This is a genomic window from Synechococcus sp. UW106, from assembly GCF_900474015.1.
Lineage (GTDB): Bacteria > Cyanobacteriota > Cyanobacteriia > PCC-6307 > Cyanobiaceae > Parasynechococcus.
In genome coordinates this window covers 1-55,976 of record NZ_UCNV01000006.1, presented here as the reverse complement: position 1 = coordinate 55,976, position 55,976 = coordinate 1, and the positions used below count along the sequence as shown (strand labels likewise).

The window sequence follows — 55,976 nt, the reverse complement described above, 5'->3', positions numbered from 1 at the left end:
GGATTCTGAGGAGAGCTGCCAGAGTCAACTGGTTGCATCTGTTCAGGATTCATGGGTCAAACAGAGCCACTCGAGCAGGCCAAAGCGATCGCATCGGCGTTGGAGCAGTTGGCCGATCAGTTGCACCCTGAAGTGATTCGCTCAGCGAGGCTGGATCAAGAGGGACGTCGGGATCTCGACCGGATCGAGTACGCCCTCGGCACCATTGGCAAGGCCTTGATCCTGACGGACTATTCCATCGACGAAGAAAAAGACATCGACAAGCTCAAGGCCTTCCGCGAATCCCAGAAAGGGATGGGCTGACGTCAGACCAACGCAGCACTTGATGCTGAAGCTCTCCATCAGATGTCAGGTCGAGCAGCCTTCCGCCTGGATCACCAGCTCGGTCGAGGGGACAAGCCTGCACTGCCTTGAAACTGCAAAGCGTGGAAGGGCAGCCCAGAAGTGACACATCAGGACGCGTCGCCCAGTGGCCTAGCCAATGCTGATGAATATGGCCAAACAAAACCGCCCGCAGAGCGAGATGGGGACGCAACACAGCCTCAAGAGAATCTTGATCAAGCAACCGGATCGCATCCATGCCGGCATCACCGATGGCGATCGGAGGATGATGAAGAGCAACCACAAGGGGCAGATGACGGCGCTCTGAACGCTGCAAACGTCGTTCCAGCCACTGGAGCTGAGCCCAGCCGAGCTGACCGGCAGCAGAAGAAACCTTGTGGCTGTTCAGCAGTACCAAGCGCACTCCTCTGACCACAAAATCAGCGGGGCCTGTCACGCACCCCCTCCCCAAAACCGCATCCAGCAACAGCGGGTGATCGTGGTTACCGGGCACCAGAGCAACCTTGCAGCGCACGTGGTTGGTCAGGGCTGTTCGCAGCCGGACATACCCACCCCAGCTTTCGTCCTGGCAAAGGTCACCCGTGACCAGAACCAGATCGGGGTCCATGGCGCAGCCAACCCGCAGAGCTTGCTCCACGTGTGCGAGGGCCAGCCTTCCACGCACCAAACCCTGATCAGCTGCCACCAGGTGTGGATCACTGAGTTGGAGAATTCGCATCGTCCTCAGGAATGGACTGCCAGCCGCTGCTCCAGCGATTTGGATCCTTGAGCTCGCTCCAAAGCACCCGCTCCCGATGGGATGGCTTCAGGACAGCGGCCAATTCCAGCCAGCGCTGATCACCGCTCCCACCCTGCGTGATCAACTCGAAATGGCGATAACCGGCCACCGGGCTCTGGCTGGTCCAGGCCCGCGCAGGACGCCAAACCATCAGCTGGCGACGAACACCTGGCTGATGGTGCTCTCAATCACATGCCCTGAAGCCTCGATCATGTCGGTGTTGTCGGCGATGAATTGCTCCATCACACCGGGTGCGGCTTGCATCACGGCGCAGACCTTGGTGGGGTCCTCCTTACTGACTCCCCGGTAGAGAGAAGTAATACCAGCGATTTTCTGAAGCGGCAGAGATGCGTCATAGGTGGCGACCCATTCAGCAAATGACTTGGTGATCGTGAAGGTGAGGACGTGGGTTTCCATCGACCAGAACGACATCGCTGGCGGACGTTATCACCAGAATTCGTCTTGCTTCATCGGCAACCGAGGGGATTAGATCACGACAATGAAATAGAGGCGAGACGGCACTCTCATTAAGGACTACTATTGAGAACAAGCGAGGAGAAGCTGTGACATCGTCCTCCGCGCCTGCCGCAACTGACACAACTTTGCAGCGGGGCCTGCATCAGGACGGGCGTCGACTCACGCCGCAGCGCAAACGTGTTCTTGAACTGTTTGAACACTGTGGATCAGGTTGCCACCTCAGTGCCGAGGAGGTGCACCAGCAGCTGGCGGCACTCGACATGAAGGTGTCCCTGGCCACGGTGTATCGCACCCTGCGCCTCCTGGCCGACATGGGATTGCTCCAAGAACTGGAACTCAGTGAGGGTGGACGACGCTTCGAGCTGGCCGTCGAAGATCATCGTCAACATCACCATGTGGTCTGCATCCGCTGCGGACGGACAGAAGAATTTGAAAGCGAATCCGTTCTTGCAGCAGGGGCTGCTGCCGCAGAACATGTTGGCTTTCAACTCATTGAATCCAGCCTGAATGTGCGCGCGATCTGCCCCAAGTGCCAGGGATAAGCACTTAACAGCTGATCATTAAGCGCGAAATTCCCTGTCGTAGAGATCTGTCACAAGGAGGTCAATGAGCTGCACGGAAACAAGCTCTTTTTCGCGCCTCAAGGTGTTCAACAAGACTTGAACCTGGCGGTGATGCATCAACGACACCTCACCCATCTCCAGCCATCGGGCACTGAGTAGGGATTGAAGACGCTCACGTGGAGACGATGACATCGGGTACGCCCCTCTTTCTCACACTGAAGCCAGCAGAAGGACCGCTGAGAAGGTGCCTGCAACAGAAGTCTTCCGAAGCTTTTGTGAAGCGAACCCTTGGGGACCTTCCTGTAGCGGCCTTACTGAGGGTGCTCGTTACAAGGCATCCAGTAGCGATCGCCCATGCGGTGCACTCCTTTACAGCCCAACTTGCGTGCCTGCTCCTCCGCCTCCTCTCGACTTGGATAAGCCAGATAGCGCGGGTTGGTCGTGGAGCGAATCTGAATCAACCCCATGCTCATCGGGCCTGCTGTGATCACACCCATGGTGTTGACACCCACCGCCACCAATCCCATCCCAACGATGGCTGCATTGATCACGCCCATCGCCACCACACCGATCGAGACCACCCCCATCGGCACCACCCCAATGCAGATGACCCCCATCGGCACGATGCCGATGGAGATGGTGCCCAGAGGAGCTACCCCGATCGCAATTCGCTTCGGCTTGCTGCCGCAGTGCCCACCTTCACTCATGAATCAGTGCGCTCCATGGTGATCCGCCTCACCGTGCTTGTCGCAGACCATCCACATCTCACCCATCTGATGCGCACCCTTGCAACCAAAGCCCGGGGCAGCCGCTTCGGCTTCAGCTTTGGTGCTGAACATCGCCTGTTTGGGTTGGCCATGCGCCTGCGCCTCAGCCATGGCTCCGGTCGCAGACATCAGAAGAACAACAGCAGAGGAACAAATGCGATTCAGCGGCATGGCCTCGACACAGATCTCCCCACTATGCCCATGAAGTGAGAATCAGCCCTGAAGTGCTCCACCACAACTTGATCCTGCGCCAGCGGTACAGCCGAAACAATGCTGAGCCGTGTGGATCGACTGATCCGCCGGAACGGTTGAGAGGCGCATCAAATCACGAAGGTGTCGGAGCTCCCCGGAACAGGGGAGTCCGAGCTGCTGGTTGAAATCGCAGTCATACAAATGGCCTTGCCAGTCCACACTGATCAGCTGGCGGCACATCACAGACTCCAGATTGTCGGGATTGTGCGCTTCCTCCAGAAGGGCTTGATATGACTGCAATTCGCTGTTGAGTTCCAATTGCCTGGCGAACCGTTGGATGGGCATGTTGGCCAGCGTCAGTAGACGATCAAACCGGATCCCCAACCCAGCCAATGCGGTCTTGTAATCAGCCTCCAAGGCCTGCTGGGGGGGAGGCAAAACCGGGCCAAGGGGGTTGTAAACGAGATCCAGCTGCCGGTTGGGATCGCCCGTTCCATAGCCCAGAGCGTTGAGCTGCCGCAGGCCGCTGATGCTGCGTTCAAACACGCCATCACCCCTCTGGCGATCGACATTCTCAGCGCTGTAACAGGGCAAGGAGGCTGTGATGCAAACACCCTGATCCGCCAGGAATTCAGCCAGGTCCTCCTGATCCGGTTCACTCAGGATTGTGAGATTGCAGCGGTCAATCACAGCGGTTCCGCGTGATCGTGCCTGCCGCACCAAATCACGAAAGCCCGGATGCAGCTCCGGTGCTCCCCCCGTGAGATCGAGGCAGGCGATCCCATGGCGCTCAAGAATCTGAGGAATCAACGCCAGAAGATCCGCAGCCATCATCTCGGTGCGGGTCGGCCCTGCATTCACATGGCAATGGGCGCAGCTTTGGTTGCAGCGGTACCCAAGATTGACCTGCAACGTTGTGAGCTGTCCGCGCTTCAGTGGCGGGAAAACCCTCTCAACGACAGTCACCGGCACCTAACAGGTAACGCTGATTCTTCCAGATAGCAGATCGGAGTGGAGTTGGTTCTTATCGACACAATCAACGGGTCTTCTCTTGATCAGCTGCGTTCACCGGCGGAGGCGAACATTCCACTGCGGCGATACTGATGGTCGAACTTGAGGCCGGTAACCGCATCCGTACAGATAGGTTCTGAAGCCGGCAAATCAATCGTGCAGTGGTGGATCTGAGCTTCCATCACCGCATGAATCGACAAGGCGGCGATCGGAAGGGCGGTACCGCTGAGGACAGCGAGAACAGCGACGGTTTTGGCAAACATGAGAACTGGGTTGGTGCTGAGGCAACCCTCCTCAATTCAGCGCTGATTCCCGATGACACCGGTCAAGCGCGGTTGTGATTTAGCGCACAGGGCCCGCAGAGCGATGCGCGGAAAGCTGGCGGAACCAGGCGATGTACTGGTCCGGACCGTCGGGCATCAGCACGTCAATCCGCAGGGAATCCTCTGGATCGGTGATTCCTTGCAAGCTCCCATCGGCGTGGCTGGGCCGATCCACTTCGCCATGGCTGCTGTCGACGAGAACAACGCGGTTGGGTTGACCACACCAGGCCCCGAGGTCCTGCAACAGGTTGAGGAAGCCTCGATCACTGCCGCCTCGCAGCCACCCCGTGCCATCAGCTGATGCCGTGGAGGTAACGGTGTCGCCCACCCCCACCAACAACGGCATCCGTTCCGCGGGGATCCGCTCCTTCACCAAGGCCAACAGCGCATCGGGGGCATGGGGAGCCGTTCTCACATTGAAGGCATCACCCAAAGGGGATTCACCCCAACGGCGCTTGATGTGCTGATTGAGCAGCACCAAAAGGCCAGCCTCCTTGATGGAACCTGTGAGCATGAATTGAATGTCGGTGGTTCCGACATCCCCAAAAGCAGCGGGTTTGATCCGTTCATCCCCTTGTGCATCACGGCCCAGGTTGGGAGCCACATGCAAAAAGAAAGACCCCTCCAACCCCTGATCTGCAGCTTCGGCAAGCAACTGATGCATCAGCTCAGACAGCATCGTCTGAAGAGCCTGCTGACAAGTCACATCACCGGGGACAAAAGCAAAAATCCCATTGAGATTGATCGTCGGTGAGACCTGGGTGTCCAACACGGCGGCTTTGGCAACCTGAGCCAGGTCGTCACCATGCAGCTGCGGAAGCAGGGCCGGCAGCCGCTCCATCAGCAAGGCTTCCATCCTGCTGGGGGCTTGAGCAAGGAAGGTCATTTCCTCCTGCGAGACGCCGGGATGGCTCAGGTCGCCAAAGCGATCCTGCAACTGCACCCCTCCAGCCGCCAGACCCGGCAGATAACGGCCCTCACGTTTGGGTAAATCGGGATCCACCAGGGCCTGTTCCACGAGACGGTTCACCCCGCGACGGCCCTCATGTTCACCATTGGTCAACACAGCGAATTGGCCATCCAGGGCAGCGACTGCTTCCACATAGGCAGGATCCATGCACCGTGTCAGTGGATCCTTGACGAGTTGCATGCAGACGCCATCGAGGTCCTGCACGATCAACAGGTCTTCAGCACCTGTGAGCTCGTGCAGGAACTGGTCGGGCGTCAGACGGGGCATGGAGATTCAGAGATGTCGCTTCAGACGAATGCACAACAGTGCAATTTCTTCGCGCAACTCCATAGTTCCAAACGAGTGAGAAGTCCAGTGGCGGAGGCACGGAGCAGCGCTGATGGCAAGCGCAACTCCGCGGTCAAGCCATCCGGCTAGCGAACATGGCGGCCTTGATGCTCCTGCCATGCACCCCACCTGGACCGAACAGTGGTGGCCCATCAGCTATGTGCAGGACCTCGACCCTAAAAAGCCGAGTCGATTCACCCTGCTAGAGCGGGATCTGGTGATCTGGTGGGATAACAGCAAGGAACGCTGGCGAGTGTTCCCCGATGTCTGCCCCCACCGTTTGGTTCCCCTCAGCGAAGGTCGGATCAACGACGAAGGGCTCCTTGAATGTCCGTATCACGGCTGGAGTTTCGATGGCAGCGGCCAGTGCCAGCGCGTGCCGCAAGCGCTCGAGAACACTCAGCCCAACAACCGGCGGTCCCGCTGCGCCAGCTTGCCGACAGCGACGGGGCAGGGACTGCTGTTCGTCTGGATGGGTGCCCCCGATGCCGCAGACCCAAGTCAGCTCCCCCTGGTTCCAGCTCTTGAAGACAATCCCGAAAGCTGGACGGTGCAAGACACCTTCCGGGATCTCCCCATGGATGCGGTGACCCTGCTGGAAAACGTGCTCGACGTCAGTCACGTTCCTTTCACCCACCACAAAACCGTGGGCAAGCGGGACAACGCTGCCCCCGTTGAAGCCAAAGTCACCCATGAAGACGCTGATGGCTTCGAAGCGTTCTGGGAGGAGGGGCCTCGCCGGGGCAAGCTCGGCGCCCAGTCCACCTGCTTTCGGGCGCCCCAACTGATGTGGCACGACCTCACCGCCAAGGGGTTCGGACGCATCCTCACCGTTGTGTATGCCGTCCCGATCCGACGCGGCGAGTGCCGCCTGTTCGCCCGCTTCCCCTTCCAATTCCAATCAGCGTTACCTCGCGTCCTGATCGGATTGCGTCCCCGCTGGTTGCAGCACATCGGGAACCACAAGGTACTGGAGGACGATCAGGTGTTTTTGCACTGGCAGGAACGGGTACTGGAGCAGGCCGGCGGTAGCTCCGCCGTGGAGCGCAGCTTTTTTATGCCCACAACTTCAGACGTCTACGTCGCTGCCCTGCATCGCTGGTTGAACGCCAACGGCGGCGAGCCCTTTGCAGGGCAACGCCTACCACCCAGGCAAACCACAACAGAGCTCATGGATCGGTACCAAAGCCACACCATCCATTGCCGCAGCTGCTCTGCAGCTCTGGCGAACATTCAAAAGGCTCGTCCATGGACCTGGGCGTTGCTCTGGGGCTCCGCAGCTCTCGTGGGCATCGGACAGGGCACCCCCTGGAGCAGCGTCGGATTGGTCACCGCCGCAGTGACGGGCCTGGGACTGCGACAACTCAACCGCTGGGAGCGGGGCCTGACCATCGGCAACGGCTTGGCTCCTCGCAACGGCTGATCAGAGCCCTGGAACAGGAAGCAAGGTTGGCTTCACCTTGCCCTGAATGTCGACCTTGCCGCCGATCGTAATTTTGTCTTCGACAGACACATCTGCTCGCACAGCAAGCGGTTGATCAGCCGTGACGGACAGCTGTCCTTCCACCCCGCTGACCCGTGCATCGGCATTCACCGTCACCGCCCCCGCAATCGATTTCACCGACACGGGACCTTCAATCGCAAGGGGGGCATCTCCGGAGATGGTCACCTGCTCCTGCACCACCACCGGTAAAGGCGTATCAGAGCGGATGGTGACACTGGGCGGAAGCACCAGCTTGTCCACCTGCAATCCACCCTCAATCGCAATGGGGATAGGCCGACTTAGCAGCTTTACTGCCGTTGCCGCCAAAACCAGGCTGGACAAAACAACCGCCGCTGGCCAGCGGTATGCCATCAGCAGATCACGGCTGGTCATAGGCCTGCAGGCAATGGTTTGAACGCATTACAGCGTGTTTAAACCGGTCCTGCAGGAATCACACCGCCAGCACCACATAATCCACCAAGAAGTGGCATAAAGCAAGTAACAATTCCGACGACTATCAAACAAATGGAATATTTGTGAGAGTCCAACAAATCAGATCAAATACCACACCCCGAAGCCAACTTCATGATCATTAAGACATACATCATTGACATCACCACAAGTCAATTCGTTCGCGACACTTGCTCAATGGTGACCACCAAAGGATAGGATCAATAATAATCAGCAATGACGCTTTATCTCTATGGCGACATCAAGACCCGTGCCTTGATGCCGAAATGGTACATGTCAGGAAAAGGGATTTCCTACGATTACGTCAACGTTGACCTGACAGCTCGTCAAAACCTTGCATCGAGTTATTTGGAGGTGAATCCTTTTGGCAAGCCACCTGCCCTTAAAGACAACAGCAATGGATTAGTGCTGTTTGAGTCGGGCGCAATTCTTCAGTATCTTTAGTATCTTTCCGAGAATTACGCTAACGAAGTCAAAGATCTAGCAACACGCGCCTCCATCAGCCAGTGGATCCTTTTCGCCAACTCCACACTGGCGATTGCTTTATTCGTTCCCTCAAATAAGGAGCGGGAGTTTCCAAGACTGATGGCAACACTGAACGACCTCTACGGCAAGAAAAAGTTTTTAGTGGGGGATTGCTGGACAGCCGCCGATTGTGCCGTCAACGCGCACCTCGGCTACCTCCCCATTTTTTATCCCAACGAAGCCCTTTCAGCCTATCCAGAAATCCAGTCCCTCAATGAAAGAACACGTTCCAACCAAAACTACAGACAAATCATGGGCCTTTAATCTATTCATTTGCTAATAATTTCCGAATTATCCCCTCATTCAATTTTCCGCATTGCAGAGACCTTCACAGGTCTCCGCAGCGCTCAACCTCGATCAAGTGGGTTAACTCATAGCTTGCGGAATAGCGAAACTCCGCATCACGAAAGAACATTGTGTCTGTCTGTTGTGAGCAGTCCCAACAGAGACGCTGTTTAGGCTTGCCAGCATGCGCAACTCCTTCTTCGACCAAAGCCTGGACGCCGGAGCAATACGACGGCGCGTGCAGGAGCTGTCGAACGGCAAGGTGGGGTTCTACAGCGTCGGGCTTTATCCCGCGTCGCTGGCATACAACTGCGCCATGCAGAACGCAGAAGGGCGTCTGCTACTAGCCCCTCGTCCTGGCCGGGACCTGCTGGGAGCATTCCCCAGAGAAACGATTGAAACGATGGACGACGAGCACGTGGAGACCGTGCTCGAGATGGGTTGCCATCGCAGAGGCGGTGAGCTTGTGGCCAACACCCTCAGCGATCTCATCGAGCGTTGCGACCTCGTTGTGCTCAGCGCCAACAGCAATCACATCGAAGAAGATCTCCACGAAGCCTGTCGTTTGAGGCAAGAGCTCAATCGAGAGCAAGTGGTGCTGGCCTGCCTGGCGGGGTCCTTCAGCCATGACCCGATCAACAACAGCGCCTATGTGCTGTGTGAGCAACAACCGGAGCTCGCTTTCTTCTCCGGCTTTCACCGCCATGGAGCTCTACGTAATCCCTTCGACAGCTTCACAGCCAACTTTTGCCATCCGAACGCCCTAACAGCGATGTTGGGTGCCCAGCTGATGGATCAACTGTCCCCCAACATCCAGGTCTCCGCTGGTGTTCACAACGTGGAGGGGCAGTTCATCAAAGCCGCCAAAAACATGGCGTCGGTGTTTGCCGGTTTCGGCTATGGCTTCCATCAGGACAACCCAGGTGTGTTGCCAACGCTCCTAACCCTGCTTCTGAACCAGTGCCTGGATCAGGCGGCCACCGTGTCCATGGCACGACCCGACCGGCAACGGCTTTACCACCGTCAGCCCTTCCCTCTTACAGAACTGGGCTACGCCGTACCAAGAATTGAATCCACCCTGGTGCGCGACGGCGACTTCGAGCGGGTACGGGACCACACCTTCAGCCAGCTCACGGCCATGGTGGCTGATGTGCGCGGCAGCATGATGCTGCCCGTTTCCGGTAGCCCAACCCGTAATTTCCAGGCCGGGCAAGTGATGGCACAGGAGATGTGCCATCAAGGCCGCTGTCCTCATTCCATGGAGGAGTTGGAACAGTGGTGTGAAGCCGCAGGCCTGCGCAAAGGCGGACTAGAGGGTTTGAAATCTCTGCGGTATTGGCCTCAAATCGCCCGCAAATACGCGATCCCAGCCCACGACGCTTCCATGGTGAATCTGCTGTATATGGCGATTTACGGGCGTGCTGGCGTCAAGGACACCGCCTACCGGGTGATGACGGAAAGCCGGGAACTCTCCAGCTACTGCCAGGAATCAGTACGACCTAGCCACAGCCGTCGGTATGCCGAGGCTCTGCAAAACCTGGAGGTCCCCAAAGCTCTCGACCTTGTGGTGAATGCCGTCATTGCGGACAATGCCAATCAGGCCATGCGCAAAAAGATGGCCCTCGACGAGAACGGTGAGACCGGAACGCCGGCCTACCTGCAATTGATGGACGTCATCGAAAGCCAGCTCGAAGCCTGAGTCGGCTTCTGTTCTGCACACCTGAACGGGGCAAAACGCAGGAAGAGCGGCAAGGTGCGACCTGAGACCCATGCGACCGTTCATGACCGAGGCCCTGGAAGCCATCGCCGATCGCTTCCATCCTCGCGAGGGGATCAAAGCCATTCGCTCCCTTGGCTCAGGCAACGTCAACGAAACTTTCCTCGTGACTCATGAGGGACAAGACGGCGCCTTCGTCCTGCAGCGGCTGAACACGAGCGTTTTCGATCGTCCCGACCTGGTGATGCAGAACCTGCAGGCCCTGGGCGACCACATGGAGCGCCGTCTCGCCTCTCCACCTCCACAACTGAAGGGACGCCGCTGGGAAGTACCCAGAGTGGTTCCCTGTCGTCGGGAAGCCTCCCCCTGGATCGAACAAAACGGGGAGTTTTGGCGCTCGATCACCTACATCGGTGCAGCGACCACCAGTGATGTCATCAGGGACAGTGCCCACGCCCAGGAAGTGGGTTATGGGCTGGGAATGTTCCACCACCTGATCAGTGACCTGCCCACCGATCAGCTGGCTGACACCCTGGAAAATTTCCATGTCACACCGGCCTACCTCCAACGCTTCGATGAGATCGCCGCGGCCACGGGCCGCATGGGCCCTGCCGAGCGTGACGCCTGCGCGTTTGTAGAGCAGCGCCGCCAGGACGTGGATGTTCTCGAAGCAGCTCTTGCACGCGGCGAACTCCATCACCGTCCCATCCACGGAGACCCGAAGATCAACAACGTGATGATTGACGAGGCAAGCGGTCAGGCCATCGGTCTGATTGACCTGGACACGGTCAAACCGGGACTCGTTCACTACGACATCGGCGACTGTTTGCGGTCCTGCTGCAATCCAGCCGGAGAAGAAACACTCTCCCTGGACGATGTGGAATTTGACATGAACCTCTGTGAGGCCATTCTCAACGGCTATCTGTCAGTTGCAGGTGGATTTCTGAGTGACTGGGACCTGCACTATCTGCCCCACTGCATCCGTCTGATCCCGATGGAACTGGGACTGAGGTTCCTCACGGATCATCTTGAGGGCGACGTGTATTTCCGCTGCGATCGACCTGGGCACAATCTGCAACGGGCCCTGGTTCAATTCCGACTTACAGAAGCGGTGGAACAACAGTTCAGCGACTTGGAACACCTGGTCAAGCGGCTGCAGCGTCAGCAGGGACCAAGCCACTGAGATGGGTCGTTCTGCAGTGATGCTGCGTCAGGCATGCCGCCTGATCCCCTTTGAACGGTCCATGCCTCCAGGGTTCCAGATCAGCGCCGAGCTCGTCTGGACGCGCGATGGATGGCTGGAACTCAGCTATGGAGTCCTGGCCCGCGCGGCCACAGGCATCAATGCGCTGCGTCTGCCGACGGATCTGAATGATGGGCCACAACAGGGACAACGCAGGGATGATCTCTGGACCACCACGTGCTTCGAGGCGTTTCTCGCCGCCCCTGGCGAGAAACGTTACTGGGAAGTCAATCTGGCTCCCAATGGGGATTGGGCGGTTTATCGCTTTGATCACTACCGCAGTGGCCAGACCCAGCAAGAGCTCAGCACACCCCCAACGGTGCGGCTGCAACGCGGGGCACATCAACTGCGGCTGGACGCCAGGATTGCTTTGGAGCCCTGGTGGACGCCAGGGGGCTGCCCAGACCTGGCATTGACGGCTGTGATCGATCGCGGTCAGGACGGTCTGAGCCATTGGGCTCTCTGCCACGGACGCAAGCCGGACTTTCACGACCGCAGCACCTTCCTTACGGCCTGAACCGCACCGGTAGTGTCAGCACAGCGCCCCTGCCTCACCATGCGCAGCCGCAACGTGCTGATTGTCTCGGCTCTCACGGCAACCCTGCTGGGGGGGCTGTGGCTTAAACCGAAACAGCCACGGGCCGAAGCAGAAGCGTTCGTGACCGCACCGGTGGTGACCGCGGCAGTGATGACGGCGCCGGTAGCACTTCCTGCCCAAGCGACCCAACCCAAAACACAAGACGGCAGGCAATACCCCCTTGTGCCAGCCGACACAACCGAACTGGCAACGCTGCTGGCAGCTGTTGAACAGGCGTTACGGGACCCAGCCACGCCGGCCGATGCGCTGCCCGATCTTGGGCATCAACAACAGGTGATCTACCGGGTGCTGTCCACGGACCAGCCCAGAGCCCAAGCGGTCATCAACGGCCTGCCTCCGCGCTGGCGCAGCGTGGCAGAAAGGCACCTCGCAGCACGGCGCGAATTCGTGCGGATGAGCCGTGGCCGTGGGCCGTCCATGCTCCCCGCCTGGCGGATCATTCAGCCAGAAGCAGCGGACAAGCTGCTCAGCTACTACCGCAAAGCGGAGGCGGCGACGGGGATTGAATGGGAGGTTCTGGCTGCAGTGAACCTCGTGGAAACCGGCATGGGGCGCATCGATGGCGTCTCCGTGGCCAATGCCCAGGGGCCCATGCAGTTTCTGCCCACCACCTGGGCAGAACCAGGGATTGGCGCCGGGAACATCCGCAATCCCCACGACGCCATCCAGGCTGCGGCGCGATATCTGGTGCGTCGGGGCGGACTTCAAGACATTCGCCGCGGCCTTTGGGGTTACAACAACAGCGATTACTACGGCCGCGCGGTGCTCCTCTATGCCTCGCTGATCAAGGAGGATCCCGCGGCCTACACCGGTTTGTATCACTGGGAAATCCACTTCAATGCTGCGGCCGGGGATCTTTGGTTACCGGTGGGCTACAACCAGCCGCAGCTCATCAGTGTTCAGGAGTATCTACAAACCAACCCCGCCAGCAGATCACCAAACCGGTGAGCATCGACACCTACGCTGAGAACTGGCGTGATCCAGGAAGCGGGTGTCCAAGGAAACCTCCCATCGCGGTGATGAACTGAAAGGTCTCGGATGGTCCGAGATTGATGTGGCTCGCTACATCGAGCTCTGGGAATACCGGCAGCGCTGGGGGGCCATGAATTTGGAACGGGAGGATCGTCTCTTCCTGCGTAAGGCCGAAAAAGCTCTCCCGGCGATTGTGTCTGGAAGGGCTGCGGCCAAGAAACCCATCAAAGAGAAGACCTACTACCGATGGCTGCGCTTCCATCTAGAGGCAATGACCGAGGCCGAGGCGGCGATGGGCCTGACCGAAGGCGAACGCGGTGCCTGGCCCGTGCTGCTGGAGGCCGAACTCCGTCTTCTCGACCATTACGAGCCTGTTCTTGGCTTGCCGGACACGCTGAAGGCCAAAGCCCTCAGCCCAGTGCGTGAAAAGCTCACCGCCCAGGTGGCCGCCCTCGGCAACACCAAGGCCTACGACTTCCAGGCGCCCCTCATCGCACTCAAAGCGGAAGACAGCAGCAACCGGTGGAAGCACCTACGCGAGGTGGATGCCAGTGATCGCACCTACCCCCTGCTCAGTGCCGACGGCGTGGCTGGATTCCGCAGCGAAGCCCACCGCGACATCCAGGCTGTCATTCGCAGCACGTTCCCTTCTCTGGCGGAAACCGACAAACCTGAGCTCGCTGACGACTAGAACAGGGACAGTGCCCAACGCCGAGGACGATGTCTCACCGCTTCGAGACCCTGCAGCTTCATGCCGGGCAATCGCCCGACAGTGCAACCAACGCGCGGGCGGTTCCCATTTATCAGACCAGTTCATACGTCTTCAATGACGCCGAACATGGGGCCAACCTCTTCGGTCTTAAGGAATTCGGGAACATCTACACCCGACTGATGAATCCGACCACAGACGTGTTTGAGAAACGCGTTGCTGCCCTCGAAGGCGGAGTGGCAGCTCTAGCAACCGCCTCAGGGCAGTCGGCTCAGTTTCTTGCGATCACCAACTGCATGCAGTCGGGAGACAACTTCGTCTCAACGTCGTACCTCTACGGCGGCACGTACAACCAATTCAAGGTGCAGTTCCCGCGGCTGGGAATCAACGTGCGTTTTGCAGAAGGCGACGACGTCGCAAGCTTTGCCGCACAAATCGACGACAACACCAAAGCGCTTTATGTCGAAGCGATGGGCAATCCCCGCTTCAACATCCCCGATTTCGAGGGCCTTTCAGCGCTCGCCAAAGAGAAAGGTATTCCCTTGATCGTCGACAACACATTGGGAGCCTGTGGTGCTCTGCTGCGACCGATTGAGCATGGCGCCGATGTGGTGGTGGAGAGTGCAACCAAGTGGATCGGCGGCCACGGCACCAGCCTCGGGGGCGTGATCGTGGATGCCGGCACCTTCAATTGGGGCAACGGCAAATTCCCGCTGATGAGCCAGCCCAGTGCGGCATATCACGGCTTGGTGCACTGGGATGCCTTTGGCTTCGGCAGTGACGTCTGCAAGATGCTTGGCCTGCCGGAAGACCGCAACATCGCCTTCGCGCTGCGGGCCCGGGTGGAAGGTCTGCGGGATTGGGGTCCGGCCGTCAGTCCGTTCAACAGCTTCCTGCTGTTGCAGGGTCTAGAAACCCTGAGTCTGCGCGTAGAGCGCCACACCGAAAACGCCATGGCTCTGGCCACTTGGCTGGATTCGCATCCCGCCATCACGCATGTGAGCTATCCCGGCCTAGCGCACGATCCTTACAACGCTGCCGCCAAGAAATACCTGACAGGACGTGGCATGGGATGCATGCTGATGTTCTCCCTCAACGGCGGCTATGACGATGCCGTGCACTTCATCGACAGCCTCAAACTGGCCAGCCACCTCGCCAACGTGGGCGATGCGAAAACGCTGGTGATTCATCCCGCGTCCACAACTCACCAGCAACTCAGTGAGGCTGAACAGGCCTCTGCTGGCGTCACGCCCACGATGGTGCGGGTCTCCGTAGGACTCGAACACATCGACGACATCAAGGCCGACTTCGAGCAGGCCCTCGCCGTTCTCAGCTGAATGCCGACACAGCCCCCATGGCGCTGATCCTTCCTCGCAGCTACCACAAAATCGCGGAGGTTGAACGCAACCGGATCTCCTGGATTGAGCCTGAACAGGCCGAACGCCAGGACATCCGGCCCCTGCGTATTGGCATTCTCAACATCATGCCGCTGGGCAAGCAGTACGAGTTCAACCTGCTGCATCCGCTGGGCCTTTCGGTGCTGCAGATAGAACCGATTTGGATTCGACTCAACTCCCATGCCTACAAGAGTTGGGATCAGAACCATCTCAACCAGCTTTATGTGAGCTGGGATGAGGCCTTGTCCCAGGGTCCCCTTGATGGCCTGATCATCACCGGTGCCCCCGTGGAGCACCTGCCCTTTGAACAGGTCAGTTACTGGACAGAGCTGGGCAAATTGGTCGAGGAAGCGCGACAAACCTGCGCCAGCACCCTTGGCCTTTGCTGGGCCGGTTTCGCCCTCGCCTACCTGGCCGGCGTCGACAAGGTGTCGTTCCCGCAGAAACTGTTCGGGATCTACCCCATGCGCAGCCTGGTTCCTGGTCATTCCTTGATGGGCACCCAAGACGATGATTTCGTCTGTCCCCAGAGCCGTCATGCAGGGCTGCCGGACGCTGCCATGGAAGCCGCACAACGGGATGGACGTCTCCGTCTGCTCGCCCACGGCGAGCAGGTGGGCTACACCATTTTCGAGACCCCGGATCAACGCCAGCTGATGCACTTGGGCCACCCCGAATACAACGTCGGGCGAATCGTCGGAGAAATGGAACGTGACCGGGCCCGGGGTGATGTTCCTCCGCCCGAGAATTTTGATCCCGCCCGTCCCCAGACTCTCTGGCGGTCCCATCGGAACCTTCTGTTCCAACAGTGGCTGTGGTTCTGCTATCAGCAGGTCAGCCTTAGGGCCTGAGCTGCGTTAGGTCAAACCCAACAGAAACGCAGACAACAAACCGAGGTAGGTGCCGATTAAGTAGCCCAGCAGACCGATGGCTACCCCAGGCATGGCAAGCGCTGGGCGGTTCAGGGATGTTGCCAGGGCCAGAGCAGTGCTTGGGCCACCGATGGCTGCCTGGGATGCCACCAGAGATTCGACCAGAGGCCAACGTTGCCAGGAACGCAGCACCAACAACAGAACCCCCTGAACAGCAACAATCCAGACGGCATACAAAAAGACAGGCCATCCAGAACCAAACAACCCGGTCAAGGGAGAGCTGAGGCCAATCACAGTGAAGAAAGGTTGGATCAACAGCAAGCCAAGCCCGTAGCAACCCGAGCGCAAAGACGCACCAGGGAGCTGGGCAGCAATCAACGCCGTCGTGGTCAGCACCAGGATGGATGGACAGTCACTCCAACCCCGCTGAATCAGAGCCGTCATCAACTCCGCTGTGCACAGAACGGCACCGCCCCAGAGCAGTGACCACAGGACCCGGAGACCATCAGATCGCGATGGCGCATCAAGCTCGTCTCGATGCAACTGGGGGGCAACGGACTCCACCTCTTTACCCCAACGACGGCCGATCAGGATGCTGAGGCCGAACCAAGTGGCAAAGACCACATGATCCGCGGCCGTGGCCAAGAGGAGTAGAGGCTCCGGCGGCTGAAGGGTGCGGGCGACGGATACAAAGTTGAGGCTTCCTCCCGTGAAGGTGGCGGTGTAAATGCCTGCAAGAACAGTGCTGTTGCCCAAAAGCCAGGGCTTGAGCAAAACAGCCCCGAGCAGAACGGCGAGCAGCGTCGCCACCACAGCCACAACAAAAGGAGCGAAAAGACGCTGAGCCTCTGGCCAGATCCGTCGCAGATCAACAGCGAGCAGGAGCTGGGTGATGGCCAAGGACGTCAGCGGACCGCTCACCCAATTCGCTGCAGCTGTTTGCGGCTGCCAACCGGTGACATTCGTCACCAGAAATCCGATCAGCAGAACCACCATCGTGGTTCCGAGCTGGCGTCCGATGCGTGTCGAGCGACTGATCCACCATCCCGTCAGGGTGAGCCCCAGAACTCCAACCAGCGACACCACCATCGCGAGCTTTAAACCGTACGGTTAGGGGTTGTTTCGAGGGTTATTGAAGACTCAATCGGAACGGAATCAGGACGCTGAGCGGACTTGCGGTTGAGTTCCCGTTCCAGCGAGGCAATGCGCCTTTCACGAAGACAGTGGCGGCATCCGCCCAAGGTTTGGAGATGCTTTTCCGGCGTGATTGTGATCAATTGAACCGGATGTTCTTTGCAGCGGATTTGAACAGGGCTCTTGTAACTACGCCAGCGGATCAGGCTGTAGTCGAATTGATCACCAAAACGCTGAACAGCGCGCTTGAGGAATTCTTCTTCAGTGATTCGGGCTCCCATGCATTCGAATGTATGAGACAGTCTCGAGATGGAAGCGACCTCGTCATCCGACGTCACGAATGAACGTCAATCCGGCCGCTCCCAAAACGGAATGGTCCCTGCAAGAGGGGTGGCTCCAGGCAAACGAAGCAAGGCGCTGGCAAACGCTGCTTGAACAACAGCTCCTGTGGCAACAGCCAGTCGTGCAGGTCTATGGCAAGCGTTATCCAGTCCCCAGGATGACGGTGTTTCTTGCCAACGAAGGCATTCAATATCGCTATAGCGGTGCTGTTCACAAGGGCTGTGGTTGGCCCGAATGGTTCAAGCCATTGCTGATTCAGGTCAATGCAGCCTGTGAGACCGAGTTCAACGGATGTCTGCTCAATCTGTATCGCCACGGGGACGACCGCATGGGATGGCACGCTGATGACGAACCGGAGATTGATCAGCGGGCTCCGATTGCCTCCCTTTCACTCGGGGCTACACGCGATTTTCAGCTCCGCCATCGCAGCACTCCCCAACGCCGGATATCGCTGCCATTGACCGATGGTGATCTGCTCGTGATGCACCCGGGGTGTCAGAGCCAATGGATGCACAGTGTTCCGCAACGGCGAAAAGTAAAAACCACGCGCATCAATCTCACCTTTCGCCGTTTTCAAAACTGAGATCGCAGCAGCACACCCCAAGCAGGCGCCGTGACCAACGCCAGCAGCGTGCTCCAAAACACCAGCCCTGCAGCCCGCTCCTGATCAGCCCCCACAGACTCCGCAATCAACAGCAGTGAGATCGCCGTCGGCGCGGCCCCCTGCAGCGCAACCGCCTGAACCATCAGCGGATCGAACCGCAGCAGAGATGCAAGCAGCAGCAGCAGCAACGGATAAAGCAGGAGTTTGGCTACCAGTGGCCTCAGCAGTTGCAACGGTCGGGCCGATGGAGTGATTCCCTTGCGATGGATGCTGCCCAGGCGCATGCCCACCACCATCAGAGCCAGCAAGATCACCAAGCGGGAAGGCCACCACAAAGCGTCGGTCACCAGTTCAGACCAGGGGGTCGCCTGAATCAGCAATGCACCGATCAGCCCGCGGGTCGCTGGGCTCGCCGCAACGCTGCTCATGAGACCGTGCAGCCTTTTAGAGCCGTTGCCCCGCTCACCGATCAGCAGCGGACCAAGACTCCAAGTCAGCAGTGTCGCCCCAAGGTCGTAGCCAATGCTGATAGGGAGGGCCTCATTAGGCAGAAAGGCCAAGGCCAGAGGCACTCCGAAATAGGCCGTGTTTCCAGTGCAGCTGCCCAACCGCAGCGTTGGAGAGACCAGCTCAGCCAATCCCGGTAAGCGCGACGCCCCCACCAGCACAAGGCCCATGGCCAGCACCGCAAGACCCGCTGCCTGCAACATGTCGCCGCTCAGGCCACCCTTCAACAGCAGGCCCATCACACTGATCGGTACCCCGAACCTCACCAACGGTGTGGCCAAGCGGGCGGCGAGGGTTTCATGGCGTCCTCCAGCCCAAAACCCGATCAGCATGGAAGGCGCAAGCTCCAGCAAAAACCGAAGCATCGGCACATCCAGCTCAGATCACGACCCTAGAAAGCTGAGGCAGCTGACGCATCAGACCAAAACCGTTCAATCGCGCAACAACGACACCTTGAACGACAAGCAGATTCCATGAAGACGCCGTCCTAATTCACCCACGAACGCGCCTAATCTGCGTTCCGACATGTCGCGTGAACCCAGCTGATGAATCCAGCTTCACGCCATCGCATCGTGCGTAGCGACAGTACGGAGGACCGCCTGACGCGGCAACGTTTTGACAGCTACGACGCTGCATACGATGAACTTGAGCGGTACTACAGCGATTTCTGCTGTTCTGACGATGATCGTGTCGACTACACGATCATCTGTGAGGGTTCAGAGAGTCTCCACGACTCGAGCATGAAACGACCGGTTGAATGATCCTGACGTAAAACCGCTGCACAGGACTCAATATCACCCAGTCAAGGTTCATAACAAGAAAGCAGTCTCAAGGGTCAGACCACAGAGACGCATCCCTAGATGCCAAAAATCAGGCCACTAAGTCATGGAAATGTTGGGTCAACTGATTGACACCCAGCCAACCAATCAGTTATGAACTAATCATCCAATGAGATGCATTCACAATGCTGACCGGTTCCGAGCTGCTTGCAAAGGTCAAAGAACTAGGGGATGTTTCCAAATCCGATCTAGTGAGAGCTTGTGGCTACGTCTCTGACAAGAAAGACGGCGGCGATCGCCTGAATTTCACTGCCTTCTACGAGGCCCTGCTTGAGGCCAAAGGCGTCAATCTGAGCAGCGGCGGTGCTGCAATTGGCAAAGGTGGCCGCAAGTTGAGCTACATCGCCAAAGTGCAGGGCAACGGTAACCTGCTGATCGGCAAGGCCTACACCGCCATGCTGAATCTCGAGCCAGGTGATGAGTTTGAAATCAAACTGGGCAAAAAAGCCATCCGTCTGATCCCCACAGGTGCAGCTGCAGAGCACAGCGAAGCCGCTGACCAGGTAGACGAGTGATCTGCAGATCCATCTTCTGAAGTTTCACAACCTCTTCCAACCCCTCCAATCCATGGGAGGGGTTTTTTATTGAGGACTGAACAACCAATACGCTCCTGCAGAGATCAGGGGGCTGGCACAGCAATTCTTGCTCGGTATGGTGAGCCGGAATGGAGCGACAGCGTTGAAATCCTTCAAGGCAGCTGTCGCTTCGGTCTTGAGCAATACGTTCATATTTTGTGGTTCAGTTGCCCTGTCTATCCATATTGTGCTGACCTTTTTTCGGATGCATGGTCTGGTGCTGACCCTCGCTTTTGTGATGTTTTGGCTGGTCAGCGTCACCGCTTACTTCCATTGGAAGGGGCAGCAGTCGAAGCGAACCACATCCAGCAAAGCTCCATTGCCTCAAGCCAACAGCAGAAAGGCCGCTGAACCGTGGAGGGAACAACAGTCAGCCTGATGGCTGAAACGAAGTCGCTCAGCTCTTTCAGTGCTGCATCTGGTTCAGGAATCTGCGGCTGCGTTCTTCTCTGGCATTGGTGAAGAACGTCTGCGGGGCGGAGGTCTCCACCACCTGGCCCCGGTCCATAAACATCACCCGATCCGCCACCTCACGGGCAAAGCCCAGTTCGTGGGTCACCACCACCATCGTCATGCCGCCCTGGGCTAATTGGCGCATCGCATCAAGCACTTCCTTCACCCGCTCCGGATCCAAAGCGCTCGTGGGCTCGTCGAACAGCATCACCTCCGGATCCAAGGCCAAAGCCCGGGCGATCGCCACCCGCTGTTGTTGACCACCACTGAGTTGCGCCGGGTACTTCCGTGCCTGCTCCCGAATTCCCATCTGGTCGAGAAGCTCGATGGCGCGATGCTCCGCATCAGCCTTTGAACGCTTTTGCACCTTGATCGGGGCAAGGGTGATGTTGTCGAGAATCGAGAGATGGGGGAACAGGTTGAACTGCTGAAACACCATGCCCACACGTTTGCGAATCGCCCGCACCTGACGTTCCCCATGGGTGGCATCCAAACGTTCCCCCAGCACATCCAAGGCACCGCCATCCAGCGATTCCAGACCATTGAAGGTACGGATCAAGGTGCTCTTTCCGGATCCCGAAGGACCCATCACCACCAGAACTTCGCCGCTGTTCACTTCCAAAGTGACGCCATCAAGAGCTTTCACCCCTTGGGAGTAGCTCTTGACCAACTCAGTGGCACGAATGGCAACGGTCATGGGGCAGAGCGGGCAGGATCGAGCTGAAGTTCTAGGTGCCGGGCCAGCAGAGCCATCGCCGTACACGCCAGCCAGTAAACCGCAGCAAGCCAGAGATACACCTCCAGATAGCGACCGATGAAAGCGGGATTCGCCAACAGGCTGCGGCTGATGCCCAACAATTCGACCAAACCGAGAATGGCCATCAGGCTGGTGTTTTGGAGCAGACCCACCGCCTGGTTGGTGAGCGAAGGCAGTGCCACCCTCAGCGCCTGGGGCAGCACCACCAGTTGCAGTGATTGACGTGGTGAGAGGCCAAGCACGGCTGCAGCTTCCCGCTGGGTGGGCGGAATCGCCTGCAATCCACCGCGCACATCCTCAGCGATATAGGCCGCTGCAAACAAGGCGAAGGCCACGACCGCCCGTAAAACCCTGTTGATCTCAAGCCCTGGCGGAAGGAACAGCGGAATCAGCAATTGTCCGAAAAACAGAACGGCGATCAACGGGACAGCCCGCATCAATTCGATGTATGTGGCGCTGCTCCAGCGCAACACCGGAAGGTCACTGCGGCGGCCCAAAGCCAGCAGGATTCCCAGCGGCAGCGCCAAAGCGCCGCTGCCTCCCGTGAGAAGCAGCGTGAGTGTCAGCCCACCCCAACTACGCGATCCCACCGGCAGAAGGCCAAGGCCTCCTGCCAACAGCCAAAGCCCCAGCGGTGCCATTGCGATCCAGAGCAGCGGCAGCCAACGGCGAACGGGACCACGCTTCGGGCCGCAGAGGGTCAGCAACGTGAGGATGATCAATCCAGCCATCCACAGCAGCGGGCGCCAACGTTGATCCGCTGGAAAACTGCCCACCGCATAAAGCGGCAGATTCGTTGTCACCACAGACCAGTCGGCCGTGTGCAGCAACCAATGCAGCAGCGACCAGCCGGCCCAACCGAGCAGGGCCACCAGGAGGAGGGTGATCGAGCGATCCAACCAACGGTTCATCAGCGGCTCCTGTTCAAACGGCCCAGCACCGCACTGTTGAAGGCGGCCATGCCACCACTGATCAGCAAATTAAGCAGCAGAAAGCTGAGCAACAGAAGCAGGAATCCTTCAATCGCGCGGCCGGTTTGCGTGATGGTGGTGTCACTTACGGCGTAGAGATCGGCATAACCCACCGCAATCGCCAACGTGCTGTTCTTGGCAAGATTGAGGTACTGGCTCGTCAGCGCAGGAAGAATCGCCGGCAGCGCCTGGGGCAGCACAATGCGACGCAACCCGAGCCCTTCTCCGAGTCCAAGACTGCGGAAGGCCTCCCATTGGCCCCTTGACACTGCATTGATGCCACCGCGCACAATCTCGGCAATCGATGCACCGGTAAACACGGTGAGTCCGACGAGAACAGCGCAAAATTCAACGCTGAGGTTCAAGCCCAACAACTGAATGCCCTGATTCGAGAGCCTGATCAAGCCGCCGATCGGTGCTGCAGGAAGACCGAGGAAGGCAACGAAATACCAGAAAAGCAACTGCAGGAGTAGAGGAACCTGACGAATCAGCGCCACGTACCCCCCGGCCAGGCTGCGAAGCAGACGGTTTCCGCTGCTGCGGGCTGCACCGGCAGCCACACCCAAGATGGTGGCCAGCACAAGACCAGCCACGATCACTTTGAGGCTGTTGAGCCAACCGATGGTCAGCGCCCAGAGGTAGCTGTCGGATGGGGCATAAGGGAGAGCGGTTTCCGCCAGAGCGAAGCCTGCCGGTCGGCCAAGCCAGCCAAAACCCAGCCCCAGCCCCGTGCGAATCAAATTGACGGCCAGATTGTTGACCAACAGGGCCAGCAAGCCGAACAGAACCCCGGCAACACCAACCTGAAGCAGAAGACGACGATGCCGCATCAGGTGAAGGGTGGAGCAATCATCAAACCACCCTCACCGGCAAGGCGATTGGCACCCCTTGGGATGGCCACCGCACTCTCCGGACCCAGATGGCGGTTGTAGATCTCGCCGTAATTGCCGGTCGAACGAATCACCTGAACGACAAAGTCATCGGGGAGCCCGAGTTTGCGACCCAGGCCTGCATCCACGCCCAGGAATCGCCGCAGAGCCGTCTGGGAAGGGTCGGCTTCAACTTGCTTCACCACGGCGTCGACATTGTCCTGAGTGATGCCCCGCTCCTCCGCCTCGATCAAGGCATAGACCACCCATGCCATGGCATCGCCCAAGGGCTGATCACCACCCACCACGGCCGGAGCCAAAGGCTCTTTGCTGATCCTGTCGTCGAGAATTAAATGCTGCTGTGGATTGCTAAAGCCGGAACGTGCAGCCGCCAGTTGTGACCGATCCGAGGTCATGGCTTCACATCGCCCCTGCAGGTAGCCACCGACCACCTGATTGAGATCCTGATATTTGATCGGGGTATAAGGCAGCTCTTGAGAAGCGAAGGCGTCGTTGAGGTTCTGTTCGGTGGTGGTGCCTGATCCCACGCAAATGGACTTGCCGCTTAAATCAGCCAGAGAGCGCACTCCGCTGGCTGCATTCACCATCAATCCCTGGCCATCGTGGAACACCACTGGAGCAAAGCGCAGACCGTTCCCGCCCACCGCATCGCGACTGAGGGTATGGGTCGTGTTGCGGGATAACAGATCAATCTCTCCCGATCGCAAGGCAGTGAATCGCTCGGGCGCGGTCAAAGGCCGGTATTGAACCTTCTCAGCGTCCCCCACAAAAGCAGCTGCCATGGCACGGCAGACATCGACATCCAATCCGGTGTAACTCCCATCAGGACTAAGAAAACTGAAACCTGGAATTTTGCCGCTCACCCCGCAGAGCAACTCGCCTCGCGCTTTAACGAGATCCAGGCGCGAACCACCCGCACTATCCAGTGAGGCGCAAGAGCTGAGTAGGGCAGACAGACCTGCCAACGCAGCGATCAGAGCACGCGAATGGGATCGGAACATCAGCGTTGGTACGGATCGGGTGGGATTGTCCCAGATGCCGGGCAAATCGATTGGAACCGACTTAATTTCGCCTTAATTAAATTCACCGCAATGAAAGTCTTGGCCGGGCTTTTGGCCGGACTTATCGCTGGAACCACAGCCCCCGCTGCTCTCTCATGGGAGGGCAGGGATCGGGTGGCTTACAACAACAAAATGGCTCTGTTGGGGGTTCTTTTAGAGAGTGCTCAGCAACGTGCTGGTGGTGACCTTCAAACCCTTTGCCTGTTGCTGAGCATCAGCAACGACGTCACCGAAAGGTACGTGGAGACCAACCCTGAAGATGCGCAGGTTCAGCAGCGCCTCCTGGCCATGCACCAAGACCTCAGTGTCTGTCTTGCCACGATGGGGGCTCCCAATTCAGCCTCAAGATTCTGAAATCAAAGCTCAAGATCAGGCATGCGCTGATTCCTGCCCCCCGATCCGCTCGAACAGATCAAGGCTTTCTTCGTTGAGGCCTACAACGCTGACGACCGAACCACCGTTGCGATATTTGCGGATGACCTGATCAAGTGCAGCCACGCCGCTCTGGTCCCAGATATGGGCCTGGGACAGATCAAGAGTGATGCGCTCGGGATGGTCGTGAAGATCAAATGCCTGAAGGAAGTAGACCTTGCTCACAAAAAACAGCTGCCCCTCAACCCGGTACAGACGCTCCTGATCACTGATCTCGATGGTCTCCACCTGAATCACCTTGGCAACTTTGCGACTGAACAGAATTCCTGCCAACGCCACGCCGGCCAAAACACCAAGGGCAAGGTTGTGAGGGGTGGTGAGCATGGTGACGGTGAAGGTCATCAGCATCACCGACGTGTCGCTCTTCGGAATGCGACGCAAGTTGAGGAGGCCATTGATATCAGCCGTGCTGACGGCAATGCTGATCATCACGGCCACCAAAGCCGCCATCGGAATTTGCTTCAGCCAAGGTCCAGCCAGAAGGATCATCGCCAGCAGGCTGACTCCAGAAAACAAGGTTGAGAGGCGCGTGCGACCACCGTTGTCCACGTTCATCACGGACTGGCCCACAAGGGCACAGCCAGCCATACCACCAAACAGGGACGCGACAATGTTGGCAATGCCCTGACCCCGGGCCTCAACGTTTTTGTTGGTGGTGGTGTCGGTCTTGTCGTCGAGGATGTCCTGGGTCAGGAAGGTTTCCATTAGGCCCACGAGCGAAATGGCCAGGGCGGTGGGCAGCACCAGCCCCAGAGTGTCCAGGCTGAAGGGAACACCTCCGGCGCCGAAGGGAAGACTGAAGGAGGGGAGGCCAGAGGGAAGGGTGCCCAGGCTGCTGACCGTAGGGATGTCGAAGCTGAAACCCACGCTGATCGCCGTCAGAACAACGATGGCGACCAGCTGCGATGGCACCACACGGGTCAGCCTTGGAAGGCCATAGATGATGACCAGGCCGAGCAGGACCAACCCCCAGATGACTGGGATCTGCCCGCCATGGGGCAACAGAGAGGAGGCTCCGTGATCGGATTCTCCAGCATGGAGATTCAAACCGAGCTGAGGCAACTGGGCCTGAAAGATGAGCAAGGCCAGCGCGTTCACAAACCCGCTCAGCACCCCTTGGGGAACAAAGCGCATCTGATACGCCAATCGCAGATACCCCCAAAGGATCTGGAGCAGGCCCGTCACCAGACCAGCCACCATCAGATATTGCACCCCAAGGCCTGGCCCCCGAGCCTCACCCGTCGCCACCAGGCCTGTCATCAAGAGCGCCGTGGAGCCGGTGGCCGATGTGATCATCGCCATCCGGCCCCCAACCACAGCGATGGTCAGCGACAGGCAAAACGCTCCGAACAGACCGACCTTGGGATCCACCCCAGCGATCCCAGAAAAAGCGATGGCCTCCGGGATCATGGCGAAAGCCACCACAAGGCCGGAAAGAAGGTCTTTGCTGGGGTTAGCAAACCACTGATTCACCAGGGTTGGGTTGGATCGCTTGGCCATCAGCGGATGCCGGTTAGGGGCGACCGTAAATCAGAGCGCCGGCAGGATGCCTGCCGGATCCAAGCGCTGTTTCAGCTTTCGCAACTCCAGCAACCAGGGTCCAAACGCAGCCTCCAACTCCCTTTGATGAAACGGCAGGTGGTCATGAAACTGCGCCAGATGCACTCCAGGGCAGACCGGTTGGAGGATCTGCCAAACCGCTTCCAGCCAAGCGAGGCTGCGACATCGGCCATCGGCATCCCCTGGCGTCCAAGCCGCCGTGATCCAAGGTTTCCACTCGGCATCGCGGTGGACAAACGAGGTAACCGTGACTGGAACCTTTTTTGTCACCACACCAAGCTGCTGACAGGCCAGATTGCAGCCCGGATGCGGACGGTGCTGCAGCAGATGGCGTAGCTCCGGCATCAAATGTCCCCAGGCCTCAGCAGCTGCAGGGCCCAACAAACCAACGACCTCCGAATGACAACGGGGAGGCAGCGGGGCTGATCCTCTCAACGATGGGAGCTGATGCAACCCCTCGATCCGCTGCGCTCCGGCCCATGCAGCATGACCAACCCAGAGCGACTGCACCGCGTCGGCGCTCTCCCAATGCCATTGCAGGCTGGTACTGGAGTCCAATGCTTCCGCCTGGAGCATGAGTGCAGGGAGTTGATCCGGAGAAACCGAACGCTGCTCCACCCACAGCGGCTGAACGGGATGGGTGGTCATGCGCACCTCGCTCACCACACCCAGAAACGGTGCTGCTCCACAAAGGCCGCGCCACTCCAACGCACCACCATCAGCTGCTCGTGACAGCGCAAAGGGGGTGCCATCGCCCCACACACCATGAATCTCCAGCAATTGGTCGACAGCCAGGCCCACTTGTCGACTCAGCGGCCCCATGCCACCGGTGAGCACATACCCAAGCCCGGGCAGCCCCGACAAACCAGCAGCCATCGTTCGGCCGTAGGGAAGCAACGCATCGAGCACCTCTCCCATTCGGCACCCTGCACCGATCAACACCGTCTGATCGGCAGGCTCCCAATCAAGACGTTTGAAGTGGGTTTGAACATCCACCGTCCAGTTGTCGTCGGCGGCGGCGCGAGATGTGGTGCCACCCCCACAGAGTCGTAATGGCCGCGGACCACTCCAATCCCGAATGCAATCACTCAAGGTTTCCGGCCGTGGAGATACCAGGCCGGAGCACCTCGCATCAGCCGCCTGCGCATTGATGAAAACGGGACGGTCTGAATCCATCGCGATGCGACCGATATCGTCAATCCATTGGAACAGCAGAGCGACCTTTTGGCCGAACAGCACGCGGAAAGCAGCAAGGAGCAACTTGGCGTTCTGATCTGCGGCCATGGCAGCCGAAACCGATTGGCCGTTGAAGAGTTCGCGCAGATGGTGGAGGCCCTGCGACCACGGCTCGCTCCGATGCCGGTCGAGCACGGTTATCTCGAATTTGCCCGTCCCATCCTTCGGGATGGCCTTGAGTCGCTTCGGCAACAGGGCGTCACCAGGGTGCTGGCCATTCCAGCCATGCTTTTCGCCGCGGGGCATGCCAAGAACGACATCCCCTCCGTTCTCAACACCTACACCGCCGAAACTGGTCTGCCGATCGATTACGGCCGTGAGCTGGGCGTGGATCGCCTGATGGTGTCGGCTGCCGGAGCACGGGTTCAGGAATGCCTCGACGCCGCCACGAGCACCGTTCCGCTGACAGAAACCCTCCTGGTGGTGGTGGGTCGAGGTTCATCCGATCCAGACGCCAACTCCAACGTGGCCAAGGTGACGCGCCTACTGGTGGAAGGGTTTGGCTTCGGCTGGGGAGAAACGGTGTATTCGGGCGTGACCTTCCCGCTGGTGGAACCAGGGCTACGCCACGCGGTGAAACTGGGTTTCAAACGTGTTGTGGTGGTGCCCTACTTCCTCTTTTCAGGGGTTTTGGTGAGCCGAATCCGCCAACACACCGCTCTGGTGGAAGCGGACCACCCTGAGGTGGAGTTTCTCTCGGCGGGGTACCTGGGCGACCACACACTGGTGGTGGACACCTTCAAAGAGCGGGTCGAGGAAGTGTTGCGAGGTGACACTGCCATGAACTGCTCGCTCTGCAAGTACAGAGCCCAAGTGCTGGGCTTCGAACAGGACGTGGGGCGTGCGCAAGAAAGCCACCACCACCACGTGGAAGGACTTGCCGAAAGCTGCACGCTCTGCGAACTGGAGTGCACAGGGGCTTGCCAACCCGACGGCCTACCGATTGCCCATGACCACAGCCATGGGGCAGACCACAGCCATGGGGCAAATCACAGCCATGGGGCAAATCACAGCCATGACCACCATCACCCCCCTTATCCCCATGCCGATCACCCCTTGGGGCCCACCACGCTGAAGCGCACCAGCGACGCTCCTAAAGATTGAATCCATAACCCTTAAGGAAAACCGTTCCTCGGTCACCAATGACACGGTTCTTGAAAGCGACAGGAGCGACGGGGCAAAGATCAGATTTGCTTATCGAAAATCCTTTACAGAGGTTCGCCCGCTTTCTCCACAGGAAACGCAGCACTTTTCCACAGGCTGAAGGTGGCTTGCCGGACGTGACGGTCAACCTGTGAATTTCCACGGGAAGGGCTCCATCGGGTTGACAGTCAGCCCCAACTCCCTAGGCCAAGCCACCTTCGTCGCCCTTCATGCGTCAAACCCCAGTCACAGACTGCTGTCTCATCTCGTCTCATTGGCAATTCAGCAAATGGAGACGGCTTTGACGCAAATGGCGGTTGTGTGGCTTTCTTAGTGGCGTTGGACATGGACGAGCTAGACAACATGGATCGAAATCATCTCGAGCGATGCCATGAGATGGGGACAACGGAACGCGGAACATCTGCAAAAGCCAGCTACGTGAGCCTGGAGACTGAAATTCCCGAGGTGCTCTATCGAGGCATGAAGGATTTCATTGGTGAGAACCCCACCTGGGATCAATACCGCGTGATGAGTTCCGCCCTTGCCCACTTTCTGTTTCAGAACGGCAGTGACGACCGCGCCGTAACCGAGCGCTATCTCGACGATTTGTTTATCCGCCCCGACCACTAAGGGCCAGCAGACACGCCCGACGGCTCAGGGCCATCATGGTGAGCGTTGGGCTCTGCCAGGCCGAGGAAGGCCAACAGGCACCGTCAACCACCAGCACATTGGGGACGCGCCAGAGCCGGTTGAAGGAATCGAGAACGCTGCTTGTCTCGTTCGAGCCCATCGCAGCCCCTCCAACCTCATGGATGTAATAGCCCGGTGGTGCTGCGCCGTCAGACAGAGCAACCGCCCCATCCAAGAAAGGCTCAACGAAGGGGAGATGGAAAAGGTCCTTAATCGGCTGGGCCTCACCTCCGGCAGCGTCGATACAGGCCTTGATGGAGGCGCGCATGTGCGTCACCATCGCCAGCTCATTAGGACTCCAACGACACGCAATCAAGGGAACACGCACGCCCCAGCGATCCCTGCGCTCACTCAGCGTCACTTTGTTCTCAACTCTCGGGAGGACTTCACCGTGGCCAATGAGGAACCCGGTGATGCAGGACGGGCGACGCCTCAACCATCGAGGTGGGTCAAACCGCCCAATACCTCCCCAGAGTCCATAGCCGCCCTGAAATTCAGCAGATGACAGGTGCCGCCCAAAGGGCACAAAGAAACTTCCAGCCCCCGTGAGAGGTGGCTGCGCTGCATGGACTTGCTCGTCGAAAGCAAAAAACTGCGACGTAGAGACGTGATCCATCAGGCGTGTACCGAGACGTCCTGAAGGGTCGTCAAAACCTTTGCTCTGCTCTCCACGACGGGAACGCAGCAGGATGGAAACGGTCTGAATCGTCGACGCAGCCAAGACCACGAGATCCGCCTTCAACTCCTTTCTGTTGCCATTGGCTTGATCAACGGCAACCACACCAGTAGCTTTGTCGCCACCTGCATCCACCAGTAGACGCTCCACCAGATGCTCAGACAGCAGCTGTGTGCGTCCTGTGGCCATGGCACGAGGAAGGCTGCTGCCGCGACTGCTTGAGCGAGGCCAAGGTGCGTTTTTCTCCTGTAGCCATGGACCAAACCCCCTGGACTGAATCACGGGGTAACCCAACCGATGCCGCACAGCCTCGGCAAAGCGCTGTTCTGCCGGCGTCGCCACCAGAGCCGGTTGCGTGTCTCCATCCGGCAGATGATCCAAACCATCGCGCCCACCATGAACGCCGAGCCAGCGCTCCAGTTCGGCGTAATGCGGCATCAGGTCACGGCTACGCAGGGGCCAACCCACCTGTTCGCCGTCAACGTTGACACCGGCCAGATCCTCATCGGAAAGACGCAGGGTGATGCCACCCCAGGTCAAGCTGCGACCGCCAACCTGCAAACCTCGCGTCCAGAGAAAAGGCTGGTTCGTCGGGTGGTCGTAAGGGTGGATTCTCTCGTCGGCGTACAGCCGAGGGTTTGCTTTCCAGTAGCCAGGATGCTGGGACTGCCGGCGATGACTGCCGCTGGTCAGTCCCACGATCCGCCGCAACAGATTGCCCGGCTCAGACCCGAAGGCCTCCGTGCTGGTGAGGTCAGGGCCAGCCTCCACCACAAGCACCCGCGCGCCGCCCTCAGCAAGCGTCATGGCTGCAACACCTCCACTCGCTCCCGAGCCAACGACGATGGCGTCCCAGGGACCATCGCAGTTCATAGAGCGACTGCTCATGGAACGACCACAGACAAAAAAAGATCCCCCATGAGGGAGATCAATCATTCAATCAGAGTTGGTGGCGGGGGGGAGATTTGAACTCCCGACCTTCGGGTTATGAGCCCGACGAGCTACCAGACTGCTCTACCCCGCGGCGACCTGAAAATCATACATGTTCGGTGTCACGCATGACAGCAGAGCTCAGGTGTGCAAAGCACCATTCACGGTGAGCTTGACGCTCGGGTTCACGACCAGCACCTGCTCGTCCAGCTCGTCGAGCCCCATGGGTGTGAGCCACTCCAATTGACGCAACACATGCAATGCAACCGCCTGCTTGGCACGACGGGAGCCGTCTTCAACCTTGATGGCTACCCCAAGACCTTCACCAATGCGGCTCAGACATTGAATCCCCTCCGCTCCACCTTTGCTCAAGACCTGACCATGGCTGCGGCGCATCAGCTCGGTGTCGAAACGCCCCTCGCCTGCCACCAGGTCGGGATGACTCAGCATGGCCCGACTGATCTGTTCAAGTTCAGCATGCTGTGAGGCCCCGAGATGGGCATACAGAAGGGCCATCTGGGCCAACTGCAACACCAAGGTCGGAGCGCCGCAATCATCCCGTTCTGCAACCAATTCCTCGGCAGGCAGGCCAATCAGTTCAGCAACCCGACGGTTCACTTCAACCTGCAGCGGATGGTCGTTATGCAGATACGACTCGAGCGGCCATCCCATCTTCCGACTGGTGGCCAGAAAAGCAGCGTGTTTGCCGGAACAATTGTGCTGAAGGGGACTGTCAGCACCATCCGGAACCGGACATTGAAGTGAAGCGCTGTCCAACTCCGCTTTCCACAGCAACCTGAAGGCTTCCCGCGCATGGGCATTGGTGCCCGCATGGGACGCGCAACTGATGGCGATGCCCCGGTCATCGACATCCATCTGGCCGGCGGTACCACTGCTGATAAAGGGCAAAGCCTGAAACGGCTTGAGCGCCGAGCGCATGAAACTTTCCAAGCCAGGATTTCCAGCCGACATCAGCACCCGACCACGTCCATCGCAAACCACCGCATGGACACGATGCACCGACTCCGTGATCGATCCCCGCCGAAGACAAACCTCAAGGGGCGCTGACCCGGACCGGGCTGCAGGGCTGAAGCCCGAGGGCAAAGTCATCGGTCACCCCGAGTGGTTCAAAGAGCCTGACAGAGGCCGGCACCAGCAAGCATCAAACCAGCCGAGGTGGCCATTGCACGGGCTAAACGCCCAAGGATTGGTCGAACCTCATGGCGAGCTACAAGCAAATCTCGTTCTCGCCATGACAAGGGTTTTTCCCAGGTCTGCCCGTCGTACCAGCCGGATTCCTCGTAGTCGACGGATTCACGCAGCAGACGCTGCATGACATAGGTCCATCCCAACCATTGGCGCACAAGGAGCAGCAAAGGAAGAACGAGAGCCGCAACTGCGGCTGCAGCCACGAGCCTGGGCGGATCCTGCTTGAGGGTCCAACTGCCACTGGCGATCAAACTGCACACCGGCAGCATCAACAGCCAGCTGCCTGCAAGGCGTTGCATCAAACGGGGGTCCGGGCCGGCCGGCCAAGAAAAAAACCACGACTCACTGAGCTGCTGAAACTCCTCAAGAGGCCGCTGCTCCGGAGGAACGGGGCAGGACACCGCTTCTGGCATAGGAAAAGCGGCTATTGAGCTGACGGTAAGAAGGTTCTACTTTCACCGTGACTCCAGAAAGCCTCAAGGTCGTAGTAGCCGCGCTCATCGGGCATCAGCACATGAACGATGACATCGCCGTAATCCAGAAGAGCCCAGCGCCCTTCATTGAGACCTTCCTTACGCAAGGGCAAGAGATCTGCCTCAGCCTCCAGCCGGTCTTCAACGGACCGTGCAATGGCACGAACTTGGACGTCGGATTGACCACCGGCGATCACCATCCAATCGGCCAGGCTGGAGACCTCATCAACGCGAATCAGGCGGATGTCGGTGGCCTTACGGTCATCGCAAGCGTCGGCGACCAGCTCGGCAAGCTTTTGACTATCCATAGACATTCTCACTAGTGACTGAGCTGCGCGAGCCCTCTTGCTGAGCCATTTCGGCTCTGGCCTTGCTGGCGCTCTTCCGCAGGGCTTCAAGACGGTCCTCGTAGTAGCTGCGGCGACTCTTCTTGCGGGTCTTTTCGACCAACTCTTTTAGTGCTCCCCCCAGACTCCGATAGGCGTTCGGAACGCTGTAACCAAACCGGCAGGCCAGATCAATCGCACGCTCATCGGCACTGATGGCGTCCTGAAGACGCTTTTCCGAATTGTTCTTCAGGTACAGCCTGTATCCCGCGAAGCCAGAAAGGCCAAGGGCCATGAGCAGCAGCAGGCCGTCCTGAACCCACAATTCACCGATGGCACCGCCGAGGCCGATGGCCAGGGCGGCCATCTCCCACCCATCCCTGGGAATGGTGTCGTTCTGAATGCGACCAACCTCGTGCCAGAAAAGCAAATTGCGGTGGTCCAACGCGAGGGAGTCCCATTCGTCGAGATCGACCTGGATCTCCACTTCATCCCGACCGATCTCTTCAAGGGTGATCAATGGAGGATCAACTGCAGCAGCTGATTCCACAAACACCCAGCTCTGCATTTCCGGTGGCAGCAGCCCCTTCAGGCGCTGGAGCTCACTCATCGCAAATCTGGTGCTGATATTCCATCACCGTAGCGAGGCCAAGCTCGGGGCTCAGGGCTTGGCCGCGTGAGAGGCTTGAACTGTTTGGCCTAGGACGATTTCCCATGCCCAGGCGGTCTGACCTGAGTCGCATTCTCCTGGTGGGGTCAGGTCCGATTGTGATCGGCCAGGCCTGCGAGTTCGACTACTCCGGAACCCAGGCCTGCAAAGCCCTCAGAGCCGAGGGATATGAGGTCATTCTGATCAATTCCAATCCGGCGTCGATCATGACCGACCCGGAGATGGCGGATCGCACCTACATCGAACCGCTCACGCCGGACATCGTCACCCGGGTGATCGAGCAGGAACGACCGGATGCTCTTCTCCCCACCATGGGCGGTCAGACCGCTCTGAACCTGGCAGTCACCCTGGCTGAAAACGGCACCTTGGAGCGCTTCGGCGTCGAATTGATCGGTGCCGACCTCAAGGCGATCCAAAAGGCGGAGGACCGTCTGCTGTTCAAGCAGGCCATGGAGCGCATCGGTGTGAAGGTCTGCCCATCAGGGATTGCCTCATCTCAGGAGGAAGCCGAAGCCGTTGGGGCCGCGATCGGCAGTTACCCCCGGATCATCCGGCCTGCGTTCACCCTCGGCGGAAGTGGCGGGGGAATTGCCTACAACCCGGAGGAATACGCAGCGATCTGCAAGAGCGGGCTTGAGGCGAGTCCGGTCTCCCAAATCTTGATCGAGCAATCGCTACTGGGCTGGAAGGAATTCGAGCTCGAGGTGATGCGTGATCTGGCGGACAACGTGGTGATCGTCTGCAGCATCGAAAACCTGGACCCGATGGGGGTGCATACAGGGGATTCGATCACGGTGGCTCCGGCCCAAACCCTCACGGATCGGGAATACCAGCGGCTGCGCGACCAATCGATCGCCATCATTCGCGAGATCGGTGTTGCCACAGGCGGCAGCAACATCCAGTTCGCCATCAACCCGGACAACGGCGACGTTGTGGTGATCGAGATGAATCCAAGGGTGAGTCGATCCTCTGCTTTGGCGAGTAAAGCCACCGGCTTCCCGATCGCGAAGATCGCCGCACGTCTCGCCGTTGGCTACACCCTCGACGAAATCCTCAACGACATCACCGGCAAGACGCCAGCCTGCTTCGAGCCGACGATCGATTACGTCGTCACCAAAATCCCGCGCTTCGCCTTCGAAAAATTCCGGGGCAGTCCGGCGGTGCTCACCACGTCGATGAAGTCGGTGGGCGAAGCCATGGCCATCGGCCGCTGTTTCGAAGAGTCGTTCCAGAAAGCCATGCGTTCCTTGGAGACAGGGCTCTCGGGCTGGGGAGGCGACCGGGAGGAACCGAACCACAGCGACGGTGAGCTCGATCGTCGGCTGAGGACCCCCTCACCAGAGCGCATCCTCAGCGTGCGAACGGCGATGGTGCGCGGACGCAGCGATGAAGAGATTCATCGAATCAGCAAGATTGACCCGTGGTTCCTGGCAAAACTGCGGCGGATCATCGAGGCGGAAACAAGGCTCATCAAGGGCAAAAGCCTCGAGCAGCTCAATGCTGAGTGCCTGTTTGAAGCCAAGCAGCTGGGTTTTTCAGACCGACAGATCGCCTGGCAAACCAACAGCGATGAATTGTTGGTGCGTCAGAGACGTCATCAGCTCGATGTTCGCGCCATCTTCAAAACCGTCGACACCTGCGCTGCGGAGTTCGCCTCATCCACCCCATACCACTACTCGACCTATGAACGTCCCCTGCAGACCCTGCAGGCGGATGGGTCCCTCAAGCCCCTTCCATCCTCTTCTGAAGTAACGCGTCGCCAGGACGGTCGCAAGATGATGATCTTGGGCGGAGGCCCCAACAGGATCGGGCAGGGCATCGAATTCGACTACTGCTGCTGTCATGCCTCCTTTGCCGGACAGGAGCAAGGGATCACCACAGTGATGGTGAACAGCAATCCCGAAACGGTGTCCACCGACTACGACACCAGTGACAGCCTTTACTTCGAACCACTCACGTTGGAGGACGTTCTCAATGTGATCGAAGCGGAACGTCCCGATGGAGTGGTGGTGCAGTTCGGTGGACAAACCCCCCTGAAACTTGCCATTCCCCTGCTGCGCTGGCTCGAGAGTGAGGAGGGACGCGCGACAGGCACCAGCATCTGGGGCACCTCCCCTGAATCAATCGACCGCGCCGAAGACCGCGAGCAGTTCGAGGCCATCCTCCGCGATCTGAACATCCGGCAACCCCGCAATGGCCTGGCGCGCAGTGAGGAGGAAGCGCGGGCCGTGGCCGCAAGGGTGGGCTATCCAGTTGTCGTTCGGCCGTCCTACGTCTTAGGTGGACGTGCCATGGAGGTGGTCTTCGACGAAGAAGAGCTCAACCGCTACATGCGCGAGGCCGTTCAGGTGGAGCCCGACCATCCGGTTCTGATTGACCAATACCTGGAAAATGCCGTTGAAGTAGACGTTGACGCCCTCTGCGATCACAACGGCGCCGTCATTGTCGGGGGTCTGATGGAGCACATCGAGCCGGCTGGGATCCATTCCGGTGACTCAGCCTGCTGTTTGCCCTCGGTCTCCCTTGGTGAAGCGGCGCTGAACACCATTCGCGACTGGAGTCGCTCCTTGGCGCAATCCCTGGAGGTTCGTGGACTGATCAACCTCCAGTTCGCCGTCCAGCGCAACACCGACGGCTCGGAAGTCGTCTACATCATCGAAGCCAACCCCCGCGCCTCCAGGACGGTCCCCTTCGTCGCCAAAGCCACAGGACAACCTCTGGCACGCCTGGCGACCCGTCTGATGGCAGGCGAAACCCTCAGCGACATTGGCTTGACCCGCGAACCGAAGCCGCCGCTGCAGTCGATCAAGGAGGCCGTCCTTCCCTTCAGGCGATTCCCTGGAGCTGACACGGTGCTGGGGCCAGAAATGCGCTCCACTGGGGAGGTAATGGGATGCGCCGACAGCTTCGGAATGGCCTACGCCAAAGCCGAACTCGGCGCAGGTGAAGCGCTGCCCACCCAAGGAACAGTGTTCCTCTCCACCCACGACCGCGACAAGCAAGCGTTGGTGCCCATCGCCGCTCGGCTGATCGAACTCGGGTTTGATGTGACAGCGACCTCAGGAACCGCTCAAGCGCTCGCCAACGCGGGACTGAAAGTGCAATCCGTGCTCAAGGTGCACGAGGGTCGACCCAATATCGAGGACCAGATCCGCTCCAATCAGGTCCAGCTGGTGATCAACACACCGATTGGCCGTCAAGCAGCCCATGACGACAAATATCTACGCCGGGCAGCGCTTGATTACGCCGTACCAACCGTGACCACCCTCGCGGGCGCACGCGCTGCGGTGGAAGCAATCTCCGCGCTCCAACAACAGCCAAGGCTCAGCATCCATGCACTGCAAGACGTCCACGCCATGCAGCGTTAAAGCACCGGTAGGGTTGCAGAAGCCACCTCACTGCTGTGACAGCCTCCGTTCCCGTCAAGCCTGGATGCGACCTGCGTGATGTTTTTCGTCGCGCCTACGAGAACCGCTACACCTGGGCCCCTGGTTTTTCCGGCTATCGCGGACGCTGCATCTGGGAGCAGAACGATCAACGGGTTGAAGGCCAGTTCGAAATCGGCGCTGATCTGAAGGCCAAGGTTGAGGGAATTGAGAACGAAGACATTCTGAAGGCGGTGAACTCACAGCTTTGGGAGGTGGCGATCCATCGCGTTCGTCGCAGCTTCGATCAGACCCACGGGGAGAACACCTTCACGGCCGGTGACACCAACGAGGTGGGAACCGAAGTTCTGATCGGCGGCAAGGGAGAAGGTGACAAATACCGCATCAAGGATGACGTGGTGACCATGGTTCACCGACACATCCACGGCACCGTCGTGACGATCTACACCACAGATGTCACCCACACGGGCTCGGGATACCTCAGCCACACCTACACAAGTCAATACGCCGACCCAGCAACGGGAGAAGCCCGAGGCGGCCGCAGCAGCTTCAAAGACACCTTCGCTCCTCTTCCAGGGGATGGTCCCTGGGTGCTGACCGAGCGGGTCGTGACCACCGAAGCCCACGGCGACACCCCAGCCGGAAGCCAGACCTTCCGCTTTGAAGATCTCGAATCACTCTGAGTTGATTGCCGGTATCAGCCGGCTATGAGACCATCCGCCCAAACTTGTTGAAAGGCATGGGCGGAGTCGAGTCGACCATTCAGGCCATCAATGGCCCGATCAACAGTGTCGTTTGGGGATGGCCCACCGTCATTTTGATTGCCGCGACTGGCATTCTCTTGATGGTGGGGTTGCGGTTCATGCCGCTGCAAAGGCTGGGATATGGCATCTCGATGATGCTGCGCCCTGCTGCATCACAAACAGAAGGGGAGATCACGCCCTTTCAGGCGCTGATGACATCCTTGTCCGCCACGATCGGCACAGGGAACATCGCCGGTGTTGCAGGGGCGATCGCCGTTGGCGGGCCTGGAGCCGTCTTCTGGATGTGGATCATCGCGATCTTTGGTATCGCAACCAAATACGCCGAAGCGGTGCTCGCGGTTCAATTCCGTGAAACCGATGGGGAAGGCAACCATGTCGGTGGCCCGATGTATTACATCCGCAATGGGCTCGGCAGCGGCTGGAGCTGGATGGCGGGCCTGTTTGCTCTCTTCGGCATGTTGGCTGGGTTTGGCATCGGCAATGGGGTTCAGGCCTTTGAGGTTTCGTCTGCCTTGAGCCTGATTGGCATTCCGAAGCTGGTCACCGGAATCGTTCTGGCAGCACTTGTTTTTGCTGTTGTGATCGGAGGCATCAAGCGCATCGCCCAAGCGGCTTCAGCCATCGTTCCCCTGATGTCAATCCTCTACGTAGCGGCATGCTTATTGGTGCTGCTTCTCAATCTGGGGGGCGTACCTGAAGCCTTCGCCACGATTTTCTCCAACGCCTTCTCCGGCAAAGCAGCTGCCGGTGGTGCTCTTGGTCAGGTGGTGCTGATGGGTTTCAAAAGGGGCATCTTCTCCAATGAAGCAGGCCTCGGCAGCGCGCCGATCGCTCACGCTGCCGCAAGAACCGATGACCCCGTTCGACAGGGCACGGTGGCCATGCTGGGCACCTTCATCGACACCCTGATCATCTGCACGATGACCGCGCTGGTGATCATCACCACCAAAGCCAATCTGATCCTCGATGCAGCTGGCGAAAAACTAAGCGGCGCAGACCTCTCTATCGCTGCCTTCAACACCGGAATCTCCGGCAGTGGCGTGGTGGTAACGCTGGGGTTGGTGGTCTTTGCCTTCACCACCATTCTGGGCTGGAGCTTCTATGGCGAACGCTGCACCACGTACTTGTTCGGTGAGTCTGCCGTGATGCCGTTCCGTCTGGTTTGGGTGGCTGTTGTTGTGATCGGCGCTGTGGCCGGTGACCGTGGCGTGATCTGGTCGATTGCCGACACGCTGAACGGGCTGATGGCCCTCCCCAACCTTGTTGCCCTTCTGCTCCTCTCGGGAACAGTGTTCAAACTCACCAAGGCTTACAAGTTCAGCGACTGATGCCTTAAAGATTCATCCAAAAAGGGGGCTCTTGGCCCCCTTTTTTATTGGCAGGCAATCAGCCCTGACCATCAGGCAGTGGGGTAACGGACTGAAGCTTGTCATTCAGCTGCGTGGCGAGGCTCTGACGTCCTACAGCCAGAACCTTGAGGGTGTCTTCATGCATCCGCAGCTGAGCATCGGCAACCTGCATGCCACGCACAAGCTCCTTGAGCTCATCAGGGAGTGTATTGAGGTCGTAGCGCTTTCCCTCAAACGTCAGGACAGGGTTGTTGGCTGCAGAGTCAGTCATCGTTCATCGCCGGGATTGCGTGGAACCGGCGGCCAGATCGTAGATGGATTCAGGACGTCTGCCGATCCCTAATGAACTGGCGTTCGCACAACTCGCGGTAACGCCCACCTCGCTGCATCAGCTCATCGTGGGTTCCTCGATCAACAACAGCACCTTTCTCAAGAACCACAATTCGATCCGCCTCCTGCACCGTTGCCAGACGATGGGCGATGACCAACACCGTTCGTCCTTTCATCGCCTGCTTGAGACCGAGTTGAACCGCAGCCTCCGCCTCAGCATCAAGAGCACTGGTGGCCTCATCAAGCAGCAACAGCGCTGGATTGCCTAAGACCGCACGAGCAATGGCGATTCTCTGCAGTTGTCCACCAGAAACGTTGGTCCCTCTTTCTTCCAACTGGGTGTCGTAACCACGAGGCAAGGCACGGATGAACTCATCTGCATTGGCCAAACGCGCGGCATGACGAACCTCGTCGTCCGTCGCGCGACGTCCAAACCGGATGGCTTCCGAAATCGTTCCAGAGAACACGGTTGTTCTCTGGGGAACCAGGGCCACCTGCTGTCGAAGCTCACGGGCGCGGATCATGCTGATGTCGGTGCCATCGAGACGAATCTGGCCCTGTTGCACTGTGTTGAAGCGCAGCAGGAGCGACAGCAGGGTGCTTTTGCCAGCACCTGAGGGCCCAACGATGGCCAACACCTGGCCCGCATCGACCCACAGATCCAGCTGTTGCAGCACCGGCTCGGCAGGGTCATAGCCAAAGCTCACCTGGTCAAAGACCAGATCCCCCTTGAGAGTGCCGATGGATTGCGCCTCCGCTGGATCAGCGGCCTCTTGAGGTTCTCTTTCGATCTGACGCAGACGTCGCAGCGAAGCCTGTCCCTGCTGGAATTCGTTGAAGTTGTTGGTGACGTGCGCAATGGGATCGATCAGCACGATCAGTCCCGTCAAATAACTGCTCAGCCCGGCAATGCTCAGATCACCGGTCTGGATTCGCCAGGCGCCGAGCGCCAACACCGCAAACAGGCCCACCACCTCGATGATGCCGACCACCGGATGCTGGAGAGCCACAAGGCTGTAGGTGCGGTGACGGGCCTGCCGGTGCTGGTCAATCTCCGTCTCGAAACGGTCCTGCAGCCAGGGCTCAGCCGCGAAAGCTCGCACCAAAGGCAAGCCCTCAATCGCCTCACCCAGCAAACCGGCCAATTCGCTCACCTTTTGCTGACTGCGTTCGGTGGCTGCCATGACGCGAGCACCAAACAGGCTGATCAGCCAGACGATCACAGGCGCAAGCAACAGGATGGCAAGCGTCAGCTTCCAGTCGAGCCAGAGCATCATCCCCAGCACTGCTAAGAGCTGCAGCACGCTTGGGACTGTGTCGTGGATGGTCTTGTAGAGGACTTCACTGACGCGATCAGCGTCTTCCGTAAAGCGGTAGGTGAGATCACCGGCCGAGAGCTTCTCAAGCGCACCAAGCTCAACGGTCTGCAAGCGACGGAACAGATCCCGACGTAACCCCTGGCTCACCAGCAGAGCAGGACCTGCCAGCAGAGAGTCCTGGCCGAACTGAGCGATTTTCTGAACAGCAAAGATCAGCAACGCCAAGCCAATCAGCTGAAGCACTCGGGCGAGATCACCCGACCCCAATGCGGGAAACAGATCTCCTGCCAGCTGAACAAGGAGCGGAAAACTACCGACGTAGACGACCATGCAGCAGCCCCCCCAGAGCAGTTCATGCAGGTGGGGGCGGAGCAGCGGCAGCAGTCGGCGGAAACCGGCCTGGGATGGTGTCAGCATCGCGGCACAGTATCAATGGTGGGCATAAAACTCTCTCCGATGAAGCTGGATCAGTTCCTGAAATGGAAGGGTTGGGTGTCCACAGGTGGTGAAGCGAAACAGCGCATTCAGATGGGTGAGGTGGAAGTCAATGGAAGCGTTGAAACCCGGCGAGGACACCAACTTTCCTCGGGAGATCGGGTTGTGCTTGCTGGGGAGGAGTCCGTTGTGGGGAGCGAAAACGCGGCCGGGCCGTAAGTTGGCTGCCATTCCATGGGGAAGCAGGCGTGCGAAGACCGGTGATCGCTGGCAACTGGAAAATGCACATGACGTGTGCCCAGTCGCGGGAGTTCATGGCGGCCTTCCTGCCGTTGATCGCTGACACCCCTGACGACCGCGACCTGGTCTTGGCACCACCGTTCACGGCGCTGTCAACAATGGCGGATCTCAGCCAAGGCTCCCGCCTTTGTCTCTCCAGCCAGAACGTGCACTGGGAAGGCCAAGGAGCTTTCACTGGCGAGATCTCCCCTGCAATGCTCAAGGAGCATGGGGTCACCCACACGATCGTGGGCCACAGCGAACCAAGAAAATATTTCAGTGAAAGCGATGAGCAAATCAACCACCGAGCCAGGTCATCCCAATCGAACGGTTTAATTCCGATCGTTTGTGTCGGTGAAAGTGATGAGCAACGCGAACGCGGCGAAGCCGAACGGGTGATTCGACGCCAAATCGAGCAGGGCCTGGAGGGACTCGACGCCGAGAAGTTAGTCGTGGCCTACGAACCGATTTGGGCAATCGGAACGGGCAAAACCTGCGAAGCCGAGGAAGCAAACCGCATTTGCGGTCTCATCCGGAGTTGGGTCGGCTCCCCTGATCTCGTAATCCAGTACGGAGGGTCCGTCAAACCCACCAACATTGATCAGTTGATGGGCATGAGCGATATCGATGGGGTGCTTGTGGGGGGCGCTTCCCTGGAAGCCGAAAGCTTTGCCCGCATTGCGAATTACCAAACCGCTTGAATCAGGGGTCTGGCCCCAGGGCTGGCTCCAACGCACGACGGTGATGGGGGTGATTAACATCACTCCAGACTCCTTCAGTGATGGAGGACGATTCCTTGCAAGCGAACGTGCCCTCTCTGAAGCCCAGCGGCAACTGAACAACGGGGCCGACGTGTTGGATCTGGGCGCCCAGAGCACCCGACCTGGCGCGGAGGAGGTGGGTGAAGAGGAGGAATTGCGCAGGCTCCTGCCAGCACTGAAAGCCATCAGGGAAAGGAACCCAGACGCCCTGATCTCCGTGGACACGTTTCTAGCACCGGTTGCCGCCAGGGCACTGGAGGCAGGTGCAAGCTGGATCAATGATGTGAGCGGTGGCAGACGCGACCCCGATCTGCTGCGGGTGGTCGCCGATGCAGGGTGTCCAGTGGTGCTGATGCACAGCCGCGGCAACAGTCAAAGCATGGATCAACTCACGAGCTACTCCGATGTCGTAGCGGATGTGAAAGGGGCGTTAGTGGAGCGCAGTGAAGCCGCCATCAAGGCGGGCGTCCAAGAAAGCCAGATCATCTGGGACCCAGGCCTCGGGTTCGCCAAGACTCACGAGCAGAACCTGCAGCTGCTGCGAGATCTGGAACAACTGACCCGGGGGCCGCGACCGGTGTTGATCGGCCCTTCACGCAAACGCTTCATTGGTGCCGTGCTCGACGAACCGAGACCGAAGGCGCGGCTCTGGGGAACCGCTGCAGTGGCCTGCCGTTGTGCTCAGGCCGGTGCAGCCGTGCTGAGGGTGCACGATGTGGGCCCGATCAGCCAGACACTACGCATGGCTGCCGCACTCTGGTGACTGACACGATCTTCGTTCAAATCTCGGCTTACCGAGACCCAGATCTTCCGGCCACACTTCACAACCTGATCGAGAGGGCAGCCCAGCCAGAACGCCTGCGCTTCGGCATCTGCCTGCAACTTGCCGATAACGATCCGAACCATTGGGGAACCAATGCGTTTCCGGATCATCCTCAGCTCAGCGTCTGCTCGTTTCGTGCCTCTGACAGCTTGGGAGCCTGCTGGGCGCGACGACAGGCTCAGCGTTTTTACGGCGGGGAAGATTTTCTACTCCAGATCGACAGTCACATGCGCGCTGTAAAGCACTGGGATGAGCTGCTGCTCATGACTTGGGCGGAATCCAGCGATCCAGGTGCAGTTCTGAGTGTTTACCCCAATGGCTTCAAGCAACCGTGCTTCCTACAGACGTCCACACTGCCAGTCATGGGAGCCGACGGCTTTGACGAGAATGGCATTCTCAGGTTCCGAGGCATCAGTCGGTTCCGACTGCCAGAACAACAGCCTGAGCGTCCAATCCCCGGGGCCTTTATTGCCGGAGGATTCCTTTTCGGGCCTGGGTCGATCGCAAGCAGAGTGCCCTACGACCCAGGGCTCTATTTCTATGGGGAGGAAGTGGCCATGTCGGCAAGGCTGTGGACCTCAGGCTTCAATATTTACGCCCCGAATCGTCTGCTGCTTTTCCATCTCTACAAGACGCAAGCCACACCGGTCGAGCCATCAGCCAACCATTGGAGCGATCACGACAACTGGTTTGAGCTAAACCGAAAATCCTTGGTGCGGGTGCACACGCTCCTGCAAAGCCTTGATCGCGCTCCTAAGCCACTCAGACCGACGGCCCGTGACGTGACTGACATCCACGACTACTGGCTCGGAGAGGAACGCTCCCTGCATGACTACGAGCGATGGGCGGGGGTGAATTTCAGGACGTCAGAGATCAGTGAACGTGCTGAGCGTGGTCATTTCGGCACAACGCAAAACTGAAGACGCATAAAAACTGACCACTGCCAATCAGCACACAAAAGTGAAGTGCTGAGGAACAAGCAAAAGCGGAGAACCACTCCAAACTAGACATTAAGAGGAAATTAAGCTAAGGTTAGATTGTGGCCTAAGTATCTAGATGCAAATAACAGAAGCGGCTAAGCAGAAAAGTGCAAAAAAGAAAGGTCAAAACACAAAAGATTTAAAAACCTGCTTAATCATCGCGGGCTGTTCTGGGGCAGGGAAATCAACCATCGTCAAACATTCCCATACTTTTGACGTAAAGCTCTACGGAAAGAAATTCCATGAGGATTTCAAAAAAACAAGAAGCGGCTACCCCCATCAGGAATTTGACAAATACAAGGAAGCACTTAAAAACGGATCAACCTTTGAAGGAAGGCACATTAATAATTTAAAGAATGAGAAAGACCCACCGAAGACTATCCTCATGCATGTCGATCTCAAGCTCTTAATCGCCGCTCTTGGACAAACTGCTGCATCCGACAAAGACAAAAAGAAAATTAAATTAGTCACCAAATTCCCCACTCCCCCCGAAGACCGAGTAGATCCAAAAGTTTGCGATTTAATGGTATCCAGCTTTCTCAAGCATCAATTTTTCTCCAGATTTGAACAGATAGTTGTTAATACAATTTACACCAATTATCACACTAACTATCAACAAAAAATGCAAAGAGACCGGCCAAATAGCACAAAACAGCGTAAAAACTTAAAAGAGATGTTCGAGAAAGAGCATCGCGCTATGTATGAAGCGTGGGAAAAGAATATTTACCTACTGAAGCCCTCGAAAATATTATTCACAACAGTTGCCAAGGATGGCGGACTTTACTCCAACAACGAATGCATCTGCCCAGGCTGGACATCCAAAACAAAGCTTGACAACAATGCAAACTTTATAGGTAAGGCTATTAACTATTTCATGAATTTTCGAATTAAAGACTAGGCTTAGCCAATAAATCAAATTTATTCAGAATATTTTGAATACGCTTAAAAAAGAATCATTTAAGCTGAAATTTTAATTATATTTGTGAGCTGACTTGACTAGAAAAGAAAGAATAAATACTAGTCAACTACAAAACCCTCAATTCGATCTACCACTTTCTGATAAAGCTGCTGCAGTTCCTCGAAGTTTTCGTCTAAGGTCTCCCAGTAACCCCGACCATGCACTTCGAGAAGCGTGACCACAATCTGACGGAAACTGCTTGGGTTCAGTTCCAACAGACGCTTGCGCATCTCTGGATAATTGATGAAGGTTTCATTGACTACCTCGTATACAAAATTGTCGACGAAGCCACTGGTGGCAGAACAGCCCAAAGTGAAGTTGAGGCGCTTTGAAACCTCAGGCATACCCTAATATACGAAATTAAGCATGCCCTCAACCACTTGTGCTCAGCAAGGTTTTGTGTGAATCAAATAAGATAGTGAAATAGGATAATACCCGGGATTTCAAATCTCATGGTCTCGGGGAATCTCGGGAATCAACTGCTTAACAATTAAATAAATCCCAGCCAATACATTTTTGAATTGTTTTTTTGAACATGTGCCAGCTAATTAAAAGTAGGTGGCTACCATACTGCAACAAATCAGGAAGCAATGGAGATAGACTGACTTCAAAATGGTGTCAGCAATTCAAAGTAGAGGCCTTCAGATCAATAACAATAACATGAACATACCAAAGTATAAATGGGTTCAATATAAAAGCCAGGTGAACCAGAGGAGCAGTTGAGCAATAGAATAGATAAGCTACAAAAGTAGGAACATAAAAGAACTAAAGGGAGCTTAGAATAAGGACAACATATGTTCCACAAAGCAGGCGAAGCTGAGCTGATAATAACGCGGTCAAAATACAGGATACTAGATTACAAGAAGAAAAAATAATTTGTAAAATATTATACGCATAGAAACAAAGTGACGTTACGAGCTCTGAAGGGAGGCGGAAGGAATTTTCGGAGAGTGAAGTAAAAATATAAGGGTGAATGAAAGAGCAGAAAACGGAAAATCTTAAAAAAAACAAGCCGAAAACGGGGCCAGGGGATTGGCACACACTAAAACCAAGGATATTCTAAGGGAGATAAAACAAGGTAGATTAGAGGCATCGACGATACTTCAAGCGAGAACCGATGATGAGCAAATGAACAAAAAACTAACACCCATGATTCATAAAATATGTATGGAGAAAATAATATTCCTAACGACTCTAATTCTGTTTATTGGAAGCCTAGCAGGTACCAATACAGCAATCATAGAAGGAGAAAAAAACCACAGAGCGGAGGAAATCAAAAAGGAAATTAAATCATTCGCGACTGGTCTCAGCAGCTTAAGCGTAATACCAGCAATAGACAATGAAAGACTAAATGAAGCAATCATCACAATACTGAAGGACAACAGGGACCTAGCTTACATAGAAATAAGTAGAATTAAAAACGGAAAAATAAAAACACTAGCAAAAGCAGGTAATAAATCAAAAGCAGAAGAAGACAAGGAACGAACAAATACAATAGAGGCAGCAATTAGCAAGAACGGTATCACCGTTGGGCAAATAAAAGCAGTAACGAAGATAAGGCTTGACCACGAAAGAGTGAGAAACCTGCAAATAATGGCAGCGACAGCTATCATGGGAACCTTCATCTTGCTATTTACAATAAGAAAAAGAAAAAAGCAAAGTGAAAATAGACTAGAACGTCAGGAGAGAGAGAGCTTAGATAGCAAAAGGAAAATAAGAGAGACCGCGGCACAAAGCATCAGAATGGCATTCGAGGCAAATAGCGATGGCTGGTGGGAATGGAATAAAAAACAGAAGACATCATTGATTTCGAGAAAACTATGTAAAATGCTAGAAATTGATTCGAGGGAAAACTGGGAAAACAATAGTTTTGTGGAATATCCTCAAGATTGGTGGAGAAAATATTTAAAGCACGACAAGATACTTGAAGATTTCATGAATGAAAACAGGGAAGAGAAAAAGACGATAGAAGTAAAATACCGTACCAAGAAAAAAGATGAAGTAAAATATGCAAGAATCAGCAGAACAGTGCTTGATAAAATAATTTACGAAGACGAACGCACAATATTTTGCATAGAAGATATAACAAGCAAAATGAAAAGGAACAAACTGATTGAAGCCAAGGCATTCAGCGACAACCTGACAGGACTAGCGAATAGAGCATCATTTGAAATCGAGCTAGAAACAATAAGTTCGGAGAGGTTGAGAAAAAATTTGAGCTATTCACTTTTTGTAATAGATATTGACAACTTTAAGCACTTAAATGATACAAATGGGCACGTAGTTGGAGACATATACCTGAGAGAGATCAGCAAAAGATTGAAGGCATGCCTAAGACCAACTGATTTCGTTGGAAGAATAGGAGGGGATGAATTTGTGGTCATAGCGAAATTCAAATATGGCAATAAGCAAGAAATTGAGACAAGAAGTTTCACCGTAGGAGAAAAAATTAGAAAAGAGATATCCAAGTCATTTATGGCAAAAGGTATAGAATTAAATTATAAATGCAGCATAGGAATATGTACAGACAAGATGCAAACAGATAAAACGATGTCAATATTCGATTATGCCGATATAGCGTTGTACAAGGCTAAAGAAGATGGAAAGGATAGAATAATGTTCTTCGAGGAAGCAATGAAAAGGGAGGTCATGATTACAGAAACCACAAGAGAGCAACTCGCCAGAGCAACTAAAAGTGGACGGATCGATGTCGAAATACAACCAATCGTGGATATCTCTCTATCAAAAAAAGGAAATAAATATCGAAATATTATTGGCTACGAGGCATTATTTAGATGCAAAGAAATAAAAATGGATGTAGGAACAATAATAAAAATAGCCGAGAAAACTGGCCAGGTAAGGGAAATCACAAGTGAGATGATCAAAAAAATCGGCGAGAAAGTTGACACAGAGCAAATCTCGCTTGAAGAAGATCAGACACTTTCAATCAACATAAGTGCTATAGAGCTATTAGACATGAATTTTCCCGAAAGATTGTTGAATCAATTAAACACAGCAGGACTTAATTGCCGCCAAATTTATATAGAGGTGACAGAAACAGCATTTGTAAGTAATATTGAAATAGCAAAAAGTAACATGAACAAATTAAGAGAGGCTGGAATAAAGTTTGCTATGGACGACTTTGGGACAGGATATGCATCGATATCAATGCTGAGGCACATAGCTGTGGAAAGGATCAAGTTAGATCAGTCATACATCGAACATATTGAAAATGAAGTTGAACAAGCACTTATTAAAACAGTAATTTGGATGGCGAGAGCACTGAAAGTAGAGTTAGTGGCAGAGGGGATAGAAAGAGAAGATCAACTAAAGGCATTAACAGCCCTTGGCTGTCAACTGGGTCAAGGCTTCTTGCTTAACCAACAAACTAAAGTGAAGACGCACTTGCAACACGAAGATCCAGAGGTAGAATAAAAAAAAATACTGTGCCATGAACAACAAAAAGAAAATTATATTAGAAAATTACGTAAAAATTTATCGCCCAATTTTAGAGAAAGAAAAAAAGAAGACAATGCAAGAAATAATACAAACAAGCTCAAGCCATGACTCAGCCGCCTAATGGAATACTCCAAAAACTTTAAGATTCAACCTATTGTTGACATCAAATCCAACAGAGTATGCGGAGGGGAGATGCTATATAGACCTAACGGAAGAAATCTTAGTCCTGAAATATTGGAGGAACTAGACAACGATCCATTCTTAAACCTAGAGGTTACAAAAAATTCATTTTTACTAGCAATGAGTATCCTCACGAGAATACAATCAGATGTATGGATTTCTATAAATATATCCCCCAAGTACATGGGCGACGGCAAGGGTTTTATGCGGGCATTATCTAAAGAATCAGAAGATTTAGACAGACTTAGGAGACAAGTTGGAAAAAGACTGAAAATAGAACTAACAGAAAAATGCGTGATGGAGCCGCAACAGCTTGAGTTCCTTCAGTATCTAAATACTATCCATGAAATAGCAATCGATGACTTTGGGTCAGGAATAGCACCGCTAAAAAACATGGTCGAATTACCCTTTTCAAAGGTAAAGGTAGACATGGACATAATAAAAGGAATCGATTACAGCGAGGCCAAACAAAGATTCTTGAAATGGTTGGTAGCTGGATGTCATTCCATCGACGTGAGCGTGTGCGCAGAAGGGATTGAAACGGCTTCACAGCTGATGCTATGTAAGAGAGTAGGAGTTGATGAAGGGCAAGGATGGCTGTGGTCAAAAGCAATCGAAATTAGGGATTTTGAAGTAATGGCAAGTCCAATGGAAACAGCAGCAATTTCACTAGGACAAGTCATTGAAACGACATAACAAGAGGTTTCATACGAATATCGTCAATAGAGATCAGATAGTTGAAAATAGAGGAAGAAATCTAATTGTTGCTGAGAAAGGTAGCCAAGTTCAACCATGCATGAGCCAATACGATTTGAGGTGTTTAATTGGAGTTTCAGTGCCTCTTCCAATTGGACTCGAGTGATGATGCCAAAATTAAGCAGTTTGGTGCCAATTTTCATGTCATCAAAAGATGACTCTGGTATTTTTGATGAGTTGAGGAAGAAATCTAAAAGGGCGGGGGAAACAATTAAATTGATTTTAAGATACTCACCAAACTTCATTTTATTTGCATAGGCTTGATAATCACTAAGATACTGGTCAAGAGAAAATTGATCTAAAAAACCCGCTTTGATTAGCTTTTGACCAAGAGATAGATCACGAAATAAGGGTTCAGATCGATCTAATCGAGCGGATTGGAGAGAACCCACCTCAAGCTGTGGTGGGTCAAAATACTTTGTGATCTGATGGTTCGTTTCCAAAAAAGAAAACACGTCAGGGGGAGATATGACTAAAGAACCAAAAGAATCAATCAAGACTTGTTCAACATACGAAGATTCACAAATAGGGCCACTTAAAGAGAATTTTGTAGAGATAAAGTCACTTCTGGTAAAAAGCACAACCTTAGACGAACTAGAACAAAGAGAAATCTTGATCACGGCGACTAATCTGATATAAAAATATTCTAGCAAGTATTTTAAAAAATACAGACGAGCCATTAAAGGAGATAGGTGGAACTAGGATCAAAGTAGAAATAGCGAAAGATAATGAGAATCATTACCAGCCACACAAGAGGATAATCAATGCAGGATCATGAAAAGGGGCTAAAATAATTATGCAAAAAGCATATTCAATAGAAAAGTGCAGCGAGTCTTAGAAAAAATCAAAGAAGATACCTGGAGCGTTCTTAATAAAAAACGTGCATTTGACGTTGTTATATCTAGTATATTAATCAATTTTGGCAAACTAGCATTCCCTGCGTATATATATATTTGCTATACGAACATACTGCCAAAGCAATCGCTGGAATTAATGATAGTTGCTACGGCATTGATAATGTTAATAGTGGTACTGACAAGCTTTCTAGAAAATATAAGGCAAAATATAATGAGAAAAGAAAAGCAGATTATCGTGGCAGAAGAAAGAACTCAAGACTGCGAAAGATATCTATCAAAAAGAATAAACAAAAGTGATATTGGTAAACTTTTGGAGATAAATGCTTCGGCTTCAATAAGTTCAAAACCAGACTATGATCTGGTAGTCATGACTGTTGATTTAATATTTGCATTAGCAATATGTATGATTATCATCAACATTGGGGGAGGTTTAATAATTTTAATTATTGGAACATTGAAGGCATTGGCAACAGGGCGGAGAATTCAATCAATATACAATCAATATGGAAGGAACCAAAGCAATCAAAGGTATAAATACGAGAAAACAGTTAGTTATGCGCGCATGCAAGAAGGAATTAATTCCATGAGATTAAACAATTTTGAACAAAAGGAGATCGAAGAATATAAAAGGATGCAGTTAAGGTCTTCAATCAAAAGATACAATGATAATTTTTTGGTTTCTAAAGACAGGAACCTTTTTGCATTTACATCGAAGCTAGATATAGTAATGGTTGCAACAATAGGAACATTTTTAGTTATTGGTGAGTGGCTTACAGTAGCAAAATTAGGTGCATGTATATTATTGATAACAAGGTGCATAAAACCATGGAATAACTTTGTTCAGATCTTTGCTAGATATAGTTACTTTAACAAATTGAAAATGCTTGGTTCGCCAATTATGGAATCTGACAAGTCTGAAAAATATTTGAAAAACAACAATAAATTCAAAGGTAATCTATGCAAGAATGAATTAGTATTTACAAATACTAGCAGCCCAAGAGAAACATTTAAGCTTAGAGCAAAGACGGTCAACAGCTTAAAAGATAAAAACTATGGGGTAGATGTTAAAAGATTTTGCGAATCACTTTTCGATGGAGGATTAAGTAGAATAAAAATAAACGATGCTGATTTAAGCAATATTGATGTTGAGGATATAGCTAAACACATAAAGATGATAGATCTAAGCAGACCTATCATTGAAACTAATCTTTTAAATGCCCTTTGTTGCTTAGAAATCGAACACAATAAAAGGCTATCTCTTTACCTTACTTATGCATCCGGTCTTTCAGAAAAGATAAAAAAACTAGAGTATGGGTATGGAACAGAGATTCAAAATGACATGGTTAGAGGACTGTCGTCTGATGATATATTAGCAATTAAAGTTATACAATCGCTAGCAGCAAATCCTGAGATTTTAATAATAGAAATGAGAAATATAATATTTGGCAGGGATTTTGTTGATTATGCAGATAAGATATTAAAAGATAGAAATAGAAAATCAACAATTATATTAAATACGAATGGAGGTATTATAGATTCAAAAGCTAGCTCAATTGTAAATATTTTAAAGGAGGATACGGCCTCATGAATAACCATAAACAAAAAAAGGAAGTGTCAGCATTGAGAGATAGGAATCTCGCCAAAACTGCGCCATTGGCATTCTGCTTGTATATATTTTTGCAGGAATTACATTGGCAAGGAAGTAACACAGAATTAGTAAAAATGGTGGGAGATAATCCAGAACAGCTAACTCTTGTTGACTTAAGAAATATACTTTTAAAGCTGGGTTATAACACAACACAATCAAGACTTGCAAGGTTGAAGAGATTGAACAAATATCAACTTCCAGCAATATTCGTTGATGACAAGAATAATGCCTTTGTGATATATAAAGATTCTAGAAGTAACGATATATTTGCCAAGAATTACAATGGAATCTTTCAATTAAATGCAATAGGGCATGAAGGACAAATTATAAAAATCAACGAGGAATTGATTAAACCTTCATCAAGCCTGAAAGATATAATTATTGCAAAACTTACCAAGATAATTGCAAATGCGTATACCAAGTCTTTAATATTGGCAACTACAGGCTTGCTAGTTCCATTATATATAAGAATTATATATAATGTGATCATCCCAAGCGGTAGTATAATCTCAAGTGTATGGATATTTATCTGTGGACTACTTGTTTTATGGTGTGAAAATAGAGTCAGGAATTCAAGAGAAGAGCTAATTGGAAAATTTCTTGCGAAAATAGAAAACAACCTTGAGTCAAGATTACTTACTCAAATCACTTCACAGAAATTAGACAGTGGCGTGAAGCACAACCCAGATGAACTGGACAAAATAACGATCAATATCCAAATATTTATTGACTATTTAAGAACAAGTTTTATATATGCGATGCTAGACAGCCCATTTATAATTATATATTTAATTGCAATCGCAATAATTGGTGGAAATATTGTTTGGGCTCCAATTATAATTATGGGAGTATCAGCGCTTATAACATTAATACTTTCTCAATACTATGATTCAGCAAGTGCAACGGAATCCAGGAAGAGTATTGATACTTTCAGAGAACAGTATAATCTTATCAAAATAGACAAGCAGATAAGATTTCTTGGCCTTAAAAGGCTTTATACAAAAAGATTGAAAAATATTTATGCATCACAAGCAATTGCCAATTTAAAGGCCTCTAAATACATGAACTATCTTCAAATATATCTATCACTTTCGAGCCGTCTTGCTATTATCATAAGCTTGCTAATTTTATTCAATGCAAACTCGAATAACAGTCAAATATCATCTCAAGGCACGATTCTCTCAATTATGTTTTTGTTTTATAGAGTTTTCGGGCCCTACCAGTTACTTCTTAACGCAATACTGAAATACAAGTCAAATCGTAAGATTTACAATTTTTTGAACGATAAATTCTTTTTAAATCAAAACAATAACACTTATTCGAAGCCAATCAAAATAGAGCAGTACAACGAAAAATATTTTCTTGGTCATCTAGATCTTGATGAAGTTACGACCAAAATGCATACTAAAAGTCTTGGTAATTTGAGAGGAGTAAGTCTAAAGATTAATCCTGGTGAGTTGATCGTGATTTCATGCAATGACAAAGCATGCTCTAAATCCATGGTGGACATAATGTGCTGTATAGACAGCGCATACGAAGGTAATTTATTAATTGATGGGACAAACAGCAGGCAATTTAGTCAAGAGTTATTATCTTCAAATATCGCTTGCGCATTTGAGAAACAGCACTTCTTTGATGAAACGATTCTCTATAATCTAAAAATATTTAATGAAACACTAACAGATGAAGAAATCCATAATATTTGCAAGTCTACAGGTATTCATGATTACATTCTGAAATTGGAAGAAGGTTACAGTACAAGAATGAGTCAGTACCTAGTATCTGAATTAAATAATGGTTTCATAAAGATGCTGACAATTACGCAAGCACTCATAAAAGACACCCCTATAATCATATTAGAAGAACCAACCAACGGTCTTTCTCCGACTGAATTCGATCAGCTTCTTCGTATCATGCCTAGTTTCAGACATCGATTAGATAAAACTCAAAAGAGAACAGTGGTCATATTCTCATCTTCGGAAGTATTAATGGAGAAATCTGATAGAGTTTATGCAATGGATAAAGGTAGGGTAGTATTCAATGGGACTAAAGAACAACTCAAAAAGCTAGTGCGGAAGGGTCAATGAACCAATACAAACCAAAGCTAAAGCAGTTATCTAAAAGATTCTTAGACCTCTGGAATGATGCACGTGAAAATTATCTCAAATTAGATGAAGAGGGAACATTAAATTCCAATGATGAATCTTTTAGACAGGCAATTGAAATTGAAGATCCACAAAGAGGCCTACTTAACAGAAGAATTTTAATCATACTTACGAGCTCTCTTGTTTTATCAATACCAATCACTGCCTTGACTCCCATAACACAAGTTGTCGATGCGTCAGGTAATATTGTACCTAAGGGCAATATTTTTATAGTGAATAATCTTGAGGGTGGTGTTGTCACCAAAGTGAATGTGGAAAACGGCCAGTATGTGAAAAAAGGGGAAACTCTAATCAATTTAAATCCAAGTCTAATTAAAAGCGATATCCAACAAAGAGTTGCTAAGACAAATTCGTTAAGACTCCAGCAGGAGCAGTTAAAAGAAGCTCTTACACTAAACAATGATGCACGACTGTTTGACAGTTCTCTTACTAACGATGCTGATTTGAAAAAAGTTCAAGAAAAGCTATTAGAGGTTAGGATACGTAATCATAAGGATCAAATCAATGTAGCTGAAGCGATTATCAAAGAGAAAGAGGTAGAATTAACAAGTCTAGGAAAACAATTAGACTTAGCTATAAAAAGTGAAAATATGTGGAGAAACCTTACTACGACTGGGGCCGCATCAAAATTAAAATTGCTTACAACCCAGTCTCAGACAGAGCAAATACGGGGGAAAAGGAATGAAATTGAGAAGGCATTAATCCAAGCAAAATTAAATTTAACCAATTTAGAATCAGATTATGAATTAACCAATACAAGTAGCTTAGCTAATTTGGAGAGTGAAGAATACGTTACGAATTCTGGAAATGAAGGTAAAGATTTTGAGTTAGACAATATGACTATAAAATCCCCTGTTGGCGGTATAATAAGCGATCTACGTTTTAACAATATAGGATCGGTGATTGTTCCGGGAGATCAAGTGTTGTCAGTCGTACCAATCAATACGATTAGACAAGCCAAAATACGTATCCCAGCAAAACACATTGGATTTATAAGTGTTGGGCAGAAAGTAAATATCACTTTATTGCCGTTCAGGGAATCTGAATACGGTTCTCTGAATGGAACAATAGAAAAGATAAGCGGTTCTACTGTTAAAAATGAACAATCAGAAGACTATTACTACGAGTCTATCGTAGATATTGAACAACAATATCTACAAACATCCAAAACAAAAATACCATTTCAAGTGGGCATGCCTTTAGTTGCTGAAATAAAGACTAATCAGAGATCTTTACTGGGCTTTTTATTAGAGCCTTTTACTAGAGTTTCAAAAAATGCTTTTGAAGAATAAAAATGAACAAAAGCTCCCCCCCTATATTTGATGTGAGTCACGCTTGCTTTGCAATAAAAACATTGCCGATTAAACAAATTAATCAGGGAACTGTTGAGCTTTCTGAGAGTTCGATTAGAACTACTTTGAATTCGAATGATTTATTGGTAAGATTTAAATTGAAATCTTCAGCATGCAACCTACTGGGGATTTTGAGGTGATGCATGCCTGAGGATCCTCGTTTTACAGATGACTCATCTCAAGCGGCTTCAGAGGAGCAGCGGCTTGAGAATGACTCTGTACAAACACCTGATGAATCAAAGTACAAAGAAGGTAGAGAATTAAGCCCTAATCAAGGAGTCACAGAATATGGTAATTCTGAAATCAATCCTCTTGAAGAAGTAATTGTAAATCAGCCAATCCCAGAGCAAACCTATGTTCCCCAAATAAATAATGATCCAGCAATAACTAATGCAAGTACTATTGAGGCAGGACAAAGTTCACTTTCGTCTAGTTCCGTAAGAGCAACTGATGATGAATTCGAAGAAAGAATAGAAGTAGGACAAGAGGTAGCAGAGCAAACCTCAGTATCCGACAACATTTTCAGCAACCAGACTGCGCCAGAACCCGAACCCGAGCCGGAACCAGAACCCGAACCCGAGCCGGAACCAGAACCCGAACCGGAGCCAGAGCCGGAGCCCGAACCCGAGCCGGAACCAGAACCAGAACCCGAACCGGAGCCAGAGCCGGAACCAG

Annotated in this window: 61 protein-coding genes, 1 tRNA gene and 1 pseudogene (1 of these 63 running past the window's edge); 34 read left to right on the top strand and 29 right to left on the bottom strand. The window is 54.0% G+C overall.

What is annotated here, in order from left to right:
- On the top strand, positions 1-9 hold the end of the coding sequence (locus DXY30_RS04340; protein ID WP_115093571.1) for a putative 2OG-Fe(II) oxygenase. It extends 702 nt beyond the left edge of the window; the window shows 9 of its 711 coding nt (coding positions 703-711); the start codon falls outside the window, past its left edge; its stop codon occupies positions 7-9.
- A 42-nt stretch (positions 10-51) separates the two neighbouring features.
- Positions 52-303: a hypothetical protein gene (locus DXY30_RS04335; protein ID WP_115093524.1), complete on the top strand. Its 252-nt coding sequence runs from the start codon at positions 52-54 to the stop codon at positions 301-303.
- Here DXY30_RS04335 and DXY30_RS04330 read toward each other — a convergent pair.
- Genes DXY30_RS04330 through DXY30_RS04320 form a run of 3 tightly spaced genes read right to left on the bottom strand, consistent with a single transcriptional unit; the run spans position 266 to position 1,537 of the window.
- Positions 266-1,060 carry a metallophosphoesterase gene (locus tag DXY30_RS04330; protein ID WP_115093523.1) on the bottom strand — a complete coding sequence of 265 codons (795 nt, stop codon included), beginning with the start codon at positions 1,058-1,060 and terminating at the stop codon, positions 266-268. The two genes, DXY30_RS04335 and DXY30_RS04330, sit on opposite strands and share 38 nt — an antisense overlap.
- Positions 1,038-1,271: a TIGR02450 family Trp-rich protein gene (locus DXY30_RS04325; protein ID WP_115093522.1), complete on the bottom strand. Its 234-nt coding sequence runs from the start codon at positions 1,269-1,271 to the stop codon at positions 1,038-1,040. Before DXY30_RS04325 ends, DXY30_RS04330 begins: the two co-directional genes overlap by 23 nt.
- Positions 1,271-1,537 carry a DUF3764 family protein gene (locus DXY30_RS04320; RefSeq protein WP_115093570.1) on the bottom strand — a complete coding sequence of 89 codons (267 nt, stop codon included), beginning with the start codon at positions 1,535-1,537 and terminating at the stop codon, positions 1,271-1,273. Before DXY30_RS04320 ends, DXY30_RS04325 begins: the two co-directional genes overlap by 1 nt.
- A gap of 146 nt (positions 1,538-1,683) precedes the next feature.
- Between DXY30_RS04320 and DXY30_RS04315 the strand changes: the two genes are divergently transcribed.
- Entirely contained in the window at positions 1,684-2,139 is a 456-nt protein-coding gene (locus tag DXY30_RS04315) for a Fur family transcriptional regulator (protein ID WP_115093521.1), read from the top strand.
- A gap of 18 nt (positions 2,140-2,157) precedes the next feature.
- Here the strand turns inward: DXY30_RS04315 and DXY30_RS04310 are convergent, their stop codons facing one another.
- The 6 genes from DXY30_RS04310 to stpA all read right to left on the bottom strand — a co-directional run bounded on the left by DXY30_RS04310 (position 2,158) and on the right by stpA (position 5,690).
- The gene (locus tag DXY30_RS04310; RefSeq protein ID WP_115025175.1) at positions 2,158-2,352 is read right to left on the bottom strand and encodes a hypothetical protein; all 195 of its coding nucleotides are present in this window, start codon (positions 2,350-2,352) and stop codon (positions 2,158-2,160) included.
- A gap of 119 nt (positions 2,353-2,471) precedes the next feature.
- Positions 2,472-2,867 carry a hypothetical protein gene (locus DXY30_RS04305; protein WP_115025176.1) on the bottom strand — a complete coding sequence of 132 codons (396 nt, stop codon included), beginning with the start codon at positions 2,865-2,867 and terminating at the stop codon, positions 2,472-2,474.
- A gap of 3 nt (positions 2,868-2,870) precedes the next feature.
- A complete protein-coding gene (locus DXY30_RS14380) occupies positions 2,871-2,999 on the bottom strand; it encodes a DUF3721 domain-containing protein (protein WP_244281266.1) in 129 nt (42 codons plus the stop codon).
- Between the two features lie 141 nt (positions 3,000-3,140).
- Positions 3,141-4,085 carry an arsenosugar biosynthesis radical SAM (seleno)protein ArsS gene (gene arsS / locus DXY30_RS04295; protein ID WP_170951123.1) on the bottom strand — a complete coding sequence of 315 codons (945 nt, stop codon included), beginning with the start codon at positions 4,083-4,085 and terminating at the stop codon, positions 3,141-3,143.
- An 89-nt stretch (positions 4,086-4,174) separates the two neighbouring features.
- Positions 4,175-4,393: a hypothetical protein gene (locus DXY30_RS13515; RefSeq protein WP_137006783.1), complete on the bottom strand. Its 219-nt coding sequence runs from the start codon at positions 4,391-4,393 to the stop codon at positions 4,175-4,177.
- Positions 4,394-4,472: 79 nt separating this feature from the next.
- Positions 4,473-5,690, bottom strand: coding sequence for a glucosylglycerol 3-phosphatase (gene stpA, locus DXY30_RS04285; protein ID WP_115093517.1), 1,218 nt, complete (start codon positions 5,688-5,690; stop codon positions 4,473-4,475).
- A gap of 178 nt (positions 5,691-5,868) precedes the next feature.
- Between stpA and DXY30_RS04280 the strand changes: the two genes are divergently transcribed.
- Positions 5,869-7,173, top strand: a complete 1,305-nt coding sequence (locus DXY30_RS04280; protein ID WP_115093516.1) for a Rieske 2Fe-2S domain-containing protein — start codon at positions 5,869-5,871, stop codon at positions 7,171-7,173.
- On the opposite strand, the gene DXY30_RS04275 is transcribed toward DXY30_RS04280, so the two are convergent.
- A complete protein-coding gene (locus tag DXY30_RS04275) occupies positions 7,174-7,626 on the bottom strand; it encodes a hypothetical protein (RefSeq protein ID WP_244281252.1) in 453 nt (150 codons plus the stop codon).
- Between the two features lie 294 nt (positions 7,627-7,920).
- Between DXY30_RS04275 and DXY30_RS14675 the strand changes: the two genes are divergently transcribed.
- The 9 genes from DXY30_RS14675 to DXY30_RS04235 all read left to right on the top strand — a co-directional run bounded on the left by DXY30_RS14675 (position 7,921) and on the right by DXY30_RS04235 (position 16,001).
- Positions 7,921-8,148 (top strand): glutathione S-transferase family protein, encoded by a 228-nt coding sequence (locus DXY30_RS14675; RefSeq protein WP_371638599.1) that lies wholly within the window; start codon positions 7,921-7,923, stop codon positions 8,146-8,148.
- Between the two features lie 54 nt (positions 8,149-8,202).
- Positions 8,203-8,493, top strand: coding sequence for a glutathione S-transferase family protein (locus DXY30_RS14670; RefSeq protein ID WP_371638608.1), 291 nt, complete (start codon positions 8,203-8,205; stop codon positions 8,491-8,493).
- Between the two features lie 205 nt (positions 8,494-8,698).
- Positions 8,699-10,213, top strand: a complete 1,515-nt coding sequence (locus DXY30_RS04265) for a hypothetical protein (RefSeq protein WP_115093515.1) — start codon at positions 8,699-8,701, stop codon at positions 10,211-10,213.
- 70 nt (positions 10,214-10,283) lie between these two features.
- On the top strand, positions 10,284-11,414 hold the full coding sequence (locus DXY30_RS04260) for a phosphotransferase enzyme family protein (protein ID WP_244281250.1): 1,131 nt from the start codon (positions 10,284-10,286) through the stop codon (positions 11,412-11,414).
- 1 nt (position 11,415) lies between these two features.
- On the top strand, positions 11,416-11,991 hold the full coding sequence (locus tag DXY30_RS04255) for a DOMON-like domain-containing protein (protein WP_115093513.1): 576 nt from the start codon (positions 11,416-11,418) through the stop codon (positions 11,989-11,991).
- 39 nt (positions 11,992-12,030) lie between these two features.
- The gene (locus DXY30_RS04250; protein ID WP_115093512.1) at positions 12,031-13,020 is read left to right on the top strand and encodes a transglycosylase SLT domain-containing protein; all 990 of its coding nucleotides are present in this window, start codon (positions 12,031-12,033) and stop codon (positions 13,018-13,020) included.
- 43 nt (positions 13,021-13,063) lie between these two features.
- Positions 13,064-13,735 (top strand): hypothetical protein, encoded by a 672-nt coding sequence (locus DXY30_RS04245; RefSeq protein WP_115093511.1) that lies wholly within the window; start codon positions 13,064-13,066, stop codon positions 13,733-13,735.
- Positions 13,736-13,764: 29 nt separating this feature from the next.
- Complete coding sequence (locus DXY30_RS04240; protein ID WP_115093510.1) at positions 13,765-15,090, top strand: O-acetylhomoserine aminocarboxypropyltransferase/cysteine synthase family protein; 1,326 nt, start codon at positions 13,765-13,767, stop codon at positions 15,088-15,090.
- A 17-nt stretch (positions 15,091-15,107) separates the two neighbouring features.
- Positions 15,108-16,001, top strand: a complete 894-nt coding sequence (locus tag DXY30_RS04235) for a homoserine O-succinyltransferase (RefSeq protein ID WP_115093509.1) — start codon at positions 15,108-15,110, stop codon at positions 15,999-16,001.
- A 6-nt stretch (positions 16,002-16,007) separates the two neighbouring features.
- Here the strand turns inward: DXY30_RS04235 and DXY30_RS04230 are convergent, their stop codons facing one another.
- Positions 16,008-17,111 carry a DUF819 family protein gene (locus DXY30_RS04230; RefSeq protein ID WP_115093508.1) on the bottom strand — a complete coding sequence of 368 codons (1,104 nt, stop codon included), beginning with the start codon at positions 17,109-17,111 and terminating at the stop codon, positions 16,008-16,010.
- Positions 17,112-17,119: 8 nt separating this feature from the next.
- Positions 17,120-17,437, bottom strand: coding sequence for a hypothetical protein (locus tag DXY30_RS04225; RefSeq protein WP_115093507.1), 318 nt, complete (start codon positions 17,435-17,437; stop codon positions 17,120-17,122).
- A gap of 59 nt (positions 17,438-17,496) precedes the next feature.
- Between DXY30_RS04225 and DXY30_RS04220 the strand changes: the two genes are divergently transcribed.
- Entirely contained in the window at positions 17,497-18,081 is a 585-nt protein-coding gene (locus DXY30_RS04220; protein ID WP_115093506.1) for an alpha-ketoglutarate-dependent dioxygenase AlkB, read from the top strand.
- On the opposite strand, the gene DXY30_RS04215 is transcribed toward DXY30_RS04220, so the two are convergent.
- On the bottom strand, positions 18,072-18,974 hold the full coding sequence (locus DXY30_RS04215; protein WP_244281248.1) for an AEC family transporter: 903 nt from the start codon (positions 18,972-18,974) through the stop codon (positions 18,072-18,074). The two genes, DXY30_RS04220 and DXY30_RS04215, sit on opposite strands and share 10 nt — an antisense overlap.
- A 180-nt stretch (positions 18,975-19,154) precedes the next feature.
- On the opposite strand from DXY30_RS04215, the gene DXY30_RS04210 reads away from it, so the two are divergent.
- From DXY30_RS04210 to DXY30_RS04200, 3 genes are all read left to right on the top strand, one after another.
- The gene (locus DXY30_RS04210; protein WP_115093505.1) at positions 19,155-19,370 is read left to right on the top strand and encodes a hypothetical protein; all 216 of its coding nucleotides are present in this window, start codon (positions 19,155-19,157) and stop codon (positions 19,368-19,370) included.
- Between the two features lie 203 nt (positions 19,371-19,573).
- Positions 19,574-19,963: an AbrB family transcriptional regulator gene (locus DXY30_RS04205; protein WP_006849603.1), complete on the top strand. Its 390-nt coding sequence runs from the start codon at positions 19,574-19,576 to the stop codon at positions 19,961-19,963.
- Between the two features lie 163 nt (positions 19,964-20,126).
- On the top strand, positions 20,127-20,402 hold the full coding sequence (locus DXY30_RS04200) for a hypothetical protein (RefSeq protein ID WP_137006782.1): 276 nt from the start codon (positions 20,127-20,129) through the stop codon (positions 20,400-20,402).
- Positions 20,403-20,429: 27 nt separating this feature from the next.
- Here DXY30_RS04200 and DXY30_RS04195 read toward each other — a convergent pair whose 3' ends face one another.
- Genes DXY30_RS04195 through DXY30_RS04180 form a run of 4 tightly spaced genes read right to left on the bottom strand, consistent with a single transcriptional unit; the run spans position 20,430 to position 24,095 of the window.
- Entirely contained in the window at positions 20,430-21,173 is a 744-nt protein-coding gene (locus DXY30_RS04195) for an amino acid ABC transporter ATP-binding protein (protein WP_115093503.1), read from the bottom strand.
- Complete coding sequence (locus DXY30_RS04190) at positions 21,170-22,144, bottom strand: amino acid ABC transporter permease (protein WP_115093502.1); 975 nt, start codon at positions 22,142-22,144, stop codon at positions 21,170-21,172. The genes DXY30_RS04195 and DXY30_RS04190 overlap by 4 nt, the downstream gene beginning before the upstream one ends.
- Positions 22,144-23,034 (bottom strand): ABC transporter permease subunit, encoded by an 891-nt coding sequence (locus DXY30_RS04185; protein WP_115025196.1) that lies wholly within the window; start codon positions 23,032-23,034, stop codon positions 22,144-22,146. The genes DXY30_RS04190 and DXY30_RS04185 overlap by 1 nt, the downstream gene beginning before the upstream one ends.
- Entirely contained in the window at positions 23,034-24,095 is a 1,062-nt protein-coding gene (locus DXY30_RS04180; RefSeq protein WP_115093567.1) for an amino acid ABC transporter substrate-binding protein, read from the bottom strand. Before DXY30_RS04180 ends, DXY30_RS04185 begins: the two co-directional genes overlap by 1 nt.
- A gap of 90 nt (positions 24,096-24,185) precedes the next feature.
- Here DXY30_RS04180 and DXY30_RS04175 point away from each other — a divergent pair, with 90 nt between their 5' ends.
- A complete protein-coding gene (locus tag DXY30_RS04175; RefSeq protein WP_115093501.1) occupies positions 24,186-24,509 on the top strand; it encodes a hypothetical protein in 324 nt (107 codons plus the stop codon).
- A gap of 15 nt (positions 24,510-24,524) precedes the next feature.
- On the opposite strand, the gene DXY30_RS04170 is transcribed toward DXY30_RS04175, so the two are convergent.
- Complete coding sequence (locus DXY30_RS04170; RefSeq protein WP_115093500.1) at positions 24,525-26,087, bottom strand: SulP family inorganic anion transporter; 1,563 nt, start codon at positions 26,085-26,087, stop codon at positions 24,525-24,527.
- Positions 26,088-26,117: 30 nt separating this feature from the next.
- Positions 26,118-27,431 carry an FAD-binding oxidoreductase gene (locus DXY30_RS04165; protein ID WP_244281247.1) on the bottom strand — a complete coding sequence of 438 codons (1,314 nt, stop codon included), beginning with the start codon at positions 27,429-27,431 and terminating at the stop codon, positions 26,118-26,120.
- Here DXY30_RS04165 and DXY30_RS04160 point away from each other — a divergent pair.
- The gene (locus DXY30_RS04160; protein ID WP_115093566.1) at positions 27,372-28,487 is read left to right on the top strand and encodes a sirohydrochlorin chelatase; all 1,116 of its coding nucleotides are present in this window, start codon (positions 27,372-27,374) and stop codon (positions 28,485-28,487) included. The genes DXY30_RS04165 and DXY30_RS04160 overlap by 60 nt on opposite strands.
- A gap of 402 nt (positions 28,488-28,889) precedes the next feature.
- A complete protein-coding gene (locus tag DXY30_RS04150) occupies positions 28,890-29,156 on the top strand; it encodes a DUF2811 domain-containing protein (protein WP_115025370.1) in 267 nt (88 codons plus the stop codon).
- On the opposite strand, the gene DXY30_RS04145 is transcribed toward DXY30_RS04150, so the two are convergent.
- The 6 genes from DXY30_RS04145 to DXY30_RS04120 all read right to left on the bottom strand — a co-directional run bounded on the left by DXY30_RS04145 (position 29,137) and on the right by DXY30_RS04120 (position 33,440).
- On the bottom strand, positions 29,137-30,780 hold the full coding sequence (locus DXY30_RS04145) for a GMC oxidoreductase (RefSeq protein WP_115093565.1): 1,644 nt from the start codon (positions 30,778-30,780) through the stop codon (positions 29,137-29,139). The genes DXY30_RS04150 and DXY30_RS04145 overlap by 20 nt on opposite strands.
- A gap of 59 nt (positions 30,781-30,839) precedes the next feature.
- Positions 30,840-30,916, bottom strand: a tRNA-Met gene (locus DXY30_RS04140).
- Positions 30,917-30,963: 47 nt separating this feature from the next.
- Positions 30,964-31,932, bottom strand: coding sequence for an asparaginase (locus DXY30_RS04135; RefSeq protein WP_115093497.1), 969 nt, complete (start codon positions 31,930-31,932; stop codon positions 30,964-30,966).
- 17 nt (positions 31,933-31,949) lie between these two features.
- Positions 31,950-32,444 carry a CGLD27 family protein gene (locus tag DXY30_RS04130; RefSeq protein WP_115093496.1) on the bottom strand — a complete coding sequence of 165 codons (495 nt, stop codon included), beginning with the start codon at positions 32,442-32,444 and terminating at the stop codon, positions 31,950-31,952.
- Between the two features lie 11 nt (positions 32,445-32,455).
- On the bottom strand, positions 32,456-32,812 hold the full coding sequence (gene rsfS, locus DXY30_RS04125; RefSeq protein WP_115093495.1) for a ribosome silencing factor: 357 nt from the start codon (positions 32,810-32,812) through the stop codon (positions 32,456-32,458).
- Entirely contained in the window at positions 32,805-33,440 is a 636-nt protein-coding gene (locus tag DXY30_RS04120; RefSeq protein WP_115093494.1) for a DUF3318 domain-containing protein, read from the bottom strand. Before DXY30_RS04120 ends, rsfS begins: the two co-directional genes overlap by 8 nt.
- A gap of 104 nt (positions 33,441-33,544) precedes the next feature.
- Here DXY30_RS04120 and carB point away from each other — a divergent pair, with 104 nt between their 5' ends.
- Genes carB through DXY30_RS04105 form a run of 3 tightly spaced genes read left to right on the top strand, consistent with a single transcriptional unit; the run spans position 33,545 to position 38,978 of the window.
- Entirely contained in the window at positions 33,545-36,868 is a 3,324-nt protein-coding gene (gene carB, locus DXY30_RS04115; protein WP_115093493.1) for a carbamoyl-phosphate synthase large subunit, read from the top strand.
- A gap of 35 nt (positions 36,869-36,903) precedes the next feature.
- The gene (locus DXY30_RS04110) at positions 36,904-37,569 is read left to right on the top strand and encodes a DUF3386 domain-containing protein (protein ID WP_115093492.1); all 666 of its coding nucleotides are present in this window, start codon (positions 36,904-36,906) and stop codon (positions 37,567-37,569) included.
- Between the two features lie 56 nt (positions 37,570-37,625).
- On the top strand, positions 37,626-38,978 hold the full coding sequence (locus DXY30_RS04105; protein WP_115025206.1) for a sodium:alanine symporter family protein: 1,353 nt from the start codon (positions 37,626-37,628) through the stop codon (positions 38,976-38,978).
- A 58-nt stretch (positions 38,979-39,036) separates the two neighbouring features.
- Here DXY30_RS04105 and DXY30_RS04100 read toward each other — a convergent pair whose 3' ends face one another.
- Positions 39,037-39,270, bottom strand: a complete 234-nt coding sequence (locus tag DXY30_RS04100; protein ID WP_115093491.1) for a DUF6447 family protein — start codon at positions 39,268-39,270, stop codon at positions 39,037-39,039.
- Between the two features lie 49 nt (positions 39,271-39,319).
- Positions 39,320-41,065, bottom strand: coding sequence for an ABC transporter ATP-binding protein (locus tag DXY30_RS04095; protein WP_115093490.1), 1,746 nt, complete (start codon positions 41,063-41,065; stop codon positions 39,320-39,322).
- A 39-nt stretch (positions 41,066-41,104) separates the two neighbouring features.
- Between DXY30_RS04095 and DXY30_RS04090 the strand changes: the two genes are divergently transcribed.
- The 5 genes from DXY30_RS04090 (at position 41,105) to DXY30_RS04070 (ending at position 44,824) form a co-directional block, all read left to right on the top strand.
- A complete protein-coding gene (locus DXY30_RS04090; RefSeq protein ID WP_115093564.1) occupies positions 41,105-41,302 on the top strand; it encodes an RNA-binding S4 domain-containing protein in 198 nt (65 codons plus the stop codon).
- A 29-nt stretch (positions 41,303-41,331) separates the two neighbouring features.
- Positions 41,332-42,063, top strand: coding sequence for a triose-phosphate isomerase (gene tpiA, locus DXY30_RS04085; protein ID WP_115093489.1), 732 nt, complete (start codon positions 41,332-41,334; stop codon positions 42,061-42,063).
- Positions 42,041-42,886 carry a dihydropteroate synthase gene (gene folP, locus DXY30_RS04080; RefSeq protein ID WP_244281264.1) on the top strand — a complete coding sequence of 282 codons (846 nt, stop codon included), beginning with the start codon at positions 42,041-42,043 and terminating at the stop codon, positions 42,884-42,886. Before tpiA ends, folP begins: the two co-directional genes overlap by 23 nt.
- Complete coding sequence (locus DXY30_RS04075) at positions 42,883-43,866, top strand: GlcNAc-transferase family protein (protein ID WP_115093487.1); 984 nt, start codon at positions 42,883-42,885, stop codon at positions 43,864-43,866. Before folP ends, DXY30_RS04075 begins: the two co-directional genes overlap by 4 nt.
- Before the next feature lie 136 nt (positions 43,867-44,002).
- Positions 44,003-44,824, top strand: coding sequence for a hypothetical protein (locus DXY30_RS04070; RefSeq protein ID WP_115093486.1), 822 nt, complete (start codon positions 44,003-44,005; stop codon positions 44,822-44,824).
- Between the two features lie 119 nt (positions 44,825-44,943).
- Here DXY30_RS04070 and DXY30_RS04065 read toward each other — a convergent pair.
- Positions 44,944-45,231 (bottom strand): annotated as a pseudogene (locus DXY30_RS04065) (cobaltochelatase subunit CobN); the annotation flags it as partial.
- A 685-nt stretch (positions 45,232-45,916) separates the two neighbouring features.
- Here DXY30_RS04065 and DXY30_RS04060 point away from each other — a divergent pair.
- A complete protein-coding gene (locus DXY30_RS04060) occupies positions 45,917-48,319 on the top strand; it encodes a bifunctional diguanylate cyclase/phosphodiesterase (RefSeq protein WP_115093485.1) in 2,403 nt (800 codons plus the stop codon).
- Positions 48,320-48,463: 144 nt separating this feature from the next.
- A complete protein-coding gene (locus tag DXY30_RS04055; RefSeq protein ID WP_115093484.1) occupies positions 48,464-49,219 on the top strand; it encodes an EAL domain-containing protein in 756 nt (251 codons plus the stop codon).
- 23 nt (positions 49,220-49,242) lie between these two features.
- On the opposite strand, the gene DXY30_RS04050 is transcribed toward DXY30_RS04055, so the two are convergent.
- Positions 49,243-49,959 carry a hypothetical protein gene (locus DXY30_RS04050; protein ID WP_137006781.1) on the bottom strand — a complete coding sequence of 239 codons (717 nt, stop codon included), beginning with the start codon at positions 49,957-49,959 and terminating at the stop codon, positions 49,243-49,245.
- A gap of 313 nt (positions 49,960-50,272) precedes the next feature.
- Here DXY30_RS04050 and DXY30_RS04045 point away from each other — a divergent pair, with 313 nt between their 5' ends.
- From DXY30_RS04045 to DXY30_RS13895, 4 genes are all read left to right on the top strand, one after another.
- Positions 50,273-51,724, top strand: a complete 1,452-nt coding sequence (locus DXY30_RS04045) for a hypothetical protein (RefSeq protein ID WP_137006780.1) — start codon at positions 50,273-50,275, stop codon at positions 51,722-51,724.
- Complete coding sequence (locus tag DXY30_RS04040; RefSeq protein WP_115093481.1) at positions 51,721-53,871, top strand: ATP-binding cassette domain-containing protein; 2,151 nt, start codon at positions 51,721-51,723, stop codon at positions 53,869-53,871. The genes DXY30_RS04045 and DXY30_RS04040 overlap by 4 nt, the downstream gene beginning before the upstream one ends.
- Complete coding sequence (locus DXY30_RS04035; protein ID WP_115093480.1) at positions 53,868-55,241, top strand: HlyD family type I secretion periplasmic adaptor subunit; 1,374 nt, start codon at positions 53,868-53,870, stop codon at positions 55,239-55,241. Before DXY30_RS04040 ends, DXY30_RS04035 begins: the two co-directional genes overlap by 4 nt.
- A gap of 203 nt (positions 55,242-55,444) precedes the next feature.
- A partial coding sequence (locus DXY30_RS13895; protein ID WP_198410700.1) for a hypothetical protein occupies positions 55,445-55,976 on the top strand: 532 nt, incomplete at its 3' end.

Excerpts from the sequence above, each read along its gene's own strand:
- DXY30_RS04175 (WP_115093501.1), top strand. The coding sequence starts at position 24,186 with ATGAAAGTCTTGGCCGGGCTTTTGGCCGGACTTATCGCTGGAACCACA.
- DXY30_RS04320 (WP_115093570.1), bottom strand. The coding sequence starts at position 1,537 with ATGGAAACCCACGTCCTCACCTTCACGATCACCAAGTCATTTGCTGAA.
- DXY30_RS04055 (WP_115093484.1), top strand. The coding sequence starts at position 48,464 with ATGGAATACTCCAAAAACTTTAAGATTCAACCTATTGTTGACATCAAA.
- DXY30_RS04305 (WP_115025176.1), bottom strand. The coding sequence starts at position 2,867 with ATGAGTGAAGGTGGGCACTGCGGCAGCAAGCCGAAGCGAATTGCGATC.
- DXY30_RS14675 (WP_371638599.1), top strand. The coding sequence starts at position 7,921 with ATGACGCTTTATCTCTATGGCGACATCAAGACCCGTGCCTTGATGCCG.
- DXY30_RS04335 (WP_115093524.1), top strand. The coding sequence starts at position 52 with ATGGGTCAAACAGAGCCACTCGAGCAGGCCAAAGCGATCGCATCGGCG.
- DXY30_RS04035 (WP_115093480.1), top strand. The coding sequence starts at position 53,868 with ATGAACCAATACAAACCAAAGCTAAAGCAGTTATCTAAAAGATTCTTA.
- DXY30_RS04260 (WP_244281250.1), top strand. The coding sequence starts at position 10,284 with ATGCGACCGTTCATGACCGAGGCCCTGGAAGCCATCGCCGATCGCTTC.
- DXY30_RS04135 (WP_115093497.1), bottom strand. The coding sequence starts at position 31,932 with ATGACTTTGCCCTCGGGCTTCAGCCCTGCAGCCCGGTCCGGGTCAGCG.
- DXY30_RS04330 (WP_115093523.1), bottom strand. The coding sequence starts at position 1,060 with ATGCGAATTCTCCAACTCAGTGATCCACACCTGGTGGCAGCTGATCAG.
- DXY30_RS04230 (WP_115093508.1), bottom strand. The coding sequence starts at position 17,111 with ATGGTGGTGTCGCTGGTTGGAGTTCTGGGGCTCACCCTGACGGGATGG.
- DXY30_RS04040 (WP_115093481.1), top strand. The coding sequence starts at position 51,721 with ATGAATAACCATAAACAAAAAAAGGAAGTGTCAGCATTGAGAGATAGG.
- DXY30_RS04265 (WP_115093515.1), top strand. The coding sequence starts at position 8,699 with ATGCGCAACTCCTTCTTCGACCAAAGCCTGGACGCCGGAGCAATACGA.
- DXY30_RS04070 (WP_115093486.1), top strand. The coding sequence starts at position 44,003 with ATGCAAATAACAGAAGCGGCTAAGCAGAAAAGTGCAAAAAAGAAAGGT.
- DXY30_RS04045 (WP_137006780.1), top strand. The coding sequence starts at position 50,273 with ATGATAGTTGCTACGGCATTGATAATGTTAATAGTGGTACTGACAAGC.
- DXY30_RS04195 (WP_115093503.1), bottom strand. The coding sequence starts at position 21,173 with ATGACCGTTGCCATTCGTGCCACTGAGTTGGTCAAGAGCTACTCCCAA.
- DXY30_RS04050 (WP_137006781.1), bottom strand. The coding sequence starts at position 49,959 with ATGGCTCGTCTGTATTTTTTAAAATACTTGCTAGAATATTTTTATATC.
- carB (WP_115093493.1), top strand. The coding sequence starts at position 33,545 with ATGCCCAGGCGGTCTGACCTGAGTCGCATTCTCCTGGTGGGGTCAGGT.
- DXY30_RS04280 (WP_115093516.1), top strand. The coding sequence starts at position 5,869 with ATGCACCCCACCTGGACCGAACAGTGGTGGCCCATCAGCTATGTGCAG.
- DXY30_RS04255 (WP_115093513.1), top strand. The coding sequence starts at position 11,416 with ATGGGTCGTTCTGCAGTGATGCTGCGTCAGGCATGCCGCCTGATCCCC.
- rsfS (WP_115093495.1), bottom strand. The coding sequence starts at position 32,812 with ATGGATAGTCAAAAGCTTGCCGAGCTGGTCGCCGACGCTTGCGATGAC.
- DXY30_RS04090 (WP_115093564.1), top strand. The coding sequence starts at position 41,105 with ATGAAGCTGGATCAGTTCCTGAAATGGAAGGGTTGGGTGTCCACAGGT.
- DXY30_RS04205 (WP_006849603.1), top strand. The coding sequence starts at position 19,574 with ATGCTGACCGGTTCCGAGCTGCTTGCAAAGGTCAAAGAACTAGGGGAT.
- DXY30_RS04165 (WP_244281247.1), bottom strand. The coding sequence starts at position 27,431 with ATGGCCGCAGATCAGAACGCCAAGTTGCTCCTTGCTGCTTTCCGCGTG.
- DXY30_RS04225 (WP_115093507.1), bottom strand. The coding sequence starts at position 17,437 with ATGGGAGCCCGAATCACTGAAGAAGAATTCCTCAAGCGCGCTGTTCAG.
- DXY30_RS04095 (WP_115093490.1), bottom strand. The coding sequence starts at position 41,065 with ATGCTGACACCATCCCAGGCCGGTTTCCGCCGACTGCTGCCGCTGCTC.
- DXY30_RS04250 (WP_115093512.1), top strand. The coding sequence starts at position 12,031 with ATGCGCAGCCGCAACGTGCTGATTGTCTCGGCTCTCACGGCAACCCTG.
- DXY30_RS04105 (WP_115025206.1), top strand. The coding sequence starts at position 37,626 with ATGGGCGGAGTCGAGTCGACCATTCAGGCCATCAATGGCCCGATCAAC.
- DXY30_RS04235 (WP_115093509.1), top strand. The coding sequence starts at position 15,108 with ATGGCGCTGATCCTTCCTCGCAGCTACCACAAAATCGCGGAGGTTGAA.
- DXY30_RS04275 (WP_244281252.1), bottom strand. The coding sequence starts at position 7,626 with ATGACCAGCCGTGATCTGCTGATGGCATACCGCTGGCCAGCGGCGGTT.
- DXY30_RS04215 (WP_244281248.1), bottom strand. The coding sequence starts at position 18,974 with ATGCTTCGGTTTTTGCTGGAGCTTGCGCCTTCCATGCTGATCGGGTTT.
- DXY30_RS04210 (WP_115093505.1), top strand. The coding sequence starts at position 19,155 with ATGAATCCAGCTTCACGCCATCGCATCGTGCGTAGCGACAGTACGGAG.
- DXY30_RS04180 (WP_115093567.1), bottom strand. The coding sequence starts at position 24,095 with ATGTTCCGATCCCATTCGCGTGCTCTGATCGCTGCGTTGGCAGGTCTG.
- DXY30_RS04220 (WP_115093506.1), top strand. The coding sequence starts at position 17,497 with ATGAACGTCAATCCGGCCGCTCCCAAAACGGAATGGTCCCTGCAAGAG.
- DXY30_RS04150 (WP_115025370.1), top strand. The coding sequence starts at position 28,890 with ATGGATCGAAATCATCTCGAGCGATGCCATGAGATGGGGACAACGGAA.
- DXY30_RS04325 (WP_115093522.1), bottom strand. The coding sequence starts at position 1,271 with ATGGTTTGGCGTCCTGCGCGGGCCTGGACCAGCCAGAGCCCGGTGGCC.
- DXY30_RS04130 (WP_115093496.1), bottom strand. The coding sequence starts at position 32,444 with ATGCCAGAAGCGGTGTCCTGCCCCGTTCCTCCGGAGCAGCGGCCTCTT.
- DXY30_RS04145 (WP_115093565.1), bottom strand. The coding sequence starts at position 30,780 with ATGAGCAGTCGCTCTATGAACTGCGATGGTCCCTGGGACGCCATCGTC.
- DXY30_RS04310 (WP_115025175.1), bottom strand. The coding sequence starts at position 2,352 with ATGTCATCGTCTCCACGTGAGCGTCTTCAATCCCTACTCAGTGCCCGA.
- DXY30_RS13515 (WP_137006783.1), bottom strand. The coding sequence starts at position 4,393 with ATGTTTGCCAAAACCGTCGCTGTTCTCGCTGTCCTCAGCGGTACCGCC.
- DXY30_RS04190 (WP_115093502.1), bottom strand. The coding sequence starts at position 22,144 with ATGAACCGTTGGTTGGATCGCTCGATCACCCTCCTCCTGGTGGCCCTG.
- DXY30_RS04240 (WP_115093510.1), top strand. The coding sequence starts at position 13,765 with ATGTCTCACCGCTTCGAGACCCTGCAGCTTCATGCCGGGCAATCGCCC.
- stpA (WP_115093517.1), bottom strand. The coding sequence starts at position 5,690 with ATGCCCCGTCTGACGCCCGACCAGTTCCTGCACGAGCTCACAGGTGCT.
- DXY30_RS04100 (WP_115093491.1), bottom strand. The coding sequence starts at position 39,270 with ATGACTGACTCTGCAGCCAACAACCCTGTCCTGACGTTTGAGGGAAAG.
- DXY30_RS04170 (WP_115093500.1), bottom strand. The coding sequence starts at position 26,087 with ATGGCCAAGCGATCCAACCCAACCCTGGTGAATCAGTGGTTTGCTAAC.
- DXY30_RS04185 (WP_115025196.1), bottom strand. The coding sequence starts at position 23,034 with ATGCGGCATCGTCGTCTTCTGCTTCAGGTTGGTGTTGCCGGGGTTCTG.
- DXY30_RS14380 (WP_244281266.1), bottom strand. The coding sequence starts at position 2,999 with ATGTTCAGCACCAAAGCTGAAGCCGAAGCGGCTGCCCCGGGCTTTGGT.
- DXY30_RS04120 (WP_115093494.1), bottom strand. The coding sequence starts at position 33,440 with ATGAGTGAGCTCCAGCGCCTGAAGGGGCTGCTGCCACCGGAAATGCAG.